Consider the following 55,539-nt stretch of genomic DNA (forward strand, 5'->3'; position numbering starts at 1 on the left):
GGCACCGATCCCACCGCCGTGCCGAAGGCCGCCGCCGATCTGCGGGCGGCCCGTACGGTCGCCACGCCCGCCGGCAGACCTTCGGTCGGCTGGGGTTCCGCCCCCGACCTCGGTGCGCCCGCCACGTTCGTCCTGCTCCGGCACGGCGAGACCCCGCTCACCCCGCAGAAGCGGTTCTCCGGCCGCGGCGGCACCGACCCCTCCCTCTCGGACGTCGGCCGGGAGCAGGCCGAGCGGGCCGCCGAGGCGCTCGCCCGGCGCGGCACGATCCAGCACGTCCTCGCCTCCCCGCTGGCCCGCACCCGGCAGACCGCCGGGGCCGTCGCCGCCCGCCTCGGTCTGGAGGTGACGATCGAGGAAGGGCTGATCGAGACGGACTTCGGCGCCTGGGAGGGCCTCACCTTCGGCGAGGTCCAGGAGCGTCACCCCGAGGACCTGACCCGCTGGCTCGCCGACCCCGAGGCGGAGCCGACCGGCGGCGGCGAGAGCTTCGCGGCCACCGCCGCCCGGGTCGCCGCCACCCGCGACAAGCTGGTCGCGGCGTACGCGGGCCGCACGGTCCTGCTGGTCACCCACGTGACCCCGATCAAGACGTTCGTCCGGCTCGCCCTGGGCGCCCCGCCCGAGTCCCTGTTCCGCATGGAACTGTCGGCGGCCTCGCTGTCGGCGGTGGCGTACTACGCCGACGGCAACGCCAGCGTGCGCCTCTTCAACGACACGTCCCACCTGCGTCCCTGAGCCGGGAGGCGGCGCGCGCCAGGCCCTCGATCCGGGCCCAGTCCCGCGCCGCCACCGCGTCCGGCGGAAGCATCCAGGTCCCGCCCACGCAGGCCACGTTGGGCAGCGCGAGGTACTCCGCCGCGTTGTCCGGGCCGATCCCGCCCGTCGGGCAGAACCGGGCCTGGGGCAGCGGCCCGGCGAGCGACCGCAGATACGCCGTGCCGCCCGCCGCCTGCGCCGGGAAGAACTTCATCTCCCGCACCCCGCGCTCCAGCAGCGCCACCACCTCGGACGTGGTCGACACCCCCGGCAGACACGGCAGCCCCGACGCCCGCATCGCGCTCAGCAGCCCGTCGGTCCAGCCCGGGCTCACCAGGAACCGCGCCCCCGCCGCCGCGCACGCCGTCACCTGCTCCGGCGCGATCACGGTCCCGGCCCCGACCACGGCCTCCGGGACCGCCCCGGAGATCTCCCGGATCGCGTCGAGCGCGACCGGCGTCCGCAGCGTGACCTCGATCGCGGTCAGCCCGCCCGCCACCAGCGCCCGCGCCAGCGGCACCGCGTCGGAGACGTCGGTGAGGACCACGACGGGCACGACCGGCGCCAGATCCAGGACCGGGGCAGCCGAGACGAAGGGCAGCGATGAGCTCATGCGGCTCATCCTGCCCTTGGGGTGCAGCATGCGCAAAGGTCATTGCACATGTTGCAACAGGCCTGGCTGTCGGCTCAGTGCACCTCGTCCACCAGCACGTCCAGCGTCCAGGGCGTCCCCGCCCGCGCCGGCTCCCGGACCTCCACCCCGTACCCGAGCCCGCGCAGCGCCTCCACCAGCTCCGCCGGGCCCTTCGGCGCGATCCCGGCCGTCAGCAGGCTCCGGACGATCCGCCCCTTGGTCGCCTTGTTGAAGTGGCTGACGACCTTCCGGGTCGGCGCGTGCAGCACCCGTACGGTCGCGGTCCGTCCGGCGACCTCGCCCTTCGGTTTCCACGCCGCCGCGTACGCCGCCGACCTCAGGTCGAGCACCAGCCCGTCCCTGGCTGCCTCGGGCAGCACGGCCGCCATCGGCGCCCGCCAGTGCGCGCCCAGCGCGCCCAGCCCCGGCAGCCTCACCCCCATCGAGCAGCGGTACGACGGGATCCGGTCCGTCACCCGGACGGCGCCCCACAGCCCGGAGAACACCAGCAGCGAGCGCGCCGCCCGCCGCTTCGCGGCCGCGTCCAGGGAGGCCAGGTCCAGGGCGTCGTACAGGACTCCCGTGTAGATCTCCCCGGCGGGCCGGGCGCCCGCCGTCCGCAGCTGCGTGTTCTTGGCGATCTCGCCGCGCAGTCCCTCGCTGAGCCCCAGCACCTCGCGCGCCTTCTCCTCGTCGCCCGCGCACAGCTCGGCCAGCTCGTCGAGCACGGCCTCACGGGCGGCGGTCAGCCCCGGCAGCGCCAGCGACTCCGGCTTCAGCGGCGCGCCGCGACCGGACGAGGCCTTTCCCTCGGAGGGCGGCAGCAGGACAAGCACGGGGGTCTCCTTCTCGGTGGGGCTCCGGGACAGCGTACGGCGTGCCACCGGACCGCCCCCGCCCTACGCTCGCCGTATGCCCCGCCGCCACATCCGCGTGACCGGCGCCCCCGAAGCCGCCCTGCGGGACGCCCTCGACCGGCTGCGCACCGAACTCGGGGCGCCGCTCGCCTTCCCGCTCGGTGTCCTGACGGAGGCCGAACGCGCCGCCAGGGCCCCGGCCCTGCCGCCGCACGACGCCACCGACATCCCGTTCCTCACCCTCGACCCGCCCGGCGCCGTCGACCTCGACCAGGCCCTGCACCTGTCCCGGCAGGGCACCGGCTACCGCGTCCGGTACGCCATCGCCGACGTCGCCGCCTTCGTCGTACCCGGCGGACCGGTGGACGAGGAGGCCCACCGTCGCGTCACCACCCTCTACTTCCCCGACGGGAAGCTCCCGCTGCACCCGGCCGTCCTCAGCGAGGGCGCCGCCAGCCTGCTGCCCGGCCGGGACCGGCCCGCCGCCCTGTGGACCCTCGACCTCGACGCGGACGGCCGTACCCGCGCCGTCGACCTGCGCCGCGCCCTCGTCCGCAGCCGCACCCGGCTCGACTACGCCGAGGCGCAGCGGCGGATCGACGACGCGACGGCGGAGGAGCCGCTGGCCCTGCTCGCCACGGTGGGGCGCCTGCGCGAGGCGCTGGAGGCGGAGCGCGGCGGCATCTCCCTCAGCGTGCCCGAACAGGAGATCGTTGAGCAGGACCACGGCTACGAGCCGACCTACCGCGCCCCGGTCCCCGCGGAGGGCTGGAACGCCCAGCTCTCCCTCCTCACCGGCATGGCCGCGGCCGACCTCATGCTGGCCTCGGGCACCGGCATCCTGCGCACCCTGCCGCCCGCCCCCGACGGCGCCGTCGGCCGGCTGCGGCGCGTCGCGCACGCCCTGCGCATCGACTGGCCGCACCACGTCTCGTACGCCGCCCTGGTCCGCTCGCTCGACCCGCACCGCCCCGCCCACGCGGCCTTCCTCCAGGAGTGCACGACCTTGCTGCGGGGCGCCGGCTACACGGTCTTCCGCGACGGGAGGCTGCCGGACATCACCACCCACTCCGCCGTCGCCGCCCCCTACGCCCACTGCACGGCGCCCCTGCGCCGCCTCGCCGACCGGTACGCCACCGAACTCTGCCTCGCCGCCGTCGCCGGTGAGACCCCGCCCGAAGGGGTGCTCGCCGCGCTGGACACCCTGCCGAAGGAGATGGCGGGGGGCGGCCGCCGCGCCCACGCCGTCGAGCGGGCCTGCGTCGACCTGGTCGAGGCGGCGCTGCTGAAGGACCGGGTGGGGGAGGTGTTCGAGGGCTGTGTGGTCGACGTGGACGACCACCGCCCGACCACCGGCACCGTCCAGCTGGAGTCCCCGGCGGTCGTCGGCCGGGTCGACGGCGACCCGCTCCCCCTCGGTGAACGCCTGCGCGTCCGCCTCACCGAGGCCGATCCGGCACACCGGACGGTGCGTTTCGCTCGCGCGTGAGGGCGTGTACGAGGCTGTCGGCGTCGTCGGTGGCCGTGACGCCGCGGCGGGGTCGAGCGTGGGCCCCTGCTCGCGCACACCCCTTGACGGCTAACGACGTTAGCCCTACGGTCGAGGTGTGGCTAACGCCGTTAGCCGCCGATCACGGCACCCACTCGGGAGGCAGCCATGAGCACGGCCACCAGCACCCCCACCAGCTCGCGCACCAGCTCGCCCCTTCGCCTCCTTCGCCGTACGGCCTGGCTGGGGGCGGCCCTCTTCTGGACGGCCTTCGCCGTGCTGGAAGGCGTCAACCACGGCTGGCTCGCGGGCGCCGCGGCCGTGGCCTTCTTCATCGCCCCCGACCTGACGTTCCTCGTGGCCGTGGACGAGGCACCCCGCATGGCGAAGGGGCAACTCCCGCCCCGCGCGGTGCCGTACTACAACGCCCTGCACCGCGCGCTCGTGCCGTTCGCGCTGCTGGTGGCCTACGCCGTCGGCCCGGTCGCCTGGCCGCCGTTCTTCGCGGCCCTGTGCGGCTGGCTCGCGCACATCTCGTACGATCGCGCCTTCGGCTACGGACTGCGTACGAAGGAGGGCTTCCAGCGTGGGACCGACCACGAGCGCGGCACCGGAGAGGGCTTCCGGCGTGACTGACCGGCTCACCCCCCGCGCCCGCGAGATCGCGACGGCCGCCCGGACCCTCCTGGAGGAGGCCGGGCCCGCCGCCGTCACCATGCGGGCACTCGCCGACCACCTGGGCATCAAGGCCCCGTCCCTGTACAAGCACTTCCCCGACAAGCACGCCGTCGAGGTCGAGCTCACCGCGCAGATGCTGGAGGAGTCGGCGGTGGCCCTGGAGGAGGCCGAGGAACGCGAACCGGGCTCCCTGCCGGCGCTCGGGGAGGCGTACCGGGCCTACGCCCTCGCCCACCCCCACCTCTACTGCCTCGCCACCGAACGCCCCCTGCCGCGCGCCCAGCTGCCCGCCGGCCTGGAGGACCGGGCCGCGATGCCACTCATGCGGGCCTGCGGCGGTGACGTGGACCTGGCCCGCTCGGTGTGGGCGTTCGCCCACGGGATGGTGATCCTGGAGATCCACGGCAGGTTTCCGGACGACGCGGACCTGGCGGCGGCATGGAAACAGGGCCTGAAGGCGTTCCACCCCCAGTGACCTTGCTGAACGGGGGAGTGGCATGAGCCGTGAACAGGCGTTGTGGACGAGAACCAGACTCGGCCGCTGCGGCCCGCCCCTGGACCTCCTGACCGCCCGCTTCGACAAGCACGTCTACGCGCCGCACGCGCACGACGAGTTCACGGTGGGCGTCTGCGTCGGCGGCTCGGAGATCATCGACTACCGGGGCGGCCGCATCCACAACGGCCCCGGCGCCATCGTCGTCCTCGCCCCCGGCGAGATGCACACCGGCGGCCCCGCCAACACCACCGACGGCTACGCCTACCGCGCCCTGTACGCTGGCCCGGACCTGCTCACCGAGGGCGTCCTCGGCGGCGTACCGCACTTCCGCGAACCGGTGATCGACGACCCGGAACTCGCCGCCGCCCTCCGCACCACCCACACCGAGCTGAGCGCCTGCCCCGACCCCCTGGAGGCGGAGTCCCGCCTGCCCTGGCTGCTGACCGCCCTGGCCCGCCGCCACTCCACGGCCCGCCCGGTCGGCGACGCCGTCCCCGGCGCGGGCCGCATCGCGAGGGCCGTCCGCGACCGCCTGGCCGACGAACTCCTGGCACCCCCGTCCCTGGCCGACCTGGCCGCGTCCCTCGACCTCTCCCGCTACCAACTCCTGCGGGCCTTCCGTACGACGATGGGGGTACCCCCGTACGCCTGGCTGGCCCAGCACCGCGTGCACCGCGCCCGCGCCCTCCTGGACGCCGGCCTGCGCCCCGCCGAGGTGGCCCCCCTGGTCGGCTTCGCGGACCAGGCGCACCTGACCCGCTGGTTCCGCAGGGTCCTGGGCGTGACGCCAGCGGCGTACCGCAACAGCGTTCAAGACGCGAGGGGCTGAGACCCGCGATGGTGGGTGCATGACTGCACGCGGCTGGTTCCTGTTCTCCCTGATGGGAGTGGTCTGGGGCATTCCCTATCTGCTGATCAAGGTGGCGGTGGAGGACCTCTCCCCGTCCATGGTGGTGTTCACCCGGTGCGCGCTGGGCGCGTTGCTCCTGCTGCCCTTCGCGATCCGCCAGGGCGGCTTCGCGTGTACCGTCCGCGCCCACTGGGCTCCGATGCTTGCCTTCGCGTGCATAGAGATCATCGGCCCCTGGTTCACGTTGACGGACGCGGAGCGGCATCTGTCGAGCTCCACCGCCGGGCTGCTGATCGCCGGGGTCCCGATCGTGGGCGTACTGGCGGCCCGCTTCCTCGGGCAGGGCGAGGTGCTGGGCGCCCGCCGGATGACGGGCCTGGCGGTGGGCCTGGCGGGAGTGGGAGTCCTGACCGTCCCGCACCTGACGGGAGGCGACGCCCGCTCCCTGGCCGAGGTACTGCTGACGGTGGTGGGCTATGCGACGGCCCCCCTCATCGCGGCCCGCCGCCTGAAGGACGTCCCGACCCTGCAACTGATCGCCCCCTGCCTGGCGCTCTCCGCGCTGGTCTACGCCCTCCCGGCGGCGATGACCTGGCCTTCCGAGACGCCGTCCGCCTCGGTCCTGTCGGCCCTCGCGGCCCTGGGCACGATCTGCACGGCGATCGCCTTCGTGGCCTTCCTGGAACTGATCAAGGAGATAGGCCCGACTCGCTCGACGGTGATCACCTACGTCAACCCGGCGGTGGCGGTGGCGGCGGGCGCCGTGTTCCTGGAGGAACCGCTGACGACGAGCGTCCTGCTGGCCTTCGCCCTGATCCTGGCGGGCTCGGTCCTGGCGACGGCGGCGGGTCCTCGGCGCGACCGCCGCCCGGTACCATGGTCCACACGGCAGACGAGCCGGGCGGACGGCCGCGTGGAGTCCCCCTAGGGGGCTTCCCGAGGAACGTCCGGGCTCCACAGGGCAAGGTGGTGGCTAACGGCCACCCGGGGTGACCCGCGGGACAGTGCCACAGAAAACAAACCGCCCGGTGCTTCGGCGCCGGGTAAGGGTGAAACGGTGGTGTAAGAGACCACCAGTGCCCAGGGTGACCTGGGCAGCTAGGTAAACCCCACCTGGAGCAAGGTCAAAAGGAGCGCCGTAAAAAGCGCTCTGCGCGGACGCTGGAGGGCTGCCCGCCCGAGTCCGCGGGTAGACCGCACGAGGCCGGTGGCAACACCGGCCCTAGATGGATGGCCGTCTCCCCGGCTGCCGCGAGGCGACCGGGTGACAGAACCCGGCGTATAGCCCGACTCGTCTGCCGCTCCATATTTCCGCAGTTCAGAGGCCATGTTTATCAGCTGAACAAACCCTCGGGGGCGAATCCGGGTCGAATCTGCGCCACAGGTACCGTCGTTTCTGTCTGCCGTCCATGCGGCATATCCGGGCATGTCGGTCGTCAAATGCGGTCCAGAGTCGCTCTGTAGCGGACATCTCGGTTTTTGATGCACTCGGAAGTACATGTACGAAGTGTCTTCATTGCCTAGCTGCTCTGACTGAACCTGAGCACCGATGGCGCGTCCTCCAGTGAGCCGTGCCCGGGCCGGAACGGGTGACATTGCTCGCGGCGTGTCGAGACAGCTGCCCATGCCGCCCTCTCGGGCGTCGCGGGACGCGTCGGACTGAACCCCCGTGCGGAGGTCAGGGCTGCCGTGAATGGGCATGGGCGCCCTGGAGGGCGCTTCGGCGGGGCGGTGGTGTTGTCGCTGGTCAGCAGTGTGCGGTGTCCTGCCGGGGGTAGTCGAGCCGCCTTCGTGATGCCGCAGATCGCGGCGCTGATCCGCCCGCCACCCGGGAACTTGTCGGCATGCTGCCGTTATCAGCCCGGCTCAGCCGCGCGGCCCGATCCCAGGCCATACGGACCAGTGATGACGCCGTTGGGCCCCCGTCGGGTCGTAGTGCGCCTGTGGGTGCGCCGGTACTTCTGTGACTGGAAGAACTGTTCTCGCCGGAGGTTTATTGAGCAGGTGCCGTCCGAGCGGCTCCGCCGCTCCAGCACGGACTGACGGGCCGGCTGCGTTCGGTCGCCGTCGGGTGGGCGGTCGGCCGCGAGGTATGCCGTCGGCTGCGGCTGGCCGCGGGCCGGAACCGGCTGCTCAGACCGCTGACGGCGCCGGCGGTGCCGGACCGTGCCCCGCGGGTGCTGGGGACGCATCCAGTGCACCGGCTCCTGGTGACGCAGGGTGTGAAACATGCGCCACGGGGTGGTCCCGTCGGTGAAGTTGTCGAGGTCGGCGAGGTTGACGTCCGCCAGCGGCATCGACGTGATCGGGCAGTACGAGCTGAAGCTCGAATCCGGCCGGCGGCCGGAACTGCGCCACCACGTCGACCTGCTCTACGACGCCTACCGCGATGCCATCCGCGAGGCACTGGCCTGCTTCGACGTGTCACAGGAGATGACGGAGATCGTCTTCGCGGCCCTGGACGGCCTGGTCTTTCACCAGGTCACGTCCAGCGCACCGGACCGTACCGACGAGAGCGTCGCCGCCTTGCGCTGACTCCTCGCGGCCCATCGCGCGCAGGCGTCACCGGGGACGACCGAAACTCTCCTGCACCGACTTCAGGAGCGGCGATGATGAGCACTTTTCCGAGGGCGTGACCAGGCAGCCCGGCCGCTCGGCACGTCGTCCCCGGCCAGGCCGACGCCCGTCGGCGCGACCGCGGTGCTGGACCAGCACCTGCAGTTCACCGGGTGGAGCCGGGAAGCCGAGGAGCTGTTCTCTTGCGTTCGAAGAAGTCCTCGGCCGGTCCGCCGGCGCCGTCCTGGCCGACACCGAGACGGGTGCCGGCGTTTCAGCCGCTGGTGGCGGTGGTGCGCCATGGCCGTGATCTAAATCCCCCGTACCCTCCCCCAGCAACCGGGCGTGGAAGTGCCGCCAGCTCCAGCCAAGGTGCCAGGAACCTTCGCAGACGAGCGATCCCGGGCTCCCTCGTTCGGGACCGTCGCTGCTCAGGCCTTACGGCGGCCGCTGCGGCGTGGCGCCGGGGCGGCACCGCCCAACAGATCCTGGCGGCGCTCCTCGCCGTTCTCCTCCACCTGCAGCACCACCCGGCGCAGTCCGTCGGCGACGGTCCGGCAGTCCGCGTCGCTGAGCCGCCCGGTGACGAAGGCTTCCTCCTCGTTGAACGCCGGAAAGTGGCGCTGCATCAGCTCCTCCCCTTCGTCGGTCAGGCTCAGCAGTACCAGTCTTCCGTCAGTGGGATGGTCTGCTCGCCGCACGAGCCCTCGTCTTTCCAACGTCCGGGCAACCCCCGTGAGCGTGCCCTTGGAAATCCCGGCCTCTTCGGCCACGTGCCGCGTCTCCGACTCGCCCCAGATCCAGACGACCCAGAGCACCACGAAGGCGGTCCAGGTCAGGTCGACGCCGCGCAGCACGGAGTTCTCCAGGTGCTGCCGCACCGCCGAGGCGGCGCGATAGATGTTGGCGACAACGGCCATCTGGTCATGCCGGACGGGGACACCGCCGAGCCTGGCCGCTGCCAGTTTCTCGGCTTCGGCGATGGATCGATGGCCGGGCACGAGCACGCTCCGCCTGCGAAGGCATGAGACATGAGAATTGTTCGGATGCAGATCATACGGTGCCTCGTTGCCCTCGGCCTCATGGGGGCGACCCCTCTGGGCTCGGGCGCTGCGTGCTCGCACCCCACGCGGACAGCTTCCTCTGTCCTCGGACCCGCTGCGGACCTGCCCCGACCTGGCCCAACGCCATCCCGGTCGAGGACAGGGAGACGCGCCTGCCGCTCGAAGTGATGGAGCGCGCCTCGTGATGAGCGTGCCAGGAGTCGTCGAGCACAAGAGTGGAGAGCCTCCTCCTGGGCGCGGGGCGCGGGGCGCGGGGCGCGGGGCGCGGGGCGTGGGGCGTGGGGCGTGGGGCGTGGAGGAGGAAAAGGCTCCCCCCCGTTGAAGGGAATACCGGGGACGGTCAGATGGAGCTGCCGCTGGTCGTGCGGCTCGGGTCGGCCGCCCATGAGGCCAGCATGCGCAGGCTGTCGTGGGTCGGGGTGCCGGACTCGGCGGTCCAGACGATGATCTGCAGGTCGGGGTCGGCGGCCCAGGTGACGGCGTTCCAGTCCAGGTGCAGGTCCCCGACGACAGGGTGGCGCAGGTGTTTGGTGCCGGTGTCGCAGACGGCGACGTGGTGCGCGCCCCACCACTCGCGGAACTGCTCGTCCCGGGCGGAGAGTTCCTCCACCATGGCAACGAGTTGCGGGTCCCCGGGGTTGTTCGTGTTGTGCATCCGCATCAGGGCGATGGCTTGCCGGGTGACACCCTCCCAGTCCGCGTACAGCTGACGCATCGCGGGGTCGGTGATGAGCAGCCTGATGTGGTAGCGCTGCTTCTCGGGGATCTTGGCGAAGTCGGTGATCAGGGCGGCGCCCATGGCGTTCCAGGCGACGATCTCGGTGCGCGGTCCGATCACGAAGGCGGGGGTGTGCGCCATGTCGTCGATCATGCGCCGCAGCTGCGGCTGCGCCTTGGGGCGAGGCTTCCTGCGGGGCGGGCGGAACTCCTCCCTGGCCGCGAGCTCGTACAGGTAGGCCCGCTGGTCGTCGTCCAGGTGCAGGACGCGGGCCAGGGACTCCAGCACGGACGGCGAGGGCTGGATACGGCCCTGCTCGAGGCGGGCGTAGTAGTCGGTGCTGATGGCCGCCAGTACGGCGACCTCCTCACGGCGCAGACCCGCGACGCGCCGCCGGCCGCCGCCGGGCAGGCCGACGGCGGCCGGGTCGAGCTCGGCGCGGCGCGCCTTGAGGAATTCCCCCAGATCGTGGCGGTGAGGATCGCGGTTCATGCCATCACCCTGACATCGGAGAGCGGTGTTGTCAGGGGGAGAGATCTGTCCCTGGAAGCCTCACCTTCAAGATGATTCAAGATGAATTGCGACGGTGTAGTCCTCGATGCGGGTGACGTGGTCACCGGCTCGGTCCAGCGCACGACGTACAGGCCGTCACGGAGCTGGGTGGTTCTGGGTTCGGACACCCCATGTCGTTTGAAGTCAGGCGGCGAGGGCGGCGCGGCCGGCGCGGAAGAACGCGGTCTGCTGCGCGACGCGGGCGCCGAGGCCCTCGGCGGTGGCGATGTCCGCCTTGTGGACCGCTTCCGGACCGGCATCGACCGGGGTCTGGGCGCCCGCTCCGACGAAGTAGCCCAGCCGGTTGACGTCGTCCTCGCTGCCTTCGGTGGAGGCCCAGCCCGGCTGCACGCCGAGGCTGACCCAGTGCATGCCGTGCTGGGCGGCCAGGGTGAAGAAATAGCCCAGGGTCGAGGACTTGTCGCCGTTCTTCGCACTGGAGTTGGTGAACCCGGCGGCGATCTTGTCGGCCCAGGTCTGGGTGTACCAGCGCTTGCTGCTGGCCTCGGCGAAGGCGTGGAAGGCGGCGGAGGCGGTGCCCATGTAGGTGGGGGCACCAAAGATGATCGCGTCGGCGGCGTCCAGCCGCACCCACTGCTCATCCGTGATCGTGTCCACAGGAATGGAGATCACCTCGGCGCCGGCCTGCGCAGCACCACGCGCCACGGCCTCGGCCATCACGGCAGTGTGGCCGTAGCCGGAATGGAAAGCGACGGCGACAGCGGGACGGGAGAGAGCGGACATAGGATTTTTCTCCTCGAAAAGCATTGCGTGAACCGGGCTCAGGAAGCGTGGCACGGAATTCGAATGCGAAGGTAGGAAGGATTGGTCCCTGGCTGCGCTGCCCCCGCTTTCGTTCCGGGCCACCTGTTGGTTTTACGAATTCATGGCGCAGGTTTCCGGTCAGGAGGAGGGGAAGCGCAACCCCGCAACCCTTGACATCCACAGGGGCATCGCGCTCGACCTGCCATATGCGCTCGCGCAGGCGCCTTCGGCCCGCACCTGGGCCTGATCCTGTTTGGCGGACATCGAAGATCAGTGGCTGCCGCTCCAGAAGGATGATGTCCGTCAAAGGGGATCAAGCCCAGCGCAGTGGACAACCCGCTCGACCCGAGCGTCACATCATGTGACACCGAACCGCACTCGCTGTATGGCTCCTACTCGCCCCCGTAGGTACCGGGCGTCTGCCCGGTCACGCGCTGAAAGGCGGCGATGAAGGCGCTGGGCTTTCGGTATCCCACAGCCCGCGCGGTGGCCTTGACCGATGCGCCGGTCGCCAGATGGCCTACTGCGGCGCGGACACGGACCCGAGTCCTCCACTGCGAGAAGGTCAGCCCTGTCTCGGCGAGGAAGAGCCGTGACAGAGTACGCACCCCGCTGTGCACCTCCGCCGCCCACATCGCCAGTTCTCGCTGGTCTCCGGGCGAGTCTATGAGTCGCTCGGTGATCGTACGCAAGCGCGGTTCGGCGGGCATGGGCACCTGGATCGAGTGGGTCGGCAGCGGCCGGAGGACCTTGAAGAGGAGAGCTTCGGCATGCCGGCGGCTCGCCGCGTCCGGCTCGGCGCGCAGGTATCGGATGAGCTCACGCAGCAGCGGCCCGACGGCGACGCCGGTGGGCTGCGCCCAGTCGATGGGGCAGCGTGTGGCCATGAACCGGATGACGCACAGTTCACCGGCGTGCCGTGTCGTCCCCGTGTGCTCGACGCGGCCGGGAATCCACAGGCCGTGTCCCGGAGGCACCAGCCAGTCGTGCGAGACCGTGCGCAGGGTGACGGCAGTGGTCGACGCCCACAGCAGCATCGGCTCCGCATGGGTATGGGGTGCCACCGGGAGGGGCGGATGCGCATGCTGGTGATCGATGCTCAGGATCGGCGAGGCGGTTCCCTCGCCCGGAGCTGTCACCTGAGCCAAGACGCTCACCTCTCCATCCGCCGATCCGATCCGATCCGATCCGTCCCGGCAGTCCCGTTCGCCCCGTGCTCCGATCACGGTCTGGCCGTTCCGGGGTATCGCATGGCCACCATGCGCACAAGCGCCATTCTACGGTTAGGCATGCCTTAGTTGATGCCCGGGCGTGGTGCGTACCCACCTCGCGTTGCGGCGTCGTCGCATGGGAAGAGGACGTCACCATGAACCGGATCAAGCCCGTCAGCCGTCGGGTGCTGTCGGTCGAAGTCGTGCGCAAGGAGTGGAGGCCCGGAAACTTCCTGCTGGTGACCGTGGGCGGAGAGGACCTCAAGGACTTCCGGCCGATCGGAGTCGACCAGCAATTCAGGCTTCTGTTCCGGCGGCCCGGCCAGGACCGGCTCTGGCTGCCCTCCCGGTCCGACGCCACATGGATGGCGCAGTACATGATGACGGGCAAGGCGGCACGCCCCTACGTCCGTTTCTACACGGTCCGGCACTTCTGGCCCGACCGCAACGAACTGGACATCGAGTTCGTACTCCACGAAGGGGACAGTCCGGCCTCCACCTGGGCGCGGGGCGCCCGCCCCGGCGAACCGGTCGGCATCCTCGACGAGGGAGCCACCTACAGCCCGCCCCATGACGTGGAATGGCAACTGCTCGTGGGGGACGAGACCGCGGTACCGGCCATCCTGTCCATCCTGGACTCCGACGAGGGCGCGTTGCCCAGCGAAGTGTTCCTCGAGGTACCCAGCAGCGCGGACGTCCAGAAGCTGAACACGCCACAGCACGTCAGCGTGCACTGGCTTCCGCGCGACGGCCGCCCCGGACTTCCGGGGCGCTACGCGCTCGACACCGTGATCAAGGCCGACCTGCCGCCAGGGCGCTTCGCCACCTTCGTGGCGGGTGAGAACCACCTGCCCACGACGCTGCGGCGGCACCTCGTCCGTGAGCGCGGCGTCGACAAGTCCGACATCGCTTTCGTCGGTTACTGGCGGCACGGCAGGGCGACTCCGGGATGACGGCCGCGGTGTCCGGTCGAGGCGGCCCGCGTGGACCGCCCTCTCACCCCACTCCGGTGGCAGATCTCGCCCTGCCCCCCATCGTCACCCAGCGACGTGCCCTTCGCGGGTCGGTTCTGTTCACGGGGCACCTCCATGACCGAGGCGACCTCTGAGCGCCGCCGCCCCGCCCGTTCGCCCGGTGACTCCTCTTCTCCGACCGAAAGGAACAACCTTGAAGTCCCCAGCACCCGCTGACGCCAGGATCAGCATCATCGGCGCCGGACCCGGCGGACTGACCTGCGCTCGCATCCTCCAGCAGCAAGGCATCGCGGTCACCGTCTACGACCGCGACCCGAGCCGCGACTTCCGCAACCAGGGCGGCACCCTCGACCTGCACGCCGACCACGCCCAGGTCGCCCTGCGCGAAGCCGGCCTGCTCGACGAGTTCTTCGCCCTCGCCCGTCCCGAAGGGCAGGAACTGCGCCAGATGGACCCGACCGGCGCGATCACGTTTCACCGAGTCCCGGCGGCCGACGAACTCTTGAAGCCGGAAATCGACCGCGGCGACCTGCGCAACCTGCTGCTCGACTCCCTGGAAGAGGGAACGGTGCGCTGGGGCCGCTCCCTCGACTCGATCGATGGGCCCGCCGACGGGCCGCGGCGATTGCACTTCGCCGACGGCACGAGCATCGAGACCGATCTGGTCATCGGCGCCGACGGCGCCTTCTCCCGGGTACGTCCGGCCGTGTCCCCCGCCCTCCCCGAGTACACCGGGATCAGCTTCCTGGAAGCATGGTTCTCCGATGTCGACGACCGGCACCCCGAGATCGCCGAACTGGTCGGCTCGGGCAGCGCCCACGCGGCTGATGGCGAGCGCAGCCTGTTCGCCCAGCGCAACAGCGACAATCAGCTCCGCGTCTACATCATCCAACGCCTTCCCGTCGACTGGATCAGCGCCAGGGGTCTGACCGCCGAGGACACCGAAGGCATCCGCGCCGTACTGCGTGACGAGTACGCGCACTGGTCGCCCCGCATGCGCCGGATGATCACCGAGAACGACGGCCCCTACATCCACCGCCCGATCTTCGTGCTCCCCGTCTCGCACACCTGGGAGCACAACCCGACGGTGACCCTGCTCGGCGACGCCGCCCACCTCATGCCCCCGCTCGGCACCGGCGTCAACCTCGCCATGATCGACGCCGGCGAACTCGCCCTCGCCCTCGCGAACGCAGCCACTGTCGACGACGCCGTCCGCGTCTACGAGAAGACCATGTTCCCTCGCTCCACCGAGACGGCCCAGGCCATCGAACATGGCACCGAACGCCTGCTCTCCGCCGATTCCTCCGCGCGGAAACTGAGCGCCATTGTGGCCGACTCACTCGCCAGGTAAAACGCTCAGAGGGCGCTATGAGAGGGCGTCTGGTCGCTGGCGTGGACGGTGTTGGTCCAGCCGGTGAGTCGCGCCACAGCGCCAGGATCGGGCCGAGCCGGTAACGGCGGCCCTGTCGACGGCGCGGATCGGGTAGCACGTCAAGGACGGCGGCAAGGTCCAGCAGGTGGTCGGGGTCGTCGGGGATGGAGCCCGAGTTCGGCCAGGACCGCCGCGGCGAGCCGGTCCAGGGCGGCAGGGTTGGGGAAACCCGCTGAGCCCCAGCATGCTCGCCGACCATGCTGCCGTCACGCCGCGTTCGCCGCTCTGGGCGACCCGGCATCGCGGGCCCACTAGCCTGCGCGTTTCGCTTGCTGCCGTGTCCGGATCTTGAGCGGAAACACGAAAGTGCCTTCTGAGCTGGGATGATGAGGCTTGTCTAGGGCTTCTGTCACCACAGCAGGAAGGCACTTTCTGCGTGCACACTACCGGGTCGCGTCCCAAGCTTGTCGTCTCGGCCGACGGCCGCGGAGTGGTCAGCCACGCCGGATCCCGCCTGCTGGCCGATCTCGCCGACGCCACTGGCCTGACCGGCTCCTTCGCCAACGCGCTGCACCGGTTGCGGCCGCGCGGCACCGGCCACGATCCCGGCCGGGTGGCGGTCGACTTGGCGGTGATGCTCGCCGACGGGGGCGAGGCAATCGCTGACCTGGCCCTCTTGCGCGACCAGCGCGAGGTATTCGGTCCGGTCGCCTCCACCCCCACCGCCTGGCGTGTCCTGGCCGACATCGACACCACCACACTCGCGGCACTGCGCACGGCCCGCGCCGCTGCCCGGGAAGTCGCCTGGCTGCAGGCCGCCGAGACCCGGCACGGGATACCGGTTTCCCGCGCAGGCGGACGCGATCTGCCCGGCCTGGTCCTGGAGCTCGACGCCACCCTCGTCACCTGCCACTCCGAGAAGGAACAGGCAGCCGCCACCTACAAACACGGCTTCGGTTTCCATCCGCTGCTGTGCTTCCTGGACAACACCGGTGAGGCTCTGGCCGGCCTGCTGCGGCCGGGCAACGCCGGCGCGAACACCGCGAGTGACCACATCGCCGTCCTGGACGCCGCCCTCACCCAGATCCCCGATGCCCATCGCCACGGCACCGACATCCTCATCCGTACCGACAGCGCAGGCGGCGCCAAAGCGTTCCTGGCCCACCTGCGAAGTCTGCGGGCTCAGGGCATCCAGACCTTCTTCTCCGTCGGACACCCCGTCACCGAACCGCTCCGGCGCGCGATCCGGGCCCTGCCCGACCGGGTCTGGCACCCGGCCTTGGAACAGGACGGATCCCTGCGCGGCTCAGCCGAGGTCGCCGAGCTAACCGGTTTGATCGACCTGGCCGGATATCCCGACGGCACCCGCATCACCGTGCGACGCGAGCGCCCGCATCCCGGCGCCCAGCTCTCCCTGTTCGACCACGACGAGGGCATGCGCCACCAGGTCTTCCTCACCGACACTCCCATCGCGGGCGGCGGATCCATCCAGCACCTCGAAGTCCGCCACCGCGCGCCCGCCCGCGTCGAGGACCGTATCCGCTGCGGCAAAGCGCGAAGCGTGACGCACGAGAGCCCTGCCGCCCGATAAGGACCGGCAGGGCTCTCGCGTACGTACGACCGTCAGGCCTCCCCGACAAACCCCGCCCAGGCTTCGTGTGTCACACGGATGACCGGCCCGGCCACTGCCTTGGAGTCCCGGATGTGTACAACTCCCGTATCGGCCGCGACCTCGACGCAGTCGCCGCCCTCGGTGTCGCTGTAGCTGCTCTTGAACCAGGTGAGTTCGGACTCGGTGGCGTTCATAGCTCTCCCAGCAACTTCTCGATGAACTGCGAGGACTCTCGCGGACTGAGAGCCTGCGATCGGATGATCCCATAGCGGGCTCCGGCGAGAGTCACCTGTTCTGGGTCGGTCTGCAGGGCGCTCATGCCCTGTGCCTCGGCGTACAGAAACTTCTTGCCGTCCTTGCGCGTGACTACCGTGAACGACCCGTTCACCCCTGCGTTGTCCTCGCACTCGGTGGGCATGACCTGGATCTCGACGTTCCGCTTCTGTCCGATCAGAAGGAGATGCTCCAACTGCCCCCGTAGTACGCCAGTTCCCCCATACCGGTGCCGGAGAACCGCCTCGTCCATCACGAAGCTCAGCAAAGGCGAAGGGTGGCGGTCGAAGATGGCCTGCCGCAAGAGCCGCGCGGCTACTCGCTGTTCGATCGTCTCTTCGTCCAAGGGTGGACGCCGCATCGCCAGCAGGGCCCTCATGTACTCCTCGGTCTGGAGCAGGCCTTTGACCACGAGGGCGTCATAGGCGAGCAGCTCAATGGCCTCCTTCTCCAGCTTCGCCATCCCCTGAAACCGAACCGGATACTGAGCCCTCTCCACCTGCTCCTTCCACAAGGTCAGCAACCCACCCGCCCCCAACACCTCATCCGCCTGCTCGATCGTCCTCGGTGACGGAATCCTCCGCCCCTGCTCGAACGACGCGACCGTGGACGCCGAATACCCGATCCGCCGCCCGAACTCCTCGCGCTCCAGCCCCGCCCGCACCCGCAGCGTCTTCATGCTCTGCCCGAACGCGGTGACGACCCCCTGCCCGGACTTGTCCGCACCGGCCTGGACGCCGCCCGCCTCGCCGTCGTTCTCCCAGCTGTCCCCGAAGCTCACCGTCACCTCCTCGCCGGCCGTCACGGTCCCCGCCTCCGCGCTCGTACCCTCGGTCACCACTACCCCTTCCCTGGCCCAACGCCCGCCGAGGAGAGCCGTCACGCCGCGTGTCTCGTACCGCTGCCGACACCGCGCGTACAACCGGCCCGCGTCGGTGCGTCACCACTTGTCACGCTACGTGACCGGCGACACCGTTGTCGGCATGACGAACAAACCCGGCACCCCCACCCGCACCGCTCGACCAGACCGCCCCGCGGACTACTTGATCACCCCTCACGCGCCCCTCGACCGCACGTTCGAGATGCGCTTCACCTCCACCCCGCGCGGCGCCCGCCTTGCCCGGAGGCTCGCCGCGAACCGGCTCGACGCCTGGGGGGTCCCGTACGACTCCTACCGGCACGACGCCATCGTGCTGGTGCTCGCCGAGCTGACCGCCAACGCGGTGCGGCACGGCCACGTCCCCGGCCGGGACTTCCACCTCCACCTTCAGGTGATCGCGCACACGCAGACCGTCCGGATCGAGGTCACCGACACCCGTGCCGAACGCGTACCGCCCCGCCCGGACGCCCTCCGGACGCCCGGCGCCGAGGACACCGGCGGCCGAGGGCTGCTCCTGGTCGCCGGACTCGCCTCCCGCTGGGACTGGTACCTCCGGCCCGACGGCCCGGGCAAGACGGTCTGGGCTGAGTGTGCTCTCGCGCCGGCCCAGTGACCTCGACGGGTACGTACCCGTACCCGTATCCTGGCGGCGTCCGAACGAGGAGGCAGCCATGTCCGACGCCAACGTCCGCATCCCCGCCGAAGCGCGCGACCGACTCGCCCGGATAGCTTCCTCCGAAGGCATGTCCCTGCGCGGCTACCTGTCCCACCTCGCCGAGACGCTGCTCACCCCCGAGGAGCGTGCGGAACGGGCCGAGCAGGCTCGTGCCGCCCTGCGGGAATGGAACGGCTACGACCCGAGCGCGGCCGAACAGGCGTCGCTCGACGCCGAGTTGGAGCAGCGCCTGCGTGAGGCGGGAACCCGGTGACCGAGCCCTTGCACATCGTCCTCGACGACACGGCGATGGTCGCGGCCGGGCAGGGCAACGTGCTCGCCTCGCGCCTGATCCACCGCGCCCACGCCGAGGCGGGCTGGTTCCTGTACGCCCCGGCGTGTGCCCTCGTCTCGGCGGACCGGGTACGGCCCGGCACGGCGGAGCATCTCGCCGCGCTACCGGGGGTGACCGTTCTCGACCTGGACCTGCCCGCCGCGCTCGCCCTGGCCCGCGAGGACTCATGGGCGCCGGCGCACACGCGGTACGCGGCCGAGCCGACGCCGGAGCGGCCGAACGGCGCTGTGGTGGCCACCACCGAACCCGAAGTCTGGAAGGGGCAGTCAGTGAGGGTCATCGACCTCGGACCCTGACCCCGTAGGCCCCGCCGGGGAGGAGAAATCCGGCATCGAGGAATTCGTGACGACCGGCACCGGCTCCGGCAAGACGGAGTCCTTCCTCATCCCCGTGCTCGACCACTGCCGCCGCGCGCGGGAGGCCGGGAAGGCGGGCATCAAGGCCGTACGCCCGTTCACTCGTGTTCATCGCCGCTACCCGCGCACGTGACGAGCTGATCGTCACATGGAGCGGCGAGGCCAGCCGCTTCCTTCCCGAGGACGCCGACGAAACCGCCCACCGAGCCACCAACCTGCTGAGACACGACGGACCGCCGTCCGGTTCGTCGGGATCTGCCGCCGCCTGACAGCGGCGGTGACTGTCCTGTGGGCGGGCTGCCCCGCCCCGCTCGACGGCATTTCAGCAGGCGTCGTCCCACGGGCGCTGTCCGCCGCCGTGAGATCGAGGGCCTCTATCGGCGCCCCCTCTGCGCGGTCCGAGGAATCCTGGCGCAGGTGGGCGGTCGACAGGTGGGAGCGCCGTCAGTCCCGACCCCTTCGGCACCCTCGCGACCTTGGCCGATTCGGGGCCAGACAGAGGGCGATTGCCTCTGACTGGCCCCGAGCAGCTCGGGTCGAACCCGGGTCGAATCAGAGCGGTTTCCTCTGCCTGCCTCCGATCGCCTCTGCAACCCGACCTAGCAGGTCACAACCGATCCAGCCCGCAAAAGCCCAGGTCAGAAGGGTGCTCAGGAATACCCGGCGTACAGCCCGACTCGTCTGCCGCTGCGAGCGGGTTCTGGACGCGCCTCGGCCTGGGCACATCGGGACGCTCCTCGTCGGCGCGGTCGTTCCATGGCGGCCGCCCGGGCAACGGCACTCTGCACCTTCGGCGGCCTCGGCGGGCTCGTCCGCCAGGTCAGCCGCGTCGGCGTTGGCTGTCAGGACTGTCAACTTCCGCGTAGGGGCGGCCCGTTCTTGGTGAAGGTCGCCTTCCCGGTGACGATCGACATCGTGAGGGGGAGTCGGCCCGGACGCCACCGTCACACGCATGACGAGGTCTCAACGGAGAAGTCGGAGTAAGGCCTTTGGAGTGCGGAGCTACTGTAGGTTCCTGCCATGAAGCAGGGTAAAGACGTCGAGAACCCCGAGTCGCGTTTCTTCACGCTGTTGCTGGCCGCAGCGAAGCTTCCGGGTGTGCGCATCAAAAGGGAGGCATACCTCCGAAGTGCGCTGGCTCGCCGCTGCTCCGAGGACGAGATCCGAATAGCGGTAGAAGAGACCCCCGCTGCGGCGGGCATCAGCGTCGAGCTTCTCGACAAGGTGGCCAACGACTCCATCCGCTACGAAACCGCCAAGGTCAGCGCCCTCTCCGCCGCCGCCGGGGTACCCGGCGTCCTCGCCCTGCCCGCCACGGTGCCCGCCGACGCGGCCCAGTACGTCGGCCACATGCTGCGTATCGCGCAGAAGCTCGCCTATCTCTACAGCTGGCCCGACCTGTTCTCCGACGAGGGCGACGACGTCGATGACGCGACCAAGGGGGTGCTCACGCTGTTCTTCGGCGTGATGTTCGGCACCCAATCGGCGAACGCCGCGGTGGGGAAAGTTGCGGGGATGATGGCGGAGCAGGTCGCCAAGCAGCTGCCCAAGAAGGCACTCACCCATGGGGTCGTCTATCCCATGGTGAAGAAAGTCGCGGGCTACCTCGGTGTCAGGATGACGACGCAGTCCTTCGCGACGACCGTCTCGAAGGCCATCCCCCTCATCGGTGCTGCTGTCTCCGGCGGACTCACCTTTGCGACCTACCTTCCCATGGCCAAGAGGCTCAAGAAGCACCTTGCCGGCCTGCCACTGGCGGAACCGTCGCCCCGTGTGGCGGATGGGGAAGTCGTGGACGGCGAAGTCGTGGAAGACCAAGAACCTTTCGCCCCCGTACACGCCGAGCAGCACGGCGCGGACACCGCTGCCGTCAAGCTGGAGGAACCTCAGTCATGACGAGGCGAGCGGCGCGGGAGGGCTGACTTCTCACGCCGCCTCGCTGATCACCCTGATCACCGCGCCCCGCGAAGCCCCGTCGGCGTGCCGGACCCCCGCGGCGGGGTCAGCGGGGCGATCTCCCGCTCGAAGAAGGCGTGGAACCCCTCACCACGCTCATAAAGCGCATCGAACCCGGCGTTCGTTTCCCGGATCAGTGAGCCATCGGCGTACCGCTTGGCCCCGGCCGCGTTTCCGTCCTCGTCGTACACGACCTCGTACATGACGACATCGCCGAGAATCACTACTTCCGGAACCGGGCGAGTTCGCTCGACGCTGGAAATGTCACGAGCATCGATAATCCTGATGTCGTCGCCCACTTCCACGCGCACACGCAGCACGAATAACTCCCACTGCACGTACGGCGTGACCGGGAATTCCACGACCCGGAGGCGGCGGTGTCTGATGCCCAGTTCCCACGCCCGCCGGATTTCCTGGGCGTAGTCCTCGCGCCTCTCGTCGGCCAGGGACAGGGCCCTCTCCCAGTCGCCGTCCGCGAACGCCTCCCAGCTCGGGAAGCCGCGCTCCTGGAAGTGCTGGCCGCGTTCGAGCTTGTTGAGGAAGCCGATCCCGCCGGCGTAGACCCGGCCCAAGTCCGCGTGGTACGTGGGGCGGTCCAGGCGTTCGGAGGCACCGTCGGGGAAGGAGTCAAACACTGGGGATGTCCGGCTTCGCCGCGATGAGCATGTTCCTGGGGATGACCACCAGGCGCTCGTCCGACCCGATCGAGACGCCGTCGGGCAAATTCTTGCCGAGTGAGGGGGTGAGGTCCCGGCCGATGACGGCGATGTCACCGTTCGCGAGTTCCCAGATGTCCGGGCAGTCAGGGGTTCCGGTGGTGTTTCCGAGTTCCTGGGGTGTTTTTCCCAGACGCCGTTTGAAACTCGTGTCCGGATCCGCTTCCCATGGCCTGGCCATTTCCCATCGCCCCCTCGATCGGTCGGGATGTCTCACTGTAGCGTGCAACTTGCCTGCCTCACCACGTGTCAGACCCGGCCTGCGAGGGTAATGGCGAGGATTGATTCCTCCTTGTCTCATGTCGCACAGGGCTGGAATGATATTGATCGGAAAGAAAAATCATGTAAACGCCCGACAGGTGACACTTCCCATCTGTGCTGTCGGAAAAATCGGGTGAACGGAGGGGCGGCTGTGGACCCAGAAGTGGCCGCGCTCGCACAGAGCGCGGGGGTCACCTTGGTCACGTTGATGGCGACCGATGCGTGGCAGCACGCGAGGGACGGGATCATGCGGCTCTGGCGCCGTGCGCAACCTGAGAGCGCCGAGTCTGTCGCCGCCGAGTTGGAGGCCGGCCGCGAGGACGTGCTGGCCGCAGTGGTGGTGGACGATCAGGAGACCCTGGACGAACTGCGCCTTCAGTGGCAGGGAATGGTGCGGCGGCTGCTCGTGGCCCGGCCCGCCGCCGTCGAGGAACTGCGGGGTTTACTCGACCAACTCGATCCCGACGGCGCGACCGCCCGGCAGATCAGCCAGCACGCCACCGCGTCCGGTCAGGCCCGGGTCTACCAAGCGGGACGTGACCAGCACATCGCCGAGCGATGACGGGCGGGATGGGCGGGACGGACGGCCACGCCGAGGACCAGGGACGCGTCTACCAGTCGCGGGGCGACCAGCACATCAGCGAACACCACCACCACTACGGCGGTGACGGGCCGGAGCACGGCGGACCGGACTCGGTGCGACGCCCGGCGGTCGGCCGGCCCCCCGTCGCGCTGCGCGACCGCAGTGAGGTGATGGAACGCCTGCGGGCGAGCGTCGAGGCGGAGCGCGGCGGCCAGGTCTACGTGCTGTACGGCATGGGCGGCTCGGGCAAGACGGCGGTCGCCTGCGCTCTCTTCCAGGAGGTCACCGGAGAACGGGGAAGGGTGGGGCTGTGGGTGAACGCTTCAGACCGTGCGAGCCTGCGTGCCGGTATGCTCGCCGTCGCCGCCGACCGAGGGGCGGGTGACGGCGAACTGCTCGCCGCGCGCAACGGCCTCAGACCCGCCGCCGATCTGGTCTGGACGTACCTCGACCGTTCCGCCGAACCCTGGTTACTGGTCCTGGACAACACCGACGAGCCGGAGATCCTGCGGGACGGCAGCTGGCTGCGCACCAGCCCGCGCGGCATGGTTCTGGTGACCACCCGGCGCGCGGCGGCCCGCTGGTGGCCGGGTGCCGAGCTGCAACACATCGGCGTACTGCCACGGGAGGACGCCGCGCTCGTGCTGCGCGATCTCGCCCCGCACAGCGGTACGACAGAGCAGGCGGCGCGGGTCGCGGACCGGCTCGGGCGGCTGCCCCTCGCCCTCACCCTGGCGGGCGGCTTCCTCTCCCACCAGGTCATCGACCCCTGGACGATGGACGCCTACGAGGACCAACTCGACGGAGACGGGCGGGTCCAGCTGATCGACCGGGGCGCCGACGCGCTGTCCGAAGCGGACCCCCGGCACCTGGTCGGCCTCACCTGGCAGCTGACCCTCGACGCGTTCGAGAGGCGCGGACTGCCCGAAGCCGCGGCCCTGCTCAGGCTGCTGGCCCGGTTCGCCGCGGAGCCGCTGCCGCTGTCTCTGCTCAACCACGTCGACATCAGCACCGTACTGCCTCGTGCTCGCACCGAGACGGCCCTCAGAGCACTCCTCGACCAGTCCCTGTCCGAGCTGGTCGACGCCGCCGGCGCGCGCTGCGTACAGAGCCACGGCATTCTCCTCGACAGCGTCTCGGCGGCGACGCCTGCGGACCTGGTGCCAGTCCTCGACGCGACAGCCGTCCGGCTGCTCGACGCGGCCGTGCCCGCCGTACCCGACGCGGGGCCGCACGATCCGCGACTGCGCCTGCTGGTACCTCACGCGCTGGCCCTGCTGAGGCACATCGACGGGCCGTCCGCCGCCGACGCCCTGGCCGTCGCGACGCGGCTGTCGGTAGCCCTGCACCGGACCGGTGACTACCTCTCCGCCTGGGAGACCTCCCGCACCGCGGCGGACCTCGCACAGCGACACCTCGGTGGGGACCACCGCACGGTCCTCGCCGCCCGCTCCAGGGCAGGGCGGGCGCTGTTCCGGCTGGGCAGGTACCCCGAGGCCGATGCGGCACTGCGCGCAGTCCGGGACGCCCAGGAGCGTTTGTTCGGCGCCGACGACCGCGACACCACCGACACCGGCTATGGCCTCCAGCTCGTGCTGGCGAACCTCGGCAGACGTGAGGAATCCGTCGCGCTGCTCCGTGACACCGTGGCCGGGCGGTGCTCGGCGCTGGGCCCCGCGCATCCGCTGACCCTGCGGGCCCGTGCCAGCCTGCTGGAGATGCTGCCCGCTGCCGAAGTGGTCACCGAGGAGGGCGGCACACTTCTCACCCTGCCGTCGGAATGCGATCGCTCCCTCGGCCCGGACCACACCGTGACACTGGGCGCCCGGCACAACCATGCGTGGGCGCTGTACCTCCTGGGCCGCTTCGACGAGGCCGACAGTGAGATCCGGCAGGTCACAGAGGCGTATGCGCGGCGCTTCGGGCCGGACCACCCGATCGTGCTCGCGGCCCGGCAGCTCCTTTCCCGGACCCGGGTCGCACTCGGACGCGTGGATGAGGGGATCGAGCTGATGGCCGACGTCGTCGCACGGCGAGAACGCGGGCTGGGCCCCGAGCACCCCTTCACGCTGGCGGGTCGACAGCTCCTGGACGCGTACCGGTCGAGCCGATGACGCGATGGCTCGTGCCGCGACGGGGAGCAGCGGGATCAGTAGTGGTAGCGCGCCTTGAGGATCTTGACTTCCTTCTCGTCAACCCGGTAGACGAGCCGGTGCTCGTCGTCGATCCGGCGTGACCAGTAGCCGGACAGGTCGCCCTTGAGGGGCTCCGGCTTGCCGATGCCGCTGAAGGGGGTGCGCTGAATCTCTGCGATGAGCCGGGTGATCCTGCGGGCCATGGCGCGGTCCGAGCCGAGCCAGAACAGGAAGTCCTCCCATCCGGCCGGGTCGAAGTGGACACTCCTCACCCGTCACCCGCCAGGTCTTCCAGCTCGGCCATGGTCTTGGTGATCACGGCCTCGCCGGCCCTGTCCCGTGCGACGGCTTCCATGAGGCTGCGCGCGTTGGCGGGAGAGCGCAGGAGATAGACAGTCTCCTGCCAGGAGTCGTAGTCCTCGGCGGACATCAGTACCGCGTCGCCGTTCTTGGAGCTGATGCGCACCGGGGTGTGGTCGTCGTTGACGCGCTTGATGAGCGGGAAGAGGTCCTTACGGGCCTCGCTGGCGCTTATGGTCATCTGCGGCACCTCTTTCCTGGTGGTACTGGAAAACGGTACCGCACTGGTACGAGATTCTGGTACGAGCACGCGGGGCGCTCCTCGCCCGCGCGGTTGCTCGGCGAGGGCCCGGTCGAGAGGCCCCGGCGCTGAGGGCGCCCTCAGTGGGGCACCCTCAGCGTGTCATCTGCTCAGGCCCATCTACCCGAAGGGGATCCATGTCCGCCCGGCGTCGGAGGCGGAGTTCGCGGTGCTGAAAGAGCGCCATGACCTCCCCGCAGGGGATGCGGGATTCACCTGGATGATCGAACCGGGCGGGGAAAGCTTCGTCGTCTCCGCCGAGCCAGCGTGGCGCGAGGCGGCGCGCGAGTTCGAGGACCGAATTTCATAAGAGAGAGACGTCTGTTCCGGGTGGTCAGCTTGGCGGCGTCACACCGGCAGCTGTCTTGTCGACAGCCGTGGCGTCGCTGCGCAGCACCCCGTGGAGTACGGCAGCGTCGGCTGACGCGGCGGTGCCCTTGTTGCTCCCTGGTAGGGGGCCGGTCTGCCGAGCGGGCCCGGCGGGCGTTGTCCGAACAGCGCGAAACCGCTGCACCCGACACCGTCCACCCGGCAACGGCGGCGGGTGCGCCGCGCCGGGAGGATCACCATTCCGCCATTCGGGCTCGTACACTATAGTTATCGCGTAGCGGTGAGCTCCGTCAGCCAGGCCCGCCGCCCCGGAGTCTTTCGGGACCACGGACCACGATCAACTGCGTAGCCATCGGGGGGTTTCCATGCGCGTTCTGATCGTCGAAGACCAAGCTGACACCGCTGACGCGCTCCGGAGCGGACTCAGCGACCACGGGTTCGAGACAGAGATGGCGCACACCTGCCAGACGGCGCTGGAGCGTTACGCGGACGTGGACGCCGTCCTGTTGGACGTCGGCCTGCCGGACGGCAACGGCATGGACGTCTGCCGCACCATCCGCGCCTCCTCAAACGTCCCCATCATCATGGTCAGCGGACGGGATGACGAGTTCGACCGGGTGCTCGGCCTGCGGATGGGGGCCGACGACTATGTCGTGAAGCCGTGCGGCCTGCGTGAACTCATCGCCCGCATAGAGGCGGTGGTCCGGCGGGCCGTCGGCGGCTGGGCGCGGCTGGGCGGCGGATCGCGCGTCGTCGGCCCCCTCACCATCGACCTCAAGCAGCGCCGCGCCTTCATGGACGGTGTGGAGATCGTCTTCACCCGCAAGGAGTTCGACCTGCTCGTCCTGCTCACCGGGGAGCCGGGCAAGGTCTTCGACCGGGAGGCGATCATGCGGCACGTCTGGGGGCACCCCAGTGTGGGGGACACCCGGACGCTGGGCGTCCACATGGTCAGTCTGCGCCGGAAGCTCGGAGCGCCGGAACTGATCCAGACCGTGCGCGGTGTCGGCTTCCGCTTCGTCCTCTGAGCATCGCCGCTCACAGCGTTTCCCCACCGCACGGAGAGGCACACGTCGATGCTCCTGCCCCTGCTCGCTGCCGTTGCGTGTCTCGCCCTGGCGCTCCTGGGCGCCGCCTACCGAAGCTGGTGCGTGCGGCTGCTCGGCTCACTGAACGCGGTCACCAGGACCGTGAGCCAACTGGAGCGCGGCGAACCCGTGGAACTGCTGGCCGAACACACCGGGCCACCCCAGACCCGTGAACTGGTCGAGGCCGTCAACCGGATAGCCGCCACCGCCCAGGCCGTGGACGAGCGGTACCGCATGCTCCTGTCGGACATAGCCCACCAGCAGCGCACCACCCTCCATCTGCTCGGTATCCGCCTGGAGAGGCTGGCCGCCCAACTGCCGCCGCAGAGCGCTGACGTGCACCGGATGATCACCCAGGATGTGGAGCAGTTGAGCGCCACGGTCGTGGAGTTGAGGGCCGCTTCGACCGCCACCGTGAGTCCCCCCGTCGAGGTCGACGCCGCCGCCGTCGTCCGGGAACGGGCCGCCGCCTGGGCCGACGCCGCCGCCGAACGCGATCTGGTGCTCGGCGCCTCGCACGCGGGCGGCCGGGCGACCGTCCTGACCCGGAGCGGCACCCTGGAACGGGTGATGGACATCTTCCTCGACAACGCTGTCCGGATGTCCCGGCCCCGCGGCGCGCTGATCGTGCGTACCGCGGTGACCGACGGCCAGGTGCACATACGGGTGACCGACGAGGGCCCGGGGATGACCCCGAGGGAGCGGGAGCAGGCCATGCAACGGGGCGGGTCCGGCGGCGGGGCCGCCCGCTACGGCATCGGCGGGAACGAGGGCTGGGGGGTCGGGCTGTCCGTCGCCCACATGCTGGTCGCCTCCCAGGGCGGTGAGCTCACCCTGGAGAACGGCCCCGGCGGCCGGGGGCTGACGGTGCACGTGCGGTTCCCGCAGGTGACGTCGGCCGGAGCCCGCCCGCGCCACCCCCTGCCGCAGGGCCCGCCGGGCCCCGGTCAGCCGATGACGCCGCCGTCCACCCGGAGCACCGACCCGGTCACGTAGGACGCGTGCACCAGATAGGAGACGCCGTCGGCGACCTCCTCCGCCGTCCCGAACCGGCCCAGCGAGATCGAGGACAGCAGGCCGCCCCGGGTCTTCTCGGACAGTCCGCCGAGCATCTCGGTGTCGATGAAGCCCGGCGCGATCGCGTTGACCCGGATGCCGAACCGGCCCACTTCCTTGGCCAGGGAGCGGCTGAACCCGATGATGCCCGCCTTGGTGGCCGCGTAGTTGGTCTGGGTGGCGTTGCCGAGCACCCCGGACACCGAGGAGACGTTGACCACGCAGCCCGACTTGCGCTTCATCATGGGGAAGACGGCCGCGCGACACACGTTGTAGGTGCCGGTGAGGTTGACGTCGACGACGTCGTGCCAGTCGGCGTCGTCCAGACCGGCCAGGGGACCGTCCCGGACGATGCCCGCCGACGTCACGACCGCTTGCAGCGGGCCCAGTTCCTGCTCGGTCCGCGCCACCCAGTCCTGGACGGCGCCCCGCTCGACGACATCGGCGCGGGAACCGACGGCGCGTCCGCCGAGTGCCGACGCCTCCTTCTCCAGCGTCCGGGCGTCGTCGCCGCCGGACCGGTGGCAGAAGGCCACGTCGAAGCCGTCCCGCACCAGACGGAGGACGACGGCCCGGCCGATGCCGCGCGAACCGCCGGTCACCAGGGCGACGGGGCGGGACTGCTCAGTGATCTGCATACGTGTCTCCTGGTGGCGACTGGGGCGACCGGTGGCGTCTGTAACAGGCAGGGAAGGGGCCGTGTCCCGCCCGGACGGGCCGGGCGGGACACGGGCGGGACAGCACGGTCCGGGCCCGCCGCCGCACCGGCGGGCCCGGACCGGGGAGCGGACGCGGACCGAAACCGGGGGCCCGGTTCCGCCCGTGTCCGCGGGCGGGGCGTGACCCGGCCCGCGCGTACCGGGGTCAGGGTCCGGCGACGCGCAGCAGGGCGGCGGCGGCCATGCCGCCCGGGTCGACCGAGGTGATCACGGCGGTCCGCCCCGCCGAGGACGGGTCGTGCTCGGCCAGGCCGAGGACCGAGGCGATCTGGAACGCCGAGGACGCCGAGTGGGTCTCGCCGATCAGGTCCGCCACCGGCGGGAGCACCGTGTCGGAGCCGAACACCTCGGTCAGCAGAGCGAGTTCGGCCCGGCCGGCCGCGTCGGCGGCACCCGAGGGGGACACCGCCCAGACCTGGTCCGGTTTCTCCTCGGCAGCGGACAGGACCCCCTCCAGGCAGCGCCCCACGGCGGTGCGCCAGTCGTCGTCGACGACCATCCGGGTCCGTACGGAGAGCACCGACGCGAGCGGCCGGGTGCCGGGCGCCGGCTCCATGCCCAGCAGGAAGATCGCACAACCCTCGCCGAGCACGGGGCCGCCCTCGCCCTCGGGCCGCCCGTGGTGCTCCACCCAGGACCGGGCCGGGGAGAACTCCTCGGCCGCCCCGCAGAGCACCTGCCGGGCCCGTCCGGCCAGCAGCAGCCGCCGTGCGTAGGTCAGCCCGACCATGCCGGTCGGCCGGCCCGCGGCGATCGTGCTGTTCGGGCCGCGCAGGCCGTACCAGATGGCGCAGCGGCCGGCCGCGCCGTTCATCACCGCGTAGGGAATCGTCGCGGGCTCCACGTGGTAGGGCTGGGCGCCGGTCAGGGAACTGTGGGTGATCTCCATCGAGCTCTGCAGACTGCCCGCCGTGGTGCCCAGCACCAGCGCGACGTCGTCGGCACCGCCCTGCGGATGGTCGACCTCGTCCAGCACATGGCCGACCGTCGTGATGGTCAGTCCGGTCACCCGGTTCATCATCCGCGTGCCCTTGCGGCCCAGACTCTCCCGGACGTCGAAGCCGGGGACCACACAGCCGTGCGTGGGGGGCACCTGCCACGTGTCGGGGTCCAGCGGCCCGCTCGTCGGCCGGCGTTCGGCGATCCCGGCGGTGAACGCCGGCCGCCCGATCCCGAACGGCGAGGTCGCCGACCATGTGCTGATCACCGGATACGGCATGCCGCTCACCGCGCCTCCTTGTCGTGACGGCCGAGCACGACCACGGAGTTGTTGCCGCCGAAGGCGAGACCGTTGTTCTGCACGATCCGCAGGTCCGCCGGGACCGACTCGTTGGGCACGCAGTCGATCTCGCACTCCGGGTCGGTCTCGACGTGGTTGATCGTCGGCGGGATGAAACCGTGGGTGATCGCCAGCGAGCAGGCGATGGTGGCCAGCGCGCTCGCCGCGCCCATGGCATGGCCCAGCATCGACTTCAGCGAGATGGTGCGGGGCGGCAGATCGTCGTAGACCTGGCGGATCGCGCGCGACTCGGTCGTGTCGTTGGCCCGGGTGCCGGTGCCGTGCGCCGAGATCAGATCGACCTCGTGGGGGGCCACCCCCGCGTTCTCCAGCGCCGAGGTCATACAGCGCGCGACGCTGGACTGGTCGGGGACGGCCGGGTGGTGCGCGTCGCAGCTCAGTCCGTACCCGAGGACCTCGGCGTAGATCCGCGCGTCACGGGCGAGCGCCGACTCCAGGCTCTCCAGCATCACCACCCCGGCGCCCTCGCTGTTCAGCAGGCCCCGCCGGTCCTTGTCGAAGGGCCGGCACACATCGGGGGCGACCGTGCCCAGCCGGTAGAACGAGACGAAGTTCTTCAGGCAGACGGCGTCGGCCCCGCCGCACAGGGCGAAGTCGGCGTCGCCGACCCGGATCGCGTCGAAGCCGTTGCCCACGGAGTAGTTGCCCGCCGAGCAGGCGGTGCCCAGGGTGAGGGCCTCGACGTCCGTGAGGGAGAACTCCCGGGCCACCGCCGCGGACAGCCCCTGCACGCCGAGCCGTCGCGCCAGCGCGCGGTTCACCGCCTTCGGATCGCCGGTGATCCGCTGCGCCACCAGGGTGTCGGCGTCCCGGGACTCCCCGTCGGTGGTGCCGATGGAGATCTGGCCGCGCAGCCCGCGCAGATCCGCGTCGGTGAGCCCGGCGTCCTCCACCGCCATACGGGCGGCCGCCACGGAGAACTGGGTGGCCCGGCCCAGTGTCTCCACCGGAGTGTGGTGGATCCATTTCTCCGGCTCGAACGCGGCCACCTCGCAGCCGTTGGCGTATTCGAAACCGGTGGTGTCGAAAGCCGTGATCGGTGCCACGCGGCTGCGTCCGACACGCAGTCCCTCGGTGAACTCAGCGACACCCGTTCCTATGCTGGAGAAAACCCCGAGCCCGGTGATGACAACGCGTTGGGACGCCGGCCTGCGGTCAGCTCGGGAAAGAGCTGAATTCATGAGTACCCCTCATGGGTCGATTCCGGTTCCTTTTGAGGTGCGCCCCGGTGGGGACGCCGGCCGCTACCGGGTCTTCGTGCCGGCCTTCGCCTTCGCCTCGGACAGCACCTCGTAGATCCCTTCGAGGTTCACCATGCGCTTCATCTCCGCCTGCTCGATGGAGACTTGGAGGGCCACCTCGATGGAGGCCAGGATCTCGATGGACCGCAGGGAGTCGGCGTCGTGCTCCTCGGCCAGCAGGCTGGTCTCCGTGACCTCCTCGGGTTCCACCTCCAGAATGTCGCAGACGATGTTCTTCACGAGCGTGCGGGTCGCTGCGTCGATGACGGGCACGATGCCTCCAATGAGGAAAGAGAGGGAATGAGAGGGAATCCGCCCTACCAGCTTTCCGGTCCGGCAGGGGGCGGGCAAGGTGCCCACTTCTAAGATTGCGCGAAATCCGAAGGGGCGGATGTCCGGTTCACTGCGGCGGATTTCCGTGCTTTCGGGACGGCAGTTCGGCGTGCTTGTCGGCCAGCATCGTCAGCGCGCGGATCAGCACCTCACGGGTGGCCGCCGGTTCGATGACGTCGTCCACCAGCCCGCGTTCGGCCGCGTAGTAGGGGTGCATCAGCTCGTCCCGGTACGCCTTGACCATCTCCGCCCGTACGGCGTCGGGGTCGTCCGCCTCGGCGATCTGCCGGCGGAAGATCACGTTGGCCGCGCCCTCCGCCCCCATCACGGCGATCTCGTTGCTCGGCCAGGCGAAGGTGAGGTCGGCGCCGATGGACCGGGAGTCCATGACGATGTACGCCCCGCCGTACGCCTTGCGCAGGATCAGGGACACCCGGGGCACCGTGGCGTTGCAGTAGGCGTACAGCAGCTTGGCGCCGCGCCGGATGATGCCGTTGTGCTCCTGGTCCACGCCGGGCAGGAACCCCGGTACGTCCAGCAGCGTGACCAGCGGAATGTTGAAGGCATCGCACATCTGGACGAAGCGGGCGCCCTTCTCCGAGGTGTCGATGTCCAGCACCCCGGCCATGGACTGCGGCTGGTTGGCCACGATCCCCACCACCTGGCCGCCCAGCCGGGCCAGCGCGCAGATCAGATTGCCCGCCCAGCGCTCGTGGACCTCGAAGCAGTCGCCGTCGTCGACGATCTCCTCGATGACCCGGCGCATGTCGTAGGGCGTGCCGCCGTCCAGCGGGACCAGGTCCGCCAGCTTCTCGCAGCGCCGGTCCGGCGGGTCGTCGCTGGGGACGGACGCCGGGTGCTCGCGGTTGTTCTGCGGCAGCAGCGACAGCAGATAGCGCACGTCCTCCAGACAGGACTGCTCGTCCGCGTGCGCGAAATGCGCCACGCCCGAGGTCGAGCTGTGCACATCGGCGCCCCCGAGCCCGTTCTGGGTGATCTCCTCGCCGGTCACCGCCTTCACCACGTCGGGCCCGGTGATGAACATCTGGGACGTCTCACGGACCATGAACACGAAGTCCGTCAGCGCCGGACTGTAGGCCGCGCCGCCCGCGCAGGGACCGAGCATCACGCTGATCTGCGGGATCACCCCGGAGGCCCGGGTGTTGCGCTGGAAGATCCCGCCGTAGCCGGCGAGCGCGCCGACCCCCTCCTGGATGCGCGCTCCCGCACCGTCGTTGAGGGACACCAGCGGCGCGCCCGCCGCGAGGGCCATGTCCATGATCTTGTGGATCTTCGCGGCGTGCGCCTCGCCGAGCGCGCCGCCGAAGATCCGGAAGTCGTGGGCGTAGACGAAGACCGTCCGGCCGTGCACCGTGCCCCAGCCCGTCACCACCCCGTCGGTGTACGGCCTCTTCGTCTCCAGCCCGAACCCGGTCGAGCGGTGCCGGCGAAAGGCCTCCACCTCGGTGAAGGAGCCCTCGTCGAGCAGCAGGTCGATCCGCTCGCGCACGGTCAGCTTGCCCTTGGCCCGCTGGGCCGCCGTCGCCCGCTCCCCGGGCCCGTCCAGGACCGACTGCTTCAACGCGGCCAGTTCCGCGATCCGGTGGTGCAGCTCCGTCGGCGGGGCGCTCATCGGCCCCGCCCCAGGACGGCCACATGGGCGGTGTCCGACCGGGGGTCGGTGTCGCACAGCACGAGGGTGTCGTACTCCTCGCGCCACCGCGTCCAGTGTTCGGCCAGAGCCGTCCAGACGCTCGTGCAGTAGCTGCCGGGCGGCACCCGGTGACAGTCGACGCCCGAGGGCAGGGCAGCGGGGTCGGTCCACGGGCCCGCCACCACCAGCGGACGGGGAGCCCCCGCCGTCAGCGCGGTGAGCCGCGGTCCGAGCAGTGCGGCGTCGCGCAGCCGGGCGACGGAGGAGACCTCGCCGAAGCCGGTCCCGCTGTCGAACAGCAGCAGGACGCCCGAGTCGCGCAGCGGGACACCGTCGTGCACCACGGGGTCGTGGGCCGGCAGCGTGGTCTGCTCCAGCACCGCCAGCAGGAACGCGGAGGAAGCGCCGGTCCGCTCGTGCGCCGCCCCGATGCGCAGCGCGGTGAACGCCGCGCCGAGACCCTGCTCGGTGACCGAGAAGCACTGGTCCGCCCGCCCGCCGGTCAGCAGGCCCAGGTAGGCCGAGACCGAGCGGACCGGGTTGAGATCGGGCAGCGCGGCGGCCAGCACCACCAGGTCGGGCCGGACGTCTTCGGCCGCGAGCCGCCCCACGAGCAGGTCCGCCATCAGGGTGTGGCTGGCCTGGCCGCCCGCCCGCAGCAGGTCCTCGTCCAGTTTGCCGCCGAAGAGTTCGACCAGGTCGCGGTGGTAGCGCAGGACGGTCTGATTCGGCTCGTAGGGGGCGCCGGGGGGTGTCACCACAGCGCCGGCGTGAAGTCGCAGAGGCACGGTTACCGGCCCTCCCTTTCCGTTGTCGCGGTGAAGACCATGGCGGTGAACGTCGAGCCGATCCCCGTGGCCAGGAACAGATAGGTGCGGCCCGGCACCAGACGGCCCTCGTCCCGCAGGGTGACGTAGTTGACCATCAGGTCGGCCGTCAGACAGTGGCTGTAGCGGGGGATGTTCTCCAGATAGAGCTTGTCCGGTGGCCAGCCCAGGGCCTCGACGATCCCGCCCCAGAACGTCCGGTTGGGATGCGTGGGGATCACGAGGTCGATGTCGTCGAACGTGCACCCCGCCGACTCGACCGCCTCCCGGACCAGTTCGGCCATGACGCCGGGGCGCTGCTCGCCCGCCACCCGGTGCTGCTCCGCCGTCATCTCCACACCGGCGGCGTACTCGCCGAAGGTCCGCACCGCGAAGGAGCGCACGGGGTCGCCGGGTCCGTTCCACGACAGCAGACAGGCGCCCGCGGCCTCGCCGATGACACAGGAGTTGAAGATGATCTGCAGGTCCCGGGTGAAGACCTTCTCGCCGGTCAGCACCAGCGCCCTCGCCTCCGGATCGCCGTCGGCCTGGAGCAGCCGTCCGGCGACGTCGATGGCCGAGACCGTGCCGGCGCAGTTCTGCTGGGTCAGCGCGAAGGCCGTGGCGTGTTCCAGACCCAGCATCGTGAGCATCTCCTGCACAGGGTCCACCGTGGACGGACCCGTGTGCGGCACGGCGTGCGGATACACCACGTACCGCACCGAGCCCGGGTCGACGCCCGCGAGCACCTTCCGCGCGGGCGGCAGCACCAGGTCGTACAGGCTCAGCTCGGGGTCGTACCGCAACTGGTCGAGGCCGTGGATGCTGCGGAACAGATGGACCTGGGCCGGGCTCAGGCCGAAGGCCTCGGCCCGTTCCTCCACGGTGGTCGTGCGTTCCGGCAGGAAGATCTCGACGGCGTCCATAGTGAGCGTGCCGCTCAGCATGACGGCTCCTCTCCGGTGTCCATGGCGTACAGGCAGGCCAGCAGCGTGCGTGCCTGGACGTTGATGTAGTGGGCGTGCCGGACCAGCCAGGTCAGCTGGCCCGCCGTCACCCAGCGAAAGCCCTCCGGCGGCACCAGCGGGGCCTCGTCCTCCGTCGCCTCCACCACCAGGTAGCGGCTCTCGGCGTCGAGGAAACGCCCGCCCTCCTCCGAGTGCACGGCGCGGTAGCGGATCCGCTCCGGCCCCGCGGACAGCACCGTGTCCAGGAAGCGCGGCCGTCGCTCGGGCGGCAGATGGGCGACGTTGCCCGGCCCGCACTGCACGGTCGGCCCCAGTTCCACCGTGTCCAGGAACCCGCCCTCGACCTTGGCGTGCGCCAGATAGTGCGGCACTCCGCCGATGAGCCGGGTCAGGAACGCGGTGACGCCGAGGCCGCGCGGCGCGAACAACGGCTGCGTCCACGAGGTGACCTCGCGGTTGCCCGCCCGCACCGCCACGGCCACGACGTCGAAGTACCGCTCGTGCTCGTGCCGGATCCGGGTCTCCTCCCGCACCCAGCCCCGCACCCCCGACAGCGGGATCAGCTCGGCCGCCACGTCGTGCCGTGACCGCTCCCCGGTGATCCAGGACAGAAGTTCGGTGTCGGAGTGCAGCGCCTCCTGCGCGGGAGCCGGGACGGGCAGACAGGACAGGACGGTCCGCGAATCCATGTTGACCAGGTTGTCCTGGCGCAGCAGGGCGTGGATCTGCCCCAGCGTCAGCCAGCGGAAGTCCTCGTGCGGCTCCACCGCGCCGTCCGTCTCCACGATCAGGTTGCGGTTGGCCTTGCGGTAGAACCAGGAGCCGTGCTCGGACTGGAGCGTGTCGGCGACGACCCGCTCGGGCCGCAGGAAGTGCTCCAGGTACCGCACGGGCGCCCCCCGGTGCACCCGGGTGTAGTTGCTGCGGGTGGCCTGCACGGTGGGGGAGAGCTGGAGCAGGTTGGGGTTGCCCGGCTCCATCTTGGCCTGCATCAGGAAGTGCAGCACCCCGCCGAACTCCTTGGCGAGGATGCCGAGGATGCCCACCTCGGGCTGCTCGATCACGGGCTGCTCCCACTCGGCCGCGGACGGGCCGCCGACCCGGGCCCTGAGCCCCCGGACCGTGAAGAACCGCCCGCTGCGGTGTCCGAGGTCGCCCGTGCCCGGGTCGAACGACCAGGCGTCGAGCCGGGTGAAGGGGATGCGCTCCACCTCGAAGCGATGCGCGCGCCTGCGGTCGGCCAGCCAGCCGGGGATGTCCTCGCCACGGAGGTCCTCGCCCTCCGTGGCGGCGGCGGACCGGGCGAGCCGGCCGGGCAGTGCGGCGTCGTCCCTCGGGCGCGGTAGGACGAGCACGGGGCTCGCCGTGTGCCGGGTCATGGATCGCTACCTCTCCGTTCGGTGGTGTTCCAGGGCCAGGGAGGCCGCGTAACCGTCCAGCACGCCGCGGTAGTAGTGCGGCCCGAAGCCCAGGGCCACCTCGGGGACGAGGCGGCGCAGCCGGTCGACGCCGACCGTGCACCCTGAGCCGGTGTCCTGGAGCTCCCGCCGGCAGACCAGCCCGAGCCGCTCTTCGAGGAAGTCGACGACGGCCGCGACCGGCACGGCCGTGCCCGACGCCACGTTGACGACCGTGTCCTTGAGATCCAGAGCCAGCAGCCGGTCGACGACGGTGACCACGTCGGCCACGCCGATCAGGTCCCGGGTGGCGCGCAGATGGACCTGCACCAGGCCCTCGCGCAGCTGCCGCACCAGCGTCGGCAGCAGCTGGTGCGACGGCTGCCCCGGCCCGACGACATGGCTCAGCCGCAGCACCAGGTGGTCGGCCCCACAGGTGCGCAGCCGCTGCTCCAGGGCGAGTTTGTGGCGCGCGTACGGGGTGCTCGGAACGACCCGCGCGTCCTCCCGGCCCGGTCCGTCGCAGGTGCCGTACATGCCGGTGGAAGCCGTGGAGAAGAACAGCAGACGCCGGCCGGAGGCCCGGCACGCGTCGATCGTCTCCTCCAGGAGCCGCTCCTCCCGGGCGAACTCCTCGGGGGCCGTCGTGCTCGCCAGGGAGACCCCGGCGGCCAGGATCACCGTCTCCGGGTGCCGTTCGGCGACCGGGGCCAGGTTGCGGGCGAGGAAGCCCCGGCCCACCACGGTGCCCGCCGTCGCACGGCCCGCGCTCATGAAGCCGACCTCGCACGGTCCTTCACGGCCTTCCACCAGTCCGGGTTGTCGCGGTACCAGGCGACCGTGGCCGCGAGGCCCACGTCGATGCCGATGCGCGGTACGAAGCCCAGCTCCTCGCGGATCTTCCCGGCGTCGAGGGAGTAACGCAGGTCGTGGCCCTTGCGGTCGGCGACCCGCCGGATCATCGACCGGTCGCCGCCGCACAGGTCGAGCAGCCGCTCGGTGAGGGCCAGGTTCGTCAGCTCGCTGCCGCCGCCGATGTTGTAGACCTCCCCGGCGCCGCCACCGGTGAGCACCGTGTGCAGGGCCCGGCAGTGGTCGTCCACGTGCAGCCACTCGCGCACGTTGCCGCCGTCCCCGTACAGTGGGACCGGGCGGCCCTCCATGAGGTTCGTGACGAACAGCGGGACGACCTTCTCCGGGTGCTGGCGCGGGCCGTAGTTGTTGGAGCAGCGGGTCACGGACACATGCAGTCCGTGGGTGCGCCAGGCGGCGCGGGCCATCAGGTCGGAGGCCGCCTTGGAGGCGGCGTAGGGCGAGTTGGGCAGCAGCGGGCTCTCCTCGGTCCACGAGCCCTCGGCGATGGAGCCGTACACCTCGTCCGTGGACACGTGCACCATCCGCGGCACCCCCGTGGCCCGGCACGCGTCGAGCAGGCTCTGGGTGCCGGAGACGTTCGTCCGGACGAACTCCGCCGCGGACAGCAGCGACCGGTCGACGTGGGACTCGGCGGCGAAGTGCACCACCGCGTCGTGGCCGGGCAGGACGTCGAGCAGCAGCGGCAGGTCGCAGATGTCGCCCTCGACGAAGTCGAGGCGGTCGTGGGCGGCGGGCAGGCTCGCGCGGTTGCCCGCGTACGTCAGCTTGTCGACCACCGTGACCCGGACGCCCTCGGTCCCCGGGTACATGCCCTCCAGCAGACGGCGGACGTAGGCCGAGCCGATGAAGCCCGCCCCGCCCGTGACGAGGATCCTCATGAGTACTCCGTTCCGGAAAGGGATGGACGGGCGGGCGCGAGGCCGAGACCTGCGCGGTGCAGCACCTCGGCCAGCAGGTCCGCCTGGAGCAGCGAGGCCTCCTCGGCCCGGCCGACCGGCAGGGGACGCGCACCGGTGCCGGCCGCGCGCACGGCGCGGGCGAACCCCCGCACGGTGTTGGTCACCTGGTCGTCCGGACCGAGGACGATCTCCCGGGTCCCGGTCCGGTCCGCGACGCGCAGCACCGGGCGGTGGCCGGCCGGCGGGGTGAACGCGTGCTCCACCGTGACGCCGCCCTCACTGCCCCAGAGCGCGTACGACGAGCGGTAGGCGTGGTCCAGGCCGAACTCCAGGTGGCCGCCGACGCCGTCCGCGGTGCGCAGCAGCACGCTGCCGGCGGTGTCCACCTGCCGCCCGTAGCGGTCCCGGGTCAGCACCGCCCCCGCGACGCGCAGCCCGGCCCCCAGGAAGTGGACGGCGGCCCGTACCGGGTACACGCCGACGTCCCACAGCGCGCCGCCGCCCAGCTCCGGGACCAGCCGGATGTCACCGTCGGGGCGGCGGGGCACCGCGAACGCCGCGTGGAAGGAACGCAGTTCACCGATCAGGCCGTCGGCCACCAGCCGGCGCACGGCCGTGTGCTGCGCATGGTGGACGAACATCACGTTCTCCCACAGCACCAGCCCGCGCCGGCGCGCCAGCGCGAACAGGGCGCGGCTGCGCTCCGGATCGGTGGTCAGCGGCTTCTCCGCGAGGACGTGCTTGCCCGCGCGCAGGGCCGCCTCCACCCACGCGGCGTGCAGCGCCACGGGCAGCGGGACGTACACCGCGTCGACGTCCGGCAGCGTGACCAGCTCCGCGTAGTCGGCCACCACCCGGCAGCCGTACGGCATCGCGGTCCGCGCCGCCGTCTCCACGTCGCGGCTGGCGACGGCGGCGATCTCCGTGTCCTCGAGAGCCGCCAGGGCGGGCAGCATCCGGCGGCGCGCGATGTCCGCGCAGCCCAGGACGCCGACGCGGACGGGGGACGGCACGGCTACCCCGCCACTTGGACGTGGCTGTGGTCACCGATCACCAGCCGCTGACGGTCGCCGTCGTCCGTGACCGGGCCGACCACCGCGAAGCGCCCGATGACCGATCCGTGCAGCCTGCCGACCTGGTGGATCTCCGCGCCGTCGAGCACGATCGAGTAGTCGAGGCGCGAGCCGGTCAGCGCGCAGTCGCGGCCCGCCGAGGTGTGCGGACCGATCACGCAGTCCTCCACCCGGGTCCCCGCCCCGATGATCGCCGGACCCTCGATCCTGGACCGCACCACCACGGCGCCCGGCTCCACGACGACCGCCCCGCTCAGTTCGCTGGCCTCGTCCACCTCGCCGTCGATCCGCCGCACCAGGCCGTCGAGGAGCTTGCGGTTGCACTCCAGGACGTCGTCGATGCGGCCGGTGTCCTTCCAGTAGCCGTGGTACCGGCCGGCCCGCACCTCGGCGCCGTCGGTCACCAGCCACTGGATCGCGTCGGTGATCTCCAGCTCGCCCCGGTCGCTGGGCTCGATCGCGGCGATCGCCCGGTGGATGCCGGGCGTGAAGAAGTACACGCCGGTCAGGGCGAGGTCGCTGCGCGCCTGCCGGGGCTTCTCCACCAGCCGGCCGACCGTTCCGTCGGGGTTCAGCTCCACCACCCCGAAGGCGGACGGGTCGGCCACCTTGTGCACGACGACATGCGCGGCGGGACGCACCCGCGCGAACTCCTCGGCCGCCTCCGCCACGCCCCCGACGAGCATGCAGTCGCCGAGGTACATCACGAAGTCGTCGTCGCCGAGGAAGTCCCGGGCGACGGACACGCAGTGGGCGAGCCCGCGTGGCTTGTCCTGCCGCAGATAGGTCAGCCGGGCGCCCAGCCGTGAGCCGTCGCCGAGCGCCGCGGTGATCTCTGGCTCCCATTCGCCGACGACGACGCCGATGTCGGTGACGCCGATCGCGACGATGTTCTCCAGGACGTGTTCGAGGACCGGCTTGTTGGCGACCGGGATGAGCTGCTTGGGCATGGAGTGGCTGAACGGTCGCAGGCGGGTGCCCGCCCCGCCCGACAGCACCAGGGCTTTCATGGGAACAATGCCTCCTCGTGCGGCCGCGGATCCGGCCGTCGCGGTCACAACTTCTCGAGCACGCCGACCAGTTCGGCCGGCGGCGGCATCTCGGAGATCTCCTGGGCCAGGGCCTTCGCCCGCTCGGTGTAGGAGGACTCGGTGAGCAGCGCGCGGCAGGACTGCGCGAGCCGCACCCGGTCGGCCTCGCCGGGCTGGAGGGTGACGGCCGCGCCGTAGGCGGCCAGCCGCCGGGTCGGAGGGCCGAGGATGCCCCACTGGGGCAGCAGCAGCTGCGGGACGCCCGCCCCCATCGCGGTGAGGGTGGTGACCCCGCCGGCATGGCCCACCAGCAGGTCGCAGGTGCGCAGGACGACGTCCAGGGGCACCCAGCCCGCGCGGACGCCCGGCAGCTCGGCCCGCAGGTCGGCGGCCACGCTCTCCGGCGCGGCGATCACCACCTCCGCGTCCAGCGCCGTCACGTCGAGCGCGAGATCGCGCAGGAACACATAGGCCTCGCGCAGGTACGCCGTGCCGTCGTCGTTGGCGACCCGGCTGCCGGCCGTGACGCACACCCGGGGCCGGCCCCCCCGCGTGTACATCCACGGCTCCAGAGCGCGCTGGGTGTTGGCCGGCCGGCAGGCCATCGGATGGGCGGGCGCCGCGTCCGGGGGCCGCAGGCTGGGCGGGCAGACGTCGATGAACAGGTCCGGCGCGGGCAGCCCGGACAGGCCCAGCCGCTCCAGTTCAGGCCGGAGTTCGTCCTCGGCGCCGGGATCGATCAGGGTGGCCTCGACCGCGTCCCAGGCGTGGCGCACATAGGGCACGCCCTGTCGGCGGGCGAGCAGGCCGGCGGCGTACATCATGGTGCCGCCGACGACCAGGTCGGGCCGCCAGTCGTGCGCGAGGTCGGTCAGCGGGCCGAGCGTGGCGGCCGCCATCCGTCCGAACCAGCGTCCGGTGAAGGCCGGTTGGTCCTCGGGGTCGGTCGGCGGTGTCACGGGTGCGCCGTCCCGGTCCCGGTAGATGAAGTCACGGATCGGGGAGGAGGTCATGGAGACGCCGGGCAGGCCGACCGCGGCGACCACCGGCACGATGTCGCCGACGGCGGCCATGACGACCTCGTGCCCGGCCCCCCGGGCCGCGGTGGCGAGCGGGGCCAGCGCGAACACGGTGGCCGCGCTCCCTCCGGCGACGAAGAGGATCCTCACGGCGTCCCCCGTTCCGTCCGCCGGGGCCGCCGCTCCGCCTGCCAGCTGTGGGCGGTGCGGTAGCCCAGCCCGCGGCCGTGCCGGCGCCAGCGCGGCGCGGACCGCACCGGCCCGTCCTCGGCGGGGCCGACGGTGTTCGCCCGGGCCAGCAGCACCGTGACCACGGCCGCCAGCTCCGCCTCGGTCGGCCGGCCCCGGTGCACCCGGATCAGTCCGGCGCCGGGGTGCGGCTCCCGTGGGCCGGGAGCGGTGCCGGGTGGGGCGCCCGGGGCGGCGGCGGGCGGGGCGGCGGCCCCGGCCGGTGTTGCGGTGGTCCCGTCGCCGTCGGCGGGGCCGCCGAGGCCGGGGACGACGACCACGACGTCCACGACGTCACGGATACGGACGGGGGAATGCTGGAGCAGGCCGGTTGTCGGCACGGTGTGTCCCCTTCGGCGGAGGCGTGGCGGTGGAGGCGGGCTGCGGTCAGACGCTGTAGGGCTGTGCCCGGCGGCCCGCCCGCAGGGTGCGCGCCCACCACACGAGCTGGTCGAGCATCGTCTTGACGGCGGCGTCGCAGCCCGCGGGCTCGACGGGGAACTCACCCTGCTCGCCCAGCTGCTCCCAGACGTTGTGGAAACTGACGGTGTCGCGCACGCCGACGGTGTGCGTCTCGGCGAACACCTGGCGCAGCTGCTCCACCGCCCGCAGACCGCCCGCCATGCCGCCGTAGGAGACGAAGCCCACCGGCTTGGCCTGCCACTCGGTGCGGAAGCAGTCGACCGCGGTCTTCAGGGGAGCGGGGAAGCTGTGGTTGTACTCGGGTGTCACCACCACGAAGGCATCCGCCCGTTCCAGCCGCGGCGCGAGCGCGGTCACCTGCGGGGCGGAGGTGTCGAGATTGCTCGGGAGGCCGGCCTCGGCCAGGTCGATCACGTCGACGGCCAGGTCGTCGTGGCGGGCGGCCCGGTCGGCCAGCCAGGCCGCCACGAGAGGGCCGACCCGCCCCGAGCGGGTGCTTCCCACGATCACGGCCAGATGCAGCGGAACGATGTCGGACACGGTCTTCCTCTCGGACGGAGCGGGTACGGGCTCGGTTGCGGTGCGGGTCCGCGCGGCGGCGGGCGGGTGAAGGGCGTCGTGCGGTGGTGGTCCGTCAGCCGTCCCGGTGCCGGTGCTCCGGGACGGCGGTCAGGGGCGCCCGGCGGCGAGACACCCCCGCGGCCACGGCGACCGCGAACCCCGCCACCCCGACCGCGGTCACGAAGGCGAGCGCGGCGCGTCGGGCCCCGTGCGCCCCCGCGGCGAGCAGCGACGCGACCGGCGCGGTGGTCAGGGCGCCCGCCACCTGGACCGAGGTCTGGTACACGGCGCCGGCCATGCCCCGGTCGGTGTCGGGCACGCCGGCCATGGCCTGGGTGTTGAGCGCCGCGAACTGCAGGACGAAGCCCAGCCCCACCAGCAGCAGGGCCGGGAGCGTCGTGGACGGGTAGGAGGGGTGGTCGCCGGCAAGCAGGCACCACAGATATCCGGCGGGCGGCGCCCAGGCGCCCAGCGCGATCAGCCGGGCCGGTCCGAACCGGCCGACCAGCCGCCCGGAGAACCCCGTGGCCACCGCCACCGCCAGCGGCAGACTCGCCGGCAGCAGCCCCAGCCCGGTGGCGAGCGGTGACCAGCCCCGGCCGGACTGGAGATCGAGGGTCACGACGAACAGGAAGCCGAGATAGGACCCGTTGAGCGCCGCGGCCCCCAGCGCCGACCACCGCAGCGGCCGGTGGGCGAGGAGCCCGGTGCGCAGCAGCGGACGGGGTGCGGCCCCCTCGACGTGGACGAACGCCACGCCCAGGGCCGCGGCCGACAGCAGCCCGGCCACCGTCAGCGGGTCCGTCCACCCGGCGCCCGGCCCCCGGGTGAGCGCCCAGGCCAGCGCGAGGAGGGCGCCGACGGAGGTGACGGCACCGGGCAGGTCGTAGCGGTGCGCGATGCCGGGGCGGGGCGGCGAGGGATTCCCGCCCCGGGTACGGCCGGGAATCAGCCGTAGCCCGCACAGGAACAGCACCAGGGCGACGGGCCCCGGGAACAGGAACGTCCAGCGCCAGCTCACCTCGGTCAGCAGCCCCGAGAGCACGAGCCCGGCCGAGAACCCGCCGGCCCCGAACAGCGCGTAGACGGACACCGCCCGGTTGCGGGCCGGACCGGCGGGAAACGCGTCCGCGATGATGGCCAGCCCGGTGGGCGCGGTGAGCGCGGCGCAGCAGCCCTTCACGATCCGTCCGGCGATCAGCAGCGGCCCGCTCGTCGCCAGAGCGCCCAGCACGGAGGCGACGGCGAACACCAGCAGCCCCGCCAGGTACACCCGGCGCCGGCCGAGCTCGGCGACCAGCCGCGCCGACAGGAGCAGCAGGCCGCCGAAGCCGAGGGCGAAGCCGCTGACCACCCAGCCCAGGGCGGTGAGCGACAGACCGAGGTCGGCGCCGATCGACGGCAGGGCGACGACGGCCACCGACACCTCCAGGGCGTCCAGGAGCATGTTGCCGGACAGCACGAACAGCAGGCCCCGTGCGAAGACGGTCCCGGTGGAGGCGGCCGTGGCGGCCCTGTCGGTGGTCATGCGCGTGCTCGCCCTCTCGTCGTCGCCCCGGCCCGGCCCATCCGGCCGGGCGCCTGGTGTGCCGCCGTCAGCCGCCGAGCAGCGTGCCGCCGCTGGCGTCGAGGAACGCGCCGGTGATCCAGCGGGCGTCGTCCGAGGCCAGGAACGCCACCACGTCGGCGATGTCCCGGGTCTCGCCGACCCGGTTGAACGCGGACAGCGCCGCCATCTGCTGCACGACCTCGGGCATGTCGAAGACCGGGGTGCCGTTGTTCGTGATGCCGGGAGCCACCGAGTTCACGGTGATGCCCCGGCCCGCCAGGTGCTTGGCGAAGTGCAGGCTGAGCTGCTCGATCGCGCCCTTGGTCATGGCGTAGGCGACTTCCTGCGGATTGGCGAAGCGGGTCAGCCCGGAGGAGATGTTGACGACGCGTCCGCCGTCCCGGAGGACTCCCAGCGCACGCTGCACGATGAAGAACGGAGCCTTGGCGTTGACCGCGACCAGCCGGTCGAACTGCTCCGGGGTCAGCTCCTCGGGGGCCACCCCGCCCATCACGCCCGCGTTGTTCACCAGGATGTCGAGCCCGCTCGCGCCGTGCTCCGCGAGACCGGCCGCGAGGCCCTCGAAGAGGGTGTCGACGTCACCGGGCACGCCGAGTTCGGCCTTGACGGCGAAGGCCCGGCCGCCCGTCTCCGCGATTCCGGCGACGACCTTCCCGGCCGCCTCGTCGTCGCTGTTGTAGTGCACGGCGACCAGGGCGCCGTCGCGCGCCAGACGCTCGGCGGTCGCCCGGCCGATTCCTCGGCTCGAACCCGTGACGAGGGCGGTCTTGCCGGCAAGCCTGCTCATGAAGGTCCTCCAGGGTTGGGGTGTTCGGTGTCGGGCAGCCCGAGCCAGCGGTGCAGCGCCCTCTCGGGACTCGTTCCGTCGGAGTCGGTCCAGACGACGTGTCCGTCCGGCCGCACGAGCACGGCTCCGACGTCGGACAGCTCGCCGTCGTGCGGTACGGCGGCCACGGTGCGCACCCGGTCGTGCCAGGGCGCGGCCACGGCGGCCAGCCGTTCGGCCCGGTCACGGTCGCCGGACAGGCTCAGCAGCAGCCCGCGTCCGGTGCGCAGCAGCCGGGCGGTGCTCACCGGCCCGCCCGCCCCGCTGTCCAGGACGGTGGGCGGGATCCGCCTGCCGAGCAGCGGATGGGTGCCGGGGCCGACGTCGTAGCGGATGTCCAGACCGCTGATGGTGGCCGCCAGATGGCGGCGGGTTACGTCGCCGCGCAGCAGTTCGCCGAAGACCGCGCGCAGCGGTTCGACCTCCTGCCCGGACAGCAGCAGCAACGCCTGGGCCCGGATCCCGGACAGCACCCGGCGGCCCACCGCGTGGCGTTCGTCGTGGTAGCTGTCCAGCAGCCCCGGCGACCCCTTGCGGGACACCTGGACGGCCAGCTTCCAGCCCAGGTTGACGGCGTCCTGGAGCCCCAGGTTGAGGGCCTGGCCGCCGATCGGCATCTGTGCGTGGGCGGCGTCCCCGGCCAGCAGGACCCGCCCGTCGCGGTAGCGCGCGGCCTGCCGTGACACGTCCCCGAAGGCGTTGATCCACAGCGGGGTGCCGCCGCTGACGTCCTCTCCGGTGACCCGCTTCCACACCGTGGCCAGCTCGGCGAACCCGGGGGCCGCGTGGCGGGGTGCCGCGGCGCGGCCGAACTCGTGCACCATGATCCGCGTCACGCCGTCGCCGCGCCGGGCCGCGATGGCCAGCCCGCCCTCCAGCCGCTCGAACCGGCGGTCGGGTACGTCGATGCCGGCCACGTCCGCCCGGATCAGCTCGCGGGTGGCGTCGGTACCGGGGAAGTCCAGGCCCGCCAGCCGGCGGACCGTGCTGTGCTCGCCGTCGCAGCCGACCACGCACAGGGCCCGCACCCGCACCGGGCCGGCCGGTCCCACGGCCTCGACCTCGACGAAGTCGTCGGCCACGGTCAGCGCGGTCACCTCGTGCCCCCGCCGCACATCGGCGCCGAGCCGTCGCGCCCAGGAGCCGAGCAGGGCCTCCGTGCGGTCCTGCGGCACCTTCCACTGGCCCGGGTGGCTGCCGGGCAGGGTGAGGTCCAGCGGGATCCCGCCGAAGTGGCCCCGCGGGTCGTTCGGCACGGAGCCCAGCGCGTCGAGCAGACCACGGCTGTCGAACAGTTCCATCGTGCGGGCGTGCAGGGTGGAGGCGCGCGACTCGGTGGTGGGCGCGGGCAGCTTCTCCAGGACGATCACGTCCGCGCCGCCCAGCCGGAGCTCCGCGGCGAGCATGAGCCCGACCGGGCCCGCGCCGACCACGATCACCTGGGTGTGTTCCTGCGGCTCGGCCATGGTCAGGCCCGCTGCTCGGCGTGGTCCTTGGCGTGGCCCAGGGTGGCCCGGCTGTTGGTGCTCAGCGCCGAGCGCACATACTCCCGGGCGTCCGCGACGGTCGCCTCGTCCCCGAGGATCCGCGCGATGTTGGCCGTGTTGAGCACGACCGTGTGCTGCGAGGTGGCGACGACGCCCCCGTCCGCTTCCGTGAACGTCCAGATCCCGGTGTGCAGGGTCATCAGCGCGGGCAGTGTGACCTGTTTGTAGGCGATCCTCTGGTGCGGGAAGGCCACCCGGTACGACTTGGTGGTGTGCGTCGAACCGTCCTTGGCGCGGGTGTCCATCTCCAGGACCTGGAGACCCGGCGTGTCCTCGGTGAAGCGGACCGACGCCACGTGCGGCAGCCGCTCCACCCACAGGTCGGCCTCGTTGATGAAGTCGTACGCGTCCTTGGCGGAGCCGGCGATGAGCACGCTGTCCTCGAAGGAGAACGTCAACTCCTCGGACGCGTGGGCCAGTTCGACGTTCGACTTCAGCGCCGCCAGCTCCGAGCGGGAGTTGCGGTCGACGGCCTTGTCGATCCACTCAAGGCCCTCGGGATCGTCGTCCACCGCCCGGTAGTCGTGCAGCAGCCGCACCCGGGAGGAGGTGCCGGACAGCGGCTCGATGATCCAGGTCCCGCCCATCGCGGCGACCGGCGGGGTGGAGACCTCCTGGCGGAACGTGATGCGCAACCCGTCCGGGTCCAGGGTGCGGCGGGACGTCCAGTTCTTCGCCTCGCCGTTGGCGGTCGCCCAGATCTCGATGCGTTCCTCGCCCTCGCCCCGCTCGACGTGGTCGACGTAGATGGTCGGCGGGAAGATCCGGGGCCAGTTCTCCACCTCGGCGATCAGCCGGTAGACGGCGTCCGCCGGGGCGTCGACCGTGATGGTGTGCTCGACCTCGCGGAGGCCCTTCTGCGACATGTGCTCACTCCTTGCTGCCGGGGAGGTTCAGAAGTTGCCGAGGCCGCCGCAGACGTTCAGGGCCTGCGCGGTGATGGAGCCGGCGGTGTCGGTGGCCAGATAGCCGACGAGTCCGGCGACCTCCTCCGGGGTGGAGTAGCGGCCGAGCGGGATCTTGGCCTGGAACTTCTCGAGGATCGCGTCCTCGCTGGTGTCGTAGGCCGCCGCGTATCCCTGCCGCACCCGCTGGGCCATGGGCGTCTCGACGTAACCGGGGCAGACCGCGTTGACCGTGATGCCGGTCGGCGCCAGCTCGTTGCCCAGCGCCTTGGTGAAGCCGACCACGCCGTGCTTGGACGCCGAGTACGGGGCGCCCAGGACCACGCCCTGCTTGCCGGCCGTGGAGGCGATGTTGATGATCCGGCCACGGGACTTCTCCCGCATGCCGCCGGTCGTCAGCACCTCCCGGGTGACCAGGAAGACACTGTTGAGGTTGGTGTCGATGACGTCGAACCACAGGTCGTCCGCGAGGTCCGCGGTCACTCCGCCACCGCTGCGGCCCGCGTTGTTGACCAGGACGTCCACCGGGCCGAACCGCTCGACGACCGTGCGCACGAGCGCGCCGATCTCCTCCCGCGACCGTACGTCGCAGGCCGCGCCGTCCGCGGTCAGACCCTCCTCCCGCAGCTGCTTGACCGTCGAGTCGACCTTCTGCGCGTCCCGCGCGCAGATGAACACCCGGTGCCCGGCCCGGCCCAGGGTCCGCGCGGCCGCCAGACCGATACCGCTGGTGGCACCGGTGATCAGAGCGACCCGCTCGCCTTGCTGTGACATGTGCTCCCCTTGGTGAAGTGGTGGTGATGCGGTCCGGGCCCGGCGGGTCCGCGGCGGTGGCACCCGCGCTCAGGGCGCGCCGGCGGCCACGAGCTGGTCGTTGACGAGCCGCAGCAGGGTGCGGGGGGTGTCCGTGATGGTCATCGAGTCGTCGTCGATGCTGACCCCGAACTCGCGTTCGATGCTGCCGCAGGTCTCCAGCAGCGCCAGCGACTCGTAGCCGAGGCCGTCGAAGGCGACGTCGAGGATGTCGGCGTCGAAGTCGACCCCCTCGGGCACGCCCGCGGACGCGTGCAGGATCCGCTTGAGGTCGTCGATGGTGAAGGGACGGTTGCTCATCTGGCTGGTCACTCCCTGTCGTGTGGGGGTCGTGAGGGGCGCGCGCCCCCGCCGTCAGGGGCGCGCGCCGGCTGCGGTCAGCCGGCGCGCCGGACGACGACCGCGGAGTTGAATCCGCCCTGCCCGCGGGCCACCACCAGCGCGGTGTGCACGTCCGCGGACCGGGGCTGCCCCGTCACCAGGTCGAGTTCGTACGCCTGGTCCGGCGACACGTTCACCGTCGGCGGGATGACGCGGTCCCGGATGGACAGCAGGGCCGCGACGACGTCGAGGGGCGCCGCTCCGGAGTGCAGCCGGCCGGTCATCGTCTTCGGGGCCGTCACCGGGACCTGGCGCGGCCTGAACACCGCGTTCAGGGCCTCCGCCTCCACCCGGTCCAGTTCCGGTACGCCCGCGGCGTCCGCGAACACCACGTCGATCTCGTCCGGCTCCACCCGTGCGTCGTCCAGGGCCAGTTCGATCGCCCGGCGCAGCCCCGGCGGACGCCCGCTCTCCGGGGCGGGGTCGAACGTCGCGGCGTACCCGGCGAGTTCGCCGTACACCCGGGCTCCGCGACGGCGGGCCGCCTCCGCGTCCTCCAGGACGAGGATCGCGCCGCCCTCGCCCGGCACATGGCCGCCCGCCTCCGCGTCGAACGGCAGGTAGGCGCGTGCCGGGTCGTCGCTGGTGCTCAGCCGCCCGCCCGCCTGCTGGGCGACCCAGCCCCACGAGCAGATCGAGGCGTCCACCCCGCCGGAGACGATGACCCGGGAGCCCTTGCGGATCTGCCGCCGCGCCTGGGCGAGGGCGTCCAGACCGCCCGCCTGGTCGCTGACGACGACCCCGCTGGGGCCGCGCATCCCGTGCCGGATGGAGATCTGGCCGGTGTTGACCGCGTAGAACCAGGCGAACGACTGGTAGGCGCTGACGTGGGCCCCGCCCTTGCTCCACAGGTTGCGCAGCTCGCGCTCGCCGAACTCGAAGCCGCCGGACGAACTCGCGGTGATGACGCCCGCGTCGAACTCCGGCAGTTCCTCCGGCTCGATACCGGCGTCCGCCAGGGCCCAGTCCGCCGCCAGCAGCGCCAGCCGGGTCATACGGTCGGTCTGCGCGATCAGCCGGCTCGGCAGGTGCTCCTCCGCCACGAAGCCGCGGACCTCACCCGCGATTCGGGACGGGTAGCCGTCCGCGGTGAAGCGGGTGACCGGTCCGATGCCGCTGCGGCCCGCGCGGGTCGCGTCCCAGTACTCCTTCGTACCGAGCCCGTTGGGGGCCGTGACGCCCACGCCGGTGATCACGGCTGCCTGTGTCACGCCGTGCTCCTCTCTGCCCGCGCAGGGGCTGTCAGCCGCGATCGGCCGTGGTCAGGACCATGGCGCTCTGGAACCCGCCGAATCCGCTGCCGACGGTCAGGACCGTGTCGGTGCGCCACTCGCGGGCGGTCAGCGGCACGTAGTCCAGGTCGCACTCGGGGTCGGGGGTGTGCAGGTTGGCCGTCGGCGGCACCAGGTCGTTCTCGATGGCGAGTGCCGACGCCGCGATCTCGATGGAGCCGATCGCGCCCAGCGAGTGGCCGACCATCGACTTGATGGAGCTGACCGGTACACGCCGGGCGTGCTCGCCGAGACTCCGTTTGAACGCGGCGGTCTCGTGCCGGTCGTTCTGCTTGGTGCCCGAGCCGTGCGCGTTGATGTAGTCGATGTCCTCGGGAGCGAGCCGGGACTCCTCCAGGGCCATCCGGATCGCCTCGGCCATCTCGCGGCCGTCCGGACGCAGCCCGGTCATGTGGAAGGCGTTGCACCGGGAGGCGTAGCCCGCGATCTCGGCGTACAGGTGCGCGCCGCGCCGCAGGGCCGCCTCCCGTTCCTCCAGGACGAAGACCGCGGATCCCTCGCCGAGGACGAAGCCGTTGCGGGTGCCGTCGAACGGCCGGGACGCGTGCTCGGGGTCGTCGTTGCGCGGCGTGGTCGCCTTGATGGCGTCGAAGCACGCCACGGTGATCGGCGAGATCGGGGCGTCCGTGGCGCCCGCGATCATCACATCGGCCGATCCCTCCCGGATCAGGTCCACCGCGTGGCCGACCGCGTCCAGACCCGAGGTGCAGCCGGTGGAGACCACGGTGGTCGGGCCCTCGGCACCCACCGCCCACGCCACCTCGGTGGCGAAGGAGCTGGGCACGAAGTGGTTGTACAGATGCGGTACGGCGTAGGTGTGGTCCACCGGGTCGAGGCGGCCGCCGTCGCTGACCACGTTGTACTCCTGGTCCAGGCTCATGGTGGCGCCGACGGCGCTGCCGATGGTGACGCCGGTGCGGCACGGGTCGAGGTCGGTGCTCTCCAGCCCGCTGTCGGCCAGCGCCTCGCGCGTGGTGACGGTGACGAACTGGGCGGCCCGGTCCATCCGCCTGATCTCCTGCGCGGTCAGACCGTGGGCCTCGGGGGAGAAGTCGATCTCGGCCGCGACCCGGGAGCGGAACTGCGAGGGATCGAAGAAGGTGATGCCGCGGGTCGCGGTGCGGCCCTCGCTCAGCAGGCTCCAGAAGTTCTTGACGCCGATCCCGCCCGGAGCCAGGACCCCTATTCCGGTGATGACCACCCGACGCCCCACGGGACGTGTCCTCCGTTTCCCACCCTGCCGGGTGCTCATGTGGCCGGGTTCCAGTGGTAGAACCGGGTGGCCATCGCATCTGCCGGCGACCGCCAGGTGGCCGGGTCGTAGGCATCGATGAAGGGCTTGAGGTCGTCGCTGATCCGTAGGAACGCCGGGTGGTTCTTGGCCTGCTGGATCGCGGCGCCGCCGTCGTCGGCGTCGAAGTCCTGGAGGTGGAAGTACAGGCCGCGGTAGGAGAAGAGCTGCCGTCGGCGGGTGCCCATCAGATGGGGCATCTCGGTGGTGTCGAACTCACCGAACAAACGGGCCACGTCACCGCCGGAACCGGGGTCCATGCGGGCGACGATCAGGGTGCTGTGCATGACGTGCGTCTCCTTCTGCCTGCGCTTCGACCGGGGCGGAGGGGTTCCGCCGCGGGATCGGACGGGTGACTCGGGCGGCTCTGGCGGGCGGCTCGGGCGCGGGTCAGGCGGGACCGAACCATTGCTCCAGGGCGGCGCCGAGGTCCCGCGGACTCGGGGCCGTCCAGGCCACATGACCGTCGGGGCGCAGCAGCACGGCGGCGGTGTCCGCCAGCGGGCCGGTCTCGTGCGGGGTGGCGGTGACGACGTCGACCCGGTCCGCCCAGGGCGCGGCCGTCCCGCGCAGCGCGGCGTCGTCGGACAGGTCGAGCAGCACGCCCCGCGCCGGGTGCAGCAGCTCCGTGGTGCTCGTCTTGGCGTCGCCGCCGACGAGTTCCGTGTGCGGCAGCCGGCGGCCGAGCAGCGGGTGGTCGCCCTCGCCGACGTCGTAGCGGATCTCCAGGCCGCTCACCATGCGGGCCAGATGCAGGGTGACGTCCGGGTAGGCGGTCAGCTCGCGCAGCACGTCGCGCAGCGGCTGCATCTCCGAGCCGCTCAGGAACAGCAGTCCCTGGGCCCGGGTGTTCATCATCAGCCGCGCTCCGACCGGATGGCGCTCGCTGTGGTAGGTGTCGAGCAGCGACTGCGGCGCGGTGCCGCGCACCACGGCCGCGAGCTTCCAGCCGAGGTTCACGGAGTCCTGGAGGCTGGTGTTCATCCCCTGGCCGCCGGCGGGCAGATGGATGTGGGCGGAGTCGCCGGCCAGCAGCACCCGGCCCCTGCGGTACTCGGTGACCTGGCGGGTGGCGTCCCCGAAGGAGCTGATCCACACCGGTTCCCCGTGGGAGATGTCCTCGCCGGTCAGCCGCTGCCAGGCCGCCGCCACGTCCTCGTAGGGGACGGGCGCGGTGCGCTTCTTCGGCGGGGTGCCGCCCTCGCACACGATGAGCCGGGTGATGCCGCCGTCGAGGTGACCGACCATCACCATGCCGCCGGGGAGGGTCTCCCCGATCATGCGCTGGCGCAGATCGAGACCCCGCACGTCGGCCAGGTACATCTCCAGCGTGGCGGCCGTGCCCGGGAAGTCGAAGCCCGCCTGTTTGCGGATCGTGCTCCGCCCGCCGTCGCAGCCGACCAGGTAGGCGCCGCGCAGCCGCCGCGTTCCCTGCGGACCGCGGACCTCCACCTCGACGTGGTCGGCGCCCTGGGACAGCGAGAGCACCTCGTGTCCGCGCAGGATGTCCGCGCCCAGCTCGGCGGCCCACTCCTCCAGGACGCCCTCGGTGCGCGACTGCGGGATCGTCTTGTTGGGCAGGTGCGCGCCGTCGAGAACGGACAGGTCCAGCGGGATGCCGCCGAAGTGCCCCTGCGCGCTCGTCTCCAGTTCACCGAAACGGGGCAGCAGTCCCCGCTGGTCGAACACTTCCATGGTGCGGGTGGTGAAGCCGAGCCCGCGGGACTCCCCGGTGGACTCGGGAAGCCGTTCCAGCACGGTCACCTCGACGCCGGCCAGACGTAACTCACCGGCCAGCATGAGCCCTGCGGGACCGGCTCCCACAACTATCACCGCGGTGTCCATGAACCACCCTCCTCGGCCGAACCGCTCGGCTTGTCTTCGGCATTGTGAAAACCCTGGATCGCCCCTTTTCGAACCCGGGATACACCGGACCGGGCACACCGATTCCGCAGGAGAACTGCGTCAGGAAATCGAGTGGAGAATTCTCGGACCGTTTCCCGGTGATCGCTGGGATGTGCAGGGCGTCGCGCTAGAGCGATCGATTGTCTTCCCCGGCCGCCGGCGGCAGTCCGTCAGGCGGTGACCCTTAGCCTTGTTGTTCGATCGAGGGACGGTCAAGGACCTTCCTCTAAGCCAGGATGAAGTTTTCGCTAGGCGTTGCGGAGTTCCGCTTGCTGCTCGTTTCCGGCCGCTTGTCCTGAATCGGCCCCTGGTGCCGCGGTGATCGGGGCCGTCCGTCCTCACGGCGGGGCGTCCGTGATCGGACGGGCCGGTCCCCGTCGACGCAAGTCGGCGCGCCGGACGGATTTCCCGTGAGTGGCCATTGGAATTATCTATTGGATCGGGGGCGCCGCCGATCGGGCCGTTTGCCGCGGATGGGGCTCGGGTACGTGATCGAATTACCGAGGTTGAACTCGTGATGTCGTGCGGTCGCGGTAGCCGCGCCAGGAGAAGCTCGTGCGCCCGTCGCGTCGGCCGTCGTCCCGGCGGGGCCGGTGGATCAGCCAGGACCGGGGGCCGGGTGTGCAGCAGGTCGGTGCGGCGACGGCGATGCGGCTGCGGGACCGGCCGCGGACCCGCCACCGGGATCCGGGCCGCGCTGTGACCAGGACATGGCCTGCGGCGGCGTCATGGAGAATCCTCCTTGACCCACCCGGCCACCGCGTCGGCGTCCCGTTCGCTCGCGCGTCGGGCCGCGACCTGGCAGGACCAGCCGTTGCGGACCAGCAGTGTGCGCACGCCCTGGATCGTGTAGGTCAGGTGGAAGCGCCGGCCGATCACCGTCCTGACGCGCGCCAGCGTCCACCGCTGGTCCTCCCAGCCATGGGCGGCCGGCCCCCTGGCCAGCTCCGCCTCCAGCTGGGCGAACTGCTGCCCGCTCAGCCTCGGCACGGACGCCGGCCCCCGCGACCGCAGAGCCCGCGGACCGTCCTCGTCCCACGTCCGCCGCCACCGCTGCACCGACCGGACGCTGACCCGCAGATCCTTGGCGATCACCGAGTTCACCTCGCCCCGGGCGAACCTTTCGGCCGCCTTGAGCCGTAACTCCTCGCGAAACTGCTGCCTTTCGGAGGTCAGCCCGCCCCCTTGTGGATACCGCATGCTCCGGTGATACCGCACGAGCGACGAGGCGTCAGTCCCTGCGACACCACGAGTTCAACCTCGGTAGTCGGCTTCCGGAGCCGGGACTGTCAAATGTTACGGACGTGTAAATGTTTGTGCCCTTCGGTCCGGTGGGTTAGGGTTGGCGAGACCGTAGATATCCGACAGCACATACTTTCGTAGGGGGAGTATGAGGAAGCGCAGGTTGCGGCGGCGATGCCGCAGTCTTTTACGGGACCTTGAAGTCGGATATCCGCTCGACGTGCATGAATTATGCAGGCGTTTGGGCGAGCGCCGGGGGCGGGAAATCCGGTTGATTCCGTACCCGCTCGAGTCACCCGGCCCCTTGGGTGTCTGCGTCGCCACCGAGACCGCCGACGTGATTTTCTATCAGCAGGACACCACGCGTCCGCATCAGGACCACATCATTCTTCACGAGGTCGGCCACATCCTGGTCGGCCATCTCTCCGCGTCCGCGACGGTCATGCGTCACGAGCCCGGCGCCGGCCCCGTCCGCATGCGCACGGTCTACGACTCGGAGGAGGAGCTCGAGGCGGAGCTGATCGCCACGATCATCCTGGAGCGTTCCGCCATGCGCGGTGTCTGCCAGGGCTTCGACGGCGCCGGCCCGGAGGACCCCGTGCTCGAACGCATGGGGCAGGCCCTCAGGAACGGGACGTCCTGGCTGTGACCCGCACACCGCCCGGTACGGGGTGAACCGTGCACCTGAGGACGCTCATCTGCAGCTACGTCGACCTCATGGTGTGTCTGTGCGCGGTGAGCCGTGTCGTCCACGCCCGGCGGGCGCCCGACGACCGGCCCCTGAAGGCCGTCACCTGGTGCACCGTCTGCATCGCGGCGGCCCTGCTGCTCTTCCACCCCAGCCTCTACTCCTGGCTGCTGACCGCGAGCAGGGGCTTCAACGTGCTGGTCGCCAGCGCGGTCTGCATGTCCGCGGCCTTCTGGCTGCTCCAGTTCTTCCGCCGATCGGCCGCGGGGCCCGAGGGAGGCCGGTCCGAGAGGCTCGCCGTCGCCTGCCTCCTGCTGGCCGTGACGGCCGCCACCGTGGTGTGGGCAGCCTCTCCCGAAGCCCTGCGCGCCTCTCCCGCCGAGTGGCTGAACCGCAACGACGGCAGCGCGGCCGTCTTCGTCGTGGTCGTGTCCGGCTACATCGGCGGCGTCGCCGCCATGGCGATGCGCTGGTCGCTGGTGTACTCCGTCGTCGCGATCCGCCGGCATCTGCGCGCCGCGCTGCGCATACTCTCGATCGCGCTGGTCACCGAACTCTTCGCCTGTGTCCTCAAGGTCTGCTCGGTACTGGCCCAGCAGATGTTCACCGTGGACCCGGGGCTGCGGAGCCTGATGAACGGAATCTGGTACGTCCTCGCCCTGTTCGGCGTGTGGATGCTGGTCGGCGGGGTCACCCACCCCGTCACCGTCGAACTGGTC

The 55,539-nt window shown here is 71.3% G+C and carries 56 protein-coding genes, 1 other RNA gene and 3 pseudogenes (1 of these 60 only partly in view); 22 read left to right on the forward strand and 38 right to left on the reverse strand.

Features of this window, described 5'->3' with window-relative positions:
- Window positions 1-738, forward strand: a 738-nt coding sequence (locus AQJ58_RS04085) for a bifunctional RNase H/acid phosphatase (protein WP_234359947.1), incomplete at its 5' end; no start/stop codon positions are given.
- Here the strand turns inward: AQJ58_RS04085 and eda are convergent.
- Window positions 710-1,372: a bifunctional 4-hydroxy-2-oxoglutarate aldolase/2-dehydro-3-deoxy-phosphogluconate aldolase gene (eda, locus tag AQJ58_RS04090; RefSeq protein ID WP_067245759.1), complete on the reverse strand. Its 663-nt coding sequence runs from the start codon at window positions 1,370-1,372 to the stop codon at window positions 710-712. The two genes, AQJ58_RS04085 and eda, sit on opposite strands and share 29 nt — an antisense overlap.
- A gap of 74 nt (window positions 1,373-1,446) precedes the next feature.
- Entirely contained in the window at window positions 1,447-2,229 is a 783-nt protein-coding gene (gene yaaA / locus AQJ58_RS04095) for a peroxide stress protein YaaA (protein ID WP_067244796.1), read from the reverse strand.
- 76 nt (window positions 2,230-2,305) lie between these two features.
- On the opposite strand from yaaA, the gene AQJ58_RS04100 reads away from it, so the two are divergent.
- From AQJ58_RS04100 to AQJ58_RS04135, 7 genes and pseudogenes are all read left to right on the forward strand, one after another.
- Entirely contained in the window at window positions 2,306-3,739 is a 1,434-nt protein-coding gene (locus AQJ58_RS04100; protein ID WP_067244799.1) for an RNB domain-containing ribonuclease, read from the forward strand.
- A 168-nt stretch (window positions 3,740-3,907) separates the two neighbouring features.
- Window positions 3,908-4,375: a DUF4260 family protein gene (locus AQJ58_RS04105; protein WP_067244800.1), complete on the forward strand. Its 468-nt coding sequence runs from the start codon at window positions 3,908-3,910 to the stop codon at window positions 4,373-4,375.
- The gene (locus AQJ58_RS04110; RefSeq protein ID WP_067244802.1) at window positions 4,368-4,892 is read left to right on the forward strand and encodes a TetR/AcrR family transcriptional regulator; all 525 of its coding nucleotides are present in this window, start codon (window positions 4,368-4,370) and stop codon (window positions 4,890-4,892) included. Before AQJ58_RS04105 ends, AQJ58_RS04110 begins: the two co-directional genes overlap by 8 nt.
- Window positions 4,893-4,914: 22 nt before the next feature.
- Entirely contained in the window at window positions 4,915-5,742 is an 828-nt protein-coding gene (locus AQJ58_RS04115) for a helix-turn-helix domain-containing protein (RefSeq protein WP_067244804.1), read from the forward strand.
- 52 nt (window positions 5,743-5,794) lie between these two features.
- Window positions 5,795-6,541 (forward strand): annotated as a pseudogene (locus tag AQJ58_RS45825) (DMT family transporter); the annotation flags it as partial.
- A 115-nt stretch (window positions 6,542-6,656) separates the two neighbouring features.
- Window positions 6,657-7,061: RNase P RNA component class A (gene rnpB / locus AQJ58_RS04125), an RNA gene on the forward strand.
- 979 nt (window positions 7,062-8,040) lie between these two features.
- The gene (locus AQJ58_RS04135) at window positions 8,041-8,298 is read left to right on the forward strand and encodes an ABC-F family ATP-binding cassette domain-containing protein (RefSeq protein WP_067244808.1); all 258 of its coding nucleotides are present in this window, start codon (window positions 8,041-8,043) and stop codon (window positions 8,296-8,298) included.
- A gap of 452 nt (window positions 8,299-8,750) precedes the next feature.
- Here AQJ58_RS04135 and AQJ58_RS04140 read toward each other — a convergent pair whose 3' ends face one another.
- The 4 genes from AQJ58_RS04140 to AQJ58_RS04155 form a co-directional block, all read right to left on the reverse strand.
- Complete coding sequence (locus AQJ58_RS04140) at window positions 8,751-9,320, reverse strand: MarR family winged helix-turn-helix transcriptional regulator (RefSeq protein WP_067244810.1); 570 nt, start codon at window positions 9,318-9,320, stop codon at window positions 8,751-8,753.
- Between the two features lie 403 nt (window positions 9,321-9,723).
- Window positions 9,724-10,593, reverse strand: coding sequence for a helix-turn-helix transcriptional regulator (locus AQJ58_RS04145; RefSeq protein ID WP_067244812.1), 870 nt, complete (start codon window positions 10,591-10,593; stop codon window positions 9,724-9,726).
- 204 nt (window positions 10,594-10,797) lie between these two features.
- Window positions 10,798-11,397: a flavodoxin family protein gene (locus AQJ58_RS04150; protein ID WP_067244814.1), complete on the reverse strand. Its 600-nt coding sequence runs from the start codon at window positions 11,395-11,397 to the stop codon at window positions 10,798-10,800.
- Window positions 11,398-11,810: 413 nt separating this feature from the next.
- Window positions 11,811-12,557 carry a helix-turn-helix transcriptional regulator gene (locus AQJ58_RS04155; protein WP_234359967.1) on the reverse strand — a complete coding sequence of 249 codons (747 nt, stop codon included), beginning with the start codon at window positions 12,555-12,557 and terminating at the stop codon, window positions 11,811-11,813.
- A 227-nt stretch (window positions 12,558-12,784) separates the two neighbouring features.
- Between AQJ58_RS04155 and AQJ58_RS04160 the strand changes: the two genes are divergently transcribed.
- The 3 genes and pseudogenes from AQJ58_RS04160 to AQJ58_RS04170 all read left to right on the forward strand — a co-directional run.
- Entirely contained in the window at window positions 12,785-13,582 is a 798-nt protein-coding gene (locus tag AQJ58_RS04160) for a siderophore-interacting protein (protein WP_067244817.1), read from the forward strand.
- Between the two features lie 214 nt (window positions 13,583-13,796).
- Complete coding sequence (locus tag AQJ58_RS04165; protein WP_067244819.1) at window positions 13,797-14,954, forward strand: FAD-dependent oxidoreductase; 1,158 nt, start codon at window positions 13,797-13,799, stop codon at window positions 14,952-14,954.
- A gap of 427 nt (window positions 14,955-15,381) precedes the next feature.
- Window positions 15,382-16,527 (forward strand): annotated as a pseudogene (locus AQJ58_RS04170) (IS1380 family transposase); the annotation flags it as partial.
- A gap of 71 nt (window positions 16,528-16,598) precedes the next feature.
- Here the strand turns inward: AQJ58_RS04170 and AQJ58_RS04175 are convergent.
- Window positions 16,599-16,781 (reverse strand): DUF397 domain-containing protein, encoded by a 183-nt coding sequence (locus tag AQJ58_RS04175; protein WP_067244821.1) that lies wholly within the window; start codon window positions 16,779-16,781, stop codon window positions 16,599-16,601.
- Window positions 16,778-17,641, reverse strand: a complete 864-nt coding sequence (locus AQJ58_RS04180) for a helix-turn-helix domain-containing protein (RefSeq protein ID WP_234359968.1) — start codon at window positions 17,639-17,641, stop codon at window positions 16,778-16,780. Before AQJ58_RS04180 ends, AQJ58_RS04175 begins: the two co-directional genes overlap by 4 nt.
- A gap of 202 nt (window positions 17,642-17,843) precedes the next feature.
- Here AQJ58_RS04180 and AQJ58_RS04185 point away from each other — a divergent pair, with 202 nt between their 5' ends.
- The 5 genes from AQJ58_RS04185 to AQJ58_RS04205 all read left to right on the forward strand — a co-directional run bounded on the left by AQJ58_RS04185 (window position 17,844) and on the right by AQJ58_RS04205 (window position 21,002).
- Complete coding sequence (locus AQJ58_RS04185) at window positions 17,844-18,353, forward strand: ATP-binding protein (RefSeq protein ID WP_079078730.1); 510 nt, start codon at window positions 17,844-17,846, stop codon at window positions 18,351-18,353.
- Between the two features lie 58 nt (window positions 18,354-18,411).
- On the forward strand, window positions 18,412-18,669 hold the full coding sequence (locus AQJ58_RS04190) for a hypothetical protein (protein WP_067244824.1): 258 nt from the start codon (window positions 18,412-18,414) through the stop codon (window positions 18,667-18,669).
- Entirely contained in the window at window positions 18,666-19,046 is a 381-nt protein-coding gene (locus tag AQJ58_RS04195) for a PIN domain-containing protein (RefSeq protein WP_199844522.1), read from the forward strand. Before AQJ58_RS04190 ends, AQJ58_RS04195 begins: the two co-directional genes overlap by 4 nt.
- A gap of 46 nt (window positions 19,047-19,092) precedes the next feature.
- Window positions 19,093-19,239: a hypothetical protein gene (locus tag AQJ58_RS43240; RefSeq protein WP_159056211.1), complete on the forward strand. Its 147-nt coding sequence runs from the start codon at window positions 19,093-19,095 to the stop codon at window positions 19,237-19,239.
- Between the two features lie 887 nt (window positions 19,240-20,126).
- Entirely contained in the window at window positions 20,127-21,002 is an 876-nt protein-coding gene (locus AQJ58_RS04205) for a hypothetical protein (protein ID WP_067244827.1), read from the forward strand.
- A 56-nt stretch (window positions 21,003-21,058) separates the two neighbouring features.
- On the opposite strand, the gene AQJ58_RS04210 is transcribed toward AQJ58_RS04205, so the two are convergent.
- The gene (locus AQJ58_RS04210) at window positions 21,059-21,697 is read right to left on the reverse strand and encodes a DUF6879 family protein (protein ID WP_067244829.1); all 639 of its coding nucleotides are present in this window, start codon (window positions 21,695-21,697) and stop codon (window positions 21,059-21,061) included.
- Window positions 21,690-21,959 (reverse strand): hypothetical protein, encoded by a 270-nt coding sequence (locus tag AQJ58_RS04215; RefSeq protein ID WP_067244830.1) that lies wholly within the window; start codon window positions 21,957-21,959, stop codon window positions 21,690-21,692. Before AQJ58_RS04215 ends, AQJ58_RS04210 begins: the two co-directional genes overlap by 8 nt.
- A 231-nt stretch (window positions 21,960-22,190) precedes the next feature.
- On the opposite strand from AQJ58_RS04215, the gene AQJ58_RS04220 reads away from it, so the two are divergent.
- Entirely contained in the window at window positions 22,191-22,601 is a 411-nt protein-coding gene (locus AQJ58_RS04220; RefSeq protein WP_067244832.1) for a hypothetical protein, read from the forward strand.
- Entirely contained in the window at window positions 22,598-24,736 is a 2,139-nt protein-coding gene (locus tag AQJ58_RS04225) for a tetratricopeptide repeat protein (RefSeq protein WP_067244835.1), read from the forward strand. The genes AQJ58_RS04220 and AQJ58_RS04225 overlap by 4 nt, the downstream gene beginning before the upstream one ends.
- A 35-nt stretch (window positions 24,737-24,771) precedes the next feature.
- Here the strand turns inward: AQJ58_RS04225 and AQJ58_RS04230 are convergent, their stop codons facing one another.
- A complete protein-coding gene (locus AQJ58_RS04230) occupies window positions 24,772-25,029 on the reverse strand; it encodes a Txe/YoeB family addiction module toxin (protein WP_067244836.1) in 258 nt (85 codons plus the stop codon).
- The gene (locus AQJ58_RS04235; protein ID WP_067244838.1) at window positions 25,026-25,298 is read right to left on the reverse strand and encodes a type II toxin-antitoxin system Phd/YefM family antitoxin; all 273 of its coding nucleotides are present in this window, start codon (window positions 25,296-25,298) and stop codon (window positions 25,026-25,028) included. The genes AQJ58_RS04230 and AQJ58_RS04235 overlap by 4 nt, the downstream gene beginning before the upstream one ends.
- 755 nt (window positions 25,299-26,053) lie before the next feature.
- Here AQJ58_RS04235 and AQJ58_RS04240 point away from each other — a divergent pair.
- Together AQJ58_RS04240 and AQJ58_RS04245 are read left to right on the forward strand one after the other, a co-directional pair.
- Complete coding sequence (locus AQJ58_RS04240) at window positions 26,054-26,716, forward strand: response regulator transcription factor (protein WP_067244840.1); 663 nt, start codon at window positions 26,054-26,056, stop codon at window positions 26,714-26,716.
- Window positions 26,717-26,764: 48 nt separating this feature from the next.
- Window positions 26,765-27,772, forward strand: a complete 1,008-nt coding sequence (locus AQJ58_RS04245; protein ID WP_067244841.1) for a sensor histidine kinase — start codon at window positions 26,765-26,767, stop codon at window positions 27,770-27,772.
- Here AQJ58_RS04245 and fabG (AQJ58_RS04250) read toward each other — a convergent pair.
- The 26 genes and pseudogenes from fabG (AQJ58_RS04250) to AQJ58_RS04370 all read right to left on the reverse strand — a co-directional run.
- Window positions 27,724-28,464 (reverse strand): 3-oxoacyl-ACP reductase FabG, encoded by a 741-nt coding sequence (fabG, locus tag AQJ58_RS04250; protein WP_067245768.1) that lies wholly within the window; start codon window positions 28,462-28,464, stop codon window positions 27,724-27,726. The two genes, AQJ58_RS04245 and fabG (AQJ58_RS04250), sit on opposite strands and share 49 nt — an antisense overlap.
- 232 nt (window positions 28,465-28,696) lie before the next feature.
- Window positions 28,697-29,770: a beta-ketoacyl synthase N-terminal-like domain-containing protein gene (locus AQJ58_RS04255; RefSeq protein WP_067245771.1), complete on the reverse strand. Its 1,074-nt coding sequence runs from the start codon at window positions 29,768-29,770 to the stop codon at window positions 28,697-28,699.
- Between the two features lie 5 nt (window positions 29,771-29,775).
- A complete protein-coding gene (locus AQJ58_RS04260; protein ID WP_067244843.1) occupies window positions 29,776-31,032 on the reverse strand; it encodes a beta-ketoacyl-[acyl-carrier-protein] synthase family protein in 1,257 nt (418 codons plus the stop codon).
- 63 nt (window positions 31,033-31,095) lie between these two features.
- On the reverse strand, window positions 31,096-31,365 hold the full coding sequence (locus AQJ58_RS04265) for an acyl carrier protein (RefSeq protein WP_067244845.1): 270 nt from the start codon (window positions 31,363-31,365) through the stop codon (window positions 31,096-31,098).
- A 127-nt stretch (window positions 31,366-31,492) separates the two neighbouring features.
- Window positions 31,493-33,058 (reverse strand): acyl-CoA carboxylase subunit beta, encoded by a 1,566-nt coding sequence (locus tag AQJ58_RS04270; RefSeq protein ID WP_067244848.1) that lies wholly within the window; start codon window positions 33,056-33,058, stop codon window positions 31,493-31,495.
- Window positions 33,055-33,867, reverse strand: coding sequence for a hypothetical protein (locus tag AQJ58_RS04275; RefSeq protein ID WP_067244850.1), 813 nt, complete (start codon window positions 33,865-33,867; stop codon window positions 33,055-33,057). The genes AQJ58_RS04270 and AQJ58_RS04275 overlap by 4 nt, the downstream gene beginning before the upstream one ends.
- 2 nt (window positions 33,868-33,869) lie before the next feature.
- Window positions 33,870-34,832, reverse strand: coding sequence for a 3-oxoacyl-ACP synthase III family protein (locus tag AQJ58_RS04280; protein WP_079078686.1), 963 nt, complete (start codon window positions 34,830-34,832; stop codon window positions 33,870-33,872).
- The gene (locus AQJ58_RS04285; protein WP_067244852.1) at window positions 34,826-36,232 is read right to left on the reverse strand and encodes an NDP-hexose 2,3-dehydratase family protein; all 1,407 of its coding nucleotides are present in this window, start codon (window positions 36,230-36,232) and stop codon (window positions 34,826-34,828) included. Before AQJ58_RS04285 ends, AQJ58_RS04280 begins: the two co-directional genes overlap by 7 nt.
- Before the next feature lie 6 nt (window positions 36,233-36,238).
- On the reverse strand, window positions 36,239-37,024 hold the full coding sequence (locus AQJ58_RS04290; protein WP_067244854.1) for an NAD-dependent epimerase/dehydratase family protein: 786 nt from the start codon (window positions 37,022-37,024) through the stop codon (window positions 36,239-36,241).
- Window positions 37,021-38,004, reverse strand: a complete 984-nt coding sequence (gene rfbB / locus AQJ58_RS04295; RefSeq protein WP_067244856.1) for a dTDP-glucose 4,6-dehydratase — start codon at window positions 38,002-38,004, stop codon at window positions 37,021-37,023. Before rfbB ends, AQJ58_RS04290 begins: the two co-directional genes overlap by 4 nt.
- Entirely contained in the window at window positions 38,001-39,038 is a 1,038-nt protein-coding gene (locus AQJ58_RS04300; protein ID WP_067244857.1) for a Gfo/Idh/MocA family protein, read from the reverse strand. The genes rfbB and AQJ58_RS04300 overlap by 4 nt, the downstream gene beginning before the upstream one ends.
- 2 nt (window positions 39,039-39,040) lie before the next feature.
- Window positions 39,041-40,108 carry a glucose-1-phosphate thymidylyltransferase gene (locus AQJ58_RS04305; RefSeq protein ID WP_067244859.1) on the reverse strand — a complete coding sequence of 356 codons (1,068 nt, stop codon included), beginning with the start codon at window positions 40,106-40,108 and terminating at the stop codon, window positions 39,041-39,043.
- A 44-nt stretch (window positions 40,109-40,152) separates the two neighbouring features.
- Window positions 40,153-41,298: a glycosyltransferase gene (locus AQJ58_RS04310; RefSeq protein WP_067244861.1), complete on the reverse strand. Its 1,146-nt coding sequence runs from the start codon at window positions 41,296-41,298 to the stop codon at window positions 40,153-40,155.
- Window positions 41,295-41,717, reverse strand: a complete 423-nt coding sequence (locus AQJ58_RS44220; RefSeq protein WP_234359948.1) for an acyl-CoA carboxylase subunit epsilon — start codon at window positions 41,715-41,717, stop codon at window positions 41,295-41,297. Before AQJ58_RS44220 ends, AQJ58_RS04310 begins: the two co-directional genes overlap by 4 nt.
- 46 nt (window positions 41,718-41,763) lie before the next feature.
- Window positions 41,764-42,339, reverse strand: a complete 576-nt coding sequence (locus AQJ58_RS04320; RefSeq protein WP_199844523.1) for an NADPH-dependent FMN reductase — start codon at window positions 42,337-42,339, stop codon at window positions 41,764-41,766.
- Window positions 42,340-42,433: 94 nt separating this feature from the next.
- The gene (locus AQJ58_RS04325; protein WP_079078687.1) at window positions 42,434-43,888 is read right to left on the reverse strand and encodes an MFS transporter; all 1,455 of its coding nucleotides are present in this window, start codon (window positions 43,886-43,888) and stop codon (window positions 42,434-42,436) included.
- 67 nt (window positions 43,889-43,955) lie between these two features.
- The gene (locus AQJ58_RS43245) at window positions 43,956-44,717 is read right to left on the reverse strand and encodes an SDR family oxidoreductase (RefSeq protein WP_159056212.1); all 762 of its coding nucleotides are present in this window, start codon (window positions 44,715-44,717) and stop codon (window positions 43,956-43,958) included.
- Entirely contained in the window at window positions 44,714-46,222 is a 1,509-nt protein-coding gene (locus AQJ58_RS04330; RefSeq protein ID WP_159056213.1) for an FAD-dependent monooxygenase, read from the reverse strand. Before AQJ58_RS04330 ends, AQJ58_RS43245 begins: the two co-directional genes overlap by 4 nt.
- A gap of 2 nt (window positions 46,223-46,224) precedes the next feature.
- Complete coding sequence (locus tag AQJ58_RS04335) at window positions 46,225-47,169, reverse strand: aromatase/cyclase (RefSeq protein WP_067244863.1); 945 nt, start codon at window positions 47,167-47,169, stop codon at window positions 46,225-46,227.
- 27 nt (window positions 47,170-47,196) lie between these two features.
- Window positions 47,197-47,982 carry a 3-oxoacyl-ACP reductase FabG gene (fabG, locus tag AQJ58_RS04340; protein ID WP_067244865.1) on the reverse strand — a complete coding sequence of 262 codons (786 nt, stop codon included), beginning with the start codon at window positions 47,980-47,982 and terminating at the stop codon, window positions 47,197-47,199.
- A 69-nt stretch (window positions 47,983-48,051) separates the two neighbouring features.
- Entirely contained in the window at window positions 48,052-48,321 is a 270-nt protein-coding gene (locus AQJ58_RS04345) for an acyl carrier protein (protein WP_067245783.1), read from the reverse strand.
- A gap of 77 nt (window positions 48,322-48,398) precedes the next feature.
- Window positions 48,399-49,613, reverse strand: coding sequence for a ketosynthase chain-length factor (locus AQJ58_RS04350; RefSeq protein ID WP_067244867.1), 1,215 nt, complete (start codon window positions 49,611-49,613; stop codon window positions 48,399-48,401).
- A 31-nt stretch (window positions 49,614-49,644) separates the two neighbouring features.
- The gene (locus AQJ58_RS04355; RefSeq protein ID WP_067244869.1) at window positions 49,645-50,946 is read right to left on the reverse strand and encodes a beta-ketoacyl-[acyl-carrier-protein] synthase family protein; all 1,302 of its coding nucleotides are present in this window, start codon (window positions 50,944-50,946) and stop codon (window positions 49,645-49,647) included.
- Window positions 50,943-51,272, reverse strand: coding sequence for a TcmI family type II polyketide cyclase (locus AQJ58_RS04360; protein ID WP_067244871.1), 330 nt, complete (start codon window positions 51,270-51,272; stop codon window positions 50,943-50,945). Before AQJ58_RS04360 ends, AQJ58_RS04355 begins: the two co-directional genes overlap by 4 nt.
- Window positions 51,273-51,375: 103 nt before the next feature.
- Window positions 51,376-52,830: an FAD-dependent monooxygenase gene (locus AQJ58_RS04365; RefSeq protein ID WP_067244873.1), complete on the reverse strand. Its 1,455-nt coding sequence runs from the start codon at window positions 52,828-52,830 to the stop codon at window positions 51,376-51,378.
- A gap of 578 nt (window positions 52,831-53,408) precedes the next feature.
- A pseudogene (locus AQJ58_RS04370) lies at window positions 53,409-54,090 on the reverse strand (winged helix-turn-helix domain-containing protein); the annotation flags it as partial.
- A 283-nt stretch (window positions 54,091-54,373) separates the two neighbouring features.
- Here AQJ58_RS04370 and AQJ58_RS04375 point away from each other — a divergent pair.
- Together AQJ58_RS04375 and AQJ58_RS04380 are read left to right on the forward strand one after the other, a co-directional pair.
- Window positions 54,374-54,781 carry a hypothetical protein gene (locus AQJ58_RS04375; protein ID WP_159056214.1) on the forward strand — a complete coding sequence of 136 codons (408 nt, stop codon included), beginning with the start codon at window positions 54,374-54,376 and terminating at the stop codon, window positions 54,779-54,781.
- 29 nt (window positions 54,782-54,810) lie between these two features.
- A protein-coding gene (locus AQJ58_RS04380; RefSeq protein WP_067244878.1) for an MAB_1171c family putative transporter crosses the window boundary here: on the forward strand, window positions 54,811-55,539 show its 5' portion. Its footprint extends 513 nt past the window's final position; 729 of the gene's 1,242 nt are visible here — the first part of the coding sequence; it begins with the start codon at window positions 54,811-54,813; its stop codon lies beyond the right edge, outside the window.

Origin of the sequence: Streptomyces sp. DSM 15324, assembly GCF_001514285.1 — a bacterium.
In the GTDB taxonomy this organism is placed as follows: Bacteria; Actinomycetota; Actinomycetes; order Streptomycetales; family Streptomycetaceae; genus Streptomyces.

What these genes read in the sequence shown, in the direction of transcription:
- fabG (WP_067244865.1), bottom strand. Translation starts at nt 47,982, where the DNA reads ATGTCACAGCAAGGCGAGCGGGTCGCTCTGATCACCGGTGCCACCAGC.
- AQJ58_RS04355 (WP_067244869.1), bottom strand. Translation starts at nt 50,946, where the DNA reads ATGAGCACCCGGCAGGGTGGGAAACGGAGGACACGTCCCGTGGGGCGT.
- AQJ58_RS04360 (WP_067244871.1), bottom strand. Translation starts at nt 51,272, where the DNA reads ATGCACAGCACCCTGATCGTCGCCCGCATGGACCCCGGTTCCGGCGGT.
- AQJ58_RS04335 (WP_067244863.1), bottom strand. Translation starts at nt 47,169, where the DNA reads ATGTCGCAGAAGGGCCTCCGCGAGGTCGAGCACACCATCACGGTCGAC.
- AQJ58_RS04235 (WP_067244838.1), bottom strand. Translation starts at nt 25,298, where the DNA reads ATGACCATAAGCGCCAGCGAGGCCCGTAAGGACCTCTTCCCGCTCATC.
- AQJ58_RS04100 (WP_067244799.1), top strand. Translation starts at nt 2,306, where the DNA reads ATGCCCCGCCGCCACATCCGCGTGACCGGCGCCCCCGAAGCCGCCCTG.
- AQJ58_RS04305 (WP_067244859.1), bottom strand. Translation starts at nt 40,108, where the DNA reads ATGAAAGCCCTGGTGCTGTCGGGCGGGGCGGGCACCCGCCTGCGACCG.
- AQJ58_RS04160 (WP_067244817.1), top strand. Translation starts at nt 12,785, where the DNA reads ATGAACCGGATCAAGCCCGTCAGCCGTCGGGTGCTGTCGGTCGAAGTC.
- AQJ58_RS04255 (WP_067245771.1), bottom strand. Translation starts at nt 29,770, where the DNA reads ATGCCGTATCCGGTGATCAGCACATGGTCGGCGACCTCGCCGTTCGGG.
- eda (WP_067245759.1), bottom strand. Translation starts at nt 1,372, where the DNA reads ATGAGCTCATCGCTGCCCTTCGTCTCGGCTGCCCCGGTCCTGGATCTG.
- AQJ58_RS04270 (WP_067244848.1), bottom strand. Translation starts at nt 33,058, where the DNA reads ATGAGCGCCCCGCCGACGGAGCTGCACCACCGGATCGCGGAACTGGCC.
- AQJ58_RS04115 (WP_067244804.1), top strand. Translation starts at nt 4,915, where the DNA reads ATGAGCCGTGAACAGGCGTTGTGGACGAGAACCAGACTCGGCCGCTGC.
- AQJ58_RS04225 (WP_067244835.1), top strand. Translation starts at nt 22,598, where the DNA reads ATGACGGGCGGGATGGGCGGGACGGACGGCCACGCCGAGGACCAGGGA.
- AQJ58_RS04190 (WP_067244824.1), top strand. Translation starts at nt 18,412, where the DNA reads ATGTCCGACGCCAACGTCCGCATCCCCGCCGAAGCGCGCGACCGACTC.
- AQJ58_RS04245 (WP_067244841.1), top strand. Translation starts at nt 26,765, where the DNA reads ATGCTCCTGCCCCTGCTCGCTGCCGTTGCGTGTCTCGCCCTGGCGCTC.
- AQJ58_RS04105 (WP_067244800.1), top strand. Translation starts at nt 3,908, where the DNA reads ATGAGCACGGCCACCAGCACCCCCACCAGCTCGCGCACCAGCTCGCCC.
- AQJ58_RS04345 (WP_067245783.1), bottom strand. Translation starts at nt 48,321, where the DNA reads ATGAGCAACCGTCCCTTCACCATCGACGACCTCAAGCGGATCCTGCAC.
- AQJ58_RS04290 (WP_067244854.1), bottom strand. Translation starts at nt 37,024, where the DNA reads ATGAGCGCGGGCCGTGCGACGGCGGGCACCGTGGTGGGCCGGGGCTTC.
- AQJ58_RS04175 (WP_067244821.1), bottom strand. Translation starts at nt 16,781, where the DNA reads ATGAACGCCACCGAGTCCGAACTCACCTGGTTCAAGAGCAGCTACAGC.
- AQJ58_RS04365 (WP_067244873.1), bottom strand. Translation starts at nt 52,830, where the DNA reads ATGGACACCGCGGTGATAGTTGTGGGAGCCGGTCCCGCAGGGCTCATG.
- AQJ58_RS43245 (WP_159056212.1), bottom strand. Translation starts at nt 44,717, where the DNA reads ATGAGCAGGCTTGCCGGCAAGACCGCCCTCGTCACGGGTTCGAGCCGA.
- AQJ58_RS04260 (WP_067244843.1), bottom strand. Translation starts at nt 31,032, where the DNA reads ATGAATTCAGCTCTTTCCCGAGCTGACCGCAGGCCGGCGTCCCAACGC.
- AQJ58_RS04240 (WP_067244840.1), top strand. Translation starts at nt 26,054, where the DNA reads ATGCGCGTTCTGATCGTCGAAGACCAAGCTGACACCGCTGACGCGCTC.
- AQJ58_RS04150 (WP_067244814.1), bottom strand. Translation starts at nt 11,397, where the DNA reads ATGTCCGCTCTCTCCCGTCCCGCTGTCGCCGTCGCTTTCCATTCCGGC.
- AQJ58_RS04330 (WP_159056213.1), bottom strand. Translation starts at nt 46,222, where the DNA reads ATGGCCGAGCCGCAGGAACACACCCAGGTGATCGTGGTCGGCGCGGGC.
- AQJ58_RS04205 (WP_067244827.1), top strand. Translation starts at nt 20,127, where the DNA reads ATGAAGCAGGGTAAAGACGTCGAGAACCCCGAGTCGCGTTTCTTCACG.
- AQJ58_RS04215 (WP_067244830.1), bottom strand. Translation starts at nt 21,959, where the DNA reads ATGGCCAGGCCATGGGAAGCGGATCCGGACACGAGTTTCAAACGGCGT.
- AQJ58_RS04145 (WP_067244812.1), bottom strand. Translation starts at nt 10,593, where the DNA reads ATGAACCGCGATCCTCACCGCCACGATCTGGGGGAATTCCTCAAGGCG.
- AQJ58_RS04325 (WP_079078687.1), bottom strand. Translation starts at nt 43,888, where the DNA reads ATGACCACCGACAGGGCCGCCACGGCCGCCTCCACCGGGACCGTCTTC.
- AQJ58_RS04285 (WP_067244852.1), bottom strand. Translation starts at nt 36,232, where the DNA reads ATGACCCGGCACACGGCGAGCCCCGTGCTCGTCCTACCGCGCCCGAGG.
- AQJ58_RS04280 (WP_079078686.1), bottom strand. Translation starts at nt 34,832, where the DNA reads ATGCTGAGCGGCACGCTCACTATGGACGCCGTCGAGATCTTCCTGCCG.
- AQJ58_RS04185 (WP_079078730.1), top strand. Translation starts at nt 17,844, where the DNA reads ATGACGAACAAACCCGGCACCCCCACCCGCACCGCTCGACCAGACCGC.
- rfbB (WP_067244856.1), bottom strand. Translation starts at nt 38,004, where the DNA reads ATGAGGATCCTCGTCACGGGCGGGGCGGGCTTCATCGGCTCGGCCTAC.